This window comes from Aeromonas sp. 84A (genome assembly GCF_051919345.1).
Lineage (GTDB): Bacteria > Pseudomonadota > Gammaproteobacteria > Enterobacterales > Aeromonadaceae > Aeromonas > Aeromonas veronii.
The window spans coordinates 579,258-630,000 of record NZ_JBQBEW010000001.1; the positions used below are offsets into that span (position 1 = coordinate 579,258).

Consider the following 50,743-nt stretch of genomic DNA (forward strand, 5'->3'; position numbering starts at 1 on the left):
GCACCCAGATGCTGGCCAAGGGCCACCACTTCCCGGATGTGACGCTAGTGGGCCTGCTGGATGTGGATGGTGCCCTGTTCAGCGCCGATTTTCGCGCTGCTGAGAAACTGGCCCAGCTCTACACCCAGGTGGCGGGCCGTGCCGGTCGCGCCAGCAAACCCGGGTTGGTGGTGCTGCAGAGCCACCATCCGGAGCACGCCTTGCTGCAGGATCTGACCCAGAACGGTTACGGCCACTTCGCCGATACGGCGCTGAAAGAGCGCCGCCTGCTGGGGCTGCCGCCCTTCAGCTATCAGGGGCTGTTTCGGGCCGAGGCCAACGGTCGTGACGAGGTGCAGCTGTTCCTCGCCCGTCTCGCCGATACCTTGCGTAGTGCCCGCTATCCCCATGTTCAGGTGCTGGGGCCCATCAGCGGTTTTATGGAGCGCAAGGCGGGCAAGTTTCGCATGCAGTTGCTGGTGCAGGGGCCGAACCGGGCACCGCTGGCACAACTGCTGGACTGGGCGGTAAAGGAGCTGGAAGGCTGGCCTGAGACCAAAAGGGTGCGCTGGAGTCTGGATATCGACCCCACCGAGCTGAGTTGATGGTGCCGGAGCCGGTCGCTGGCAGAGCTCGTCAGCGACCGGGCTGCTGATTCCGTTTAAAGGCTCAGACCCGCAGATCGATCTGCTGCACCCAGCCTCCTTTACCCTGTTCGGTGAGATAGAGGCCGGATTGGCGCAGCACCCCCTGATTGCCGTTCTCCCCCAGATGGTTAAAGGGGGTGTCGAGGGGGCGCAGCAGGATGGCGCCGATCCCCAGTTCGACCAGCGCGATAGGTGCGTGCTCCGGATGCCAGAACTGCAGGGCTGAAAACTGGCTATCGCCCTCATCCAGCACCCCGTTGCCATCCTCATCCAGGGTTGCCAACTCGCCGAAGCCATTGCCGGAGCGAGCACCAAACAGCTCGCCCCCATCGTCTATGGTGCCGTTGCCATTGCGATCCAGCGCCACAAAGCCGCTCCCTTCACTCAAGCCCGGCAGGCTATCCTCTTTGCCATCCTGATCAATATCGAAAGTGACCCGTGCCTCGGTCAGATCGGCAATCTTGCCATCCAGACTGAGCACCAGCGGATCCTTGAGGGCATTGAGGGTGGTGCGCCGCTGGCTCACCTCCAGCTGACGCCAGTCGAGCACAAAGCCGAGATCGAGCTGCATAGTCTGACCATCTTGAGTCGCTACGCTGGCCGATGCCACCACGTTGAGCTGCTCCTGTTGCAGCAGGGTGTCAGTCACCTCCACCAGTTGATCCGGCTCGGCGGCTTGAGCCGTGGCGTCTCCTTGGGTCACCCCATCGCCTCCCTCTTCGGAGGGTTTGATCGGCTTGGGCAGCTCGATTTCGTGGCCCAGCATCGCCTCGATCATCAGCTTGATCAGCCGCTGGCGGTTATCCAGCCCATCGTCGGGAATGCCATCCTGCTCTTTGCCGACGTCCGCTGCGGGCGGTGTTGCCGCTTGCTGGCTGGCGACGGATTGCCTTGCGGTTTGCAACGTCAGGGTGCTGCTGCGTTCGCCGGCCACTGCCGCGTTGTTGCCTTCCGGTGGATTGACGATGGGTGGCACGGGCCCGAGGTTGCGCACCTTGCGGCTCTGGGCCTGTTGTTGCCGGTATTGCACCTCCCCCTGGAGGTCGTAGTGATCGATGCGCATACATTCGCCCTCGGCGCTATACATCTGGTCAGTTATCGACCGGTTAGTGAGCATGGCTTAACACCAAATCGGACTAATCAGGGAGGTGGTTAGTACTAGGTTGCAAGGTGGTGGCGTGGCAGGATGATGGGCATGCGGGTGCTGGTCCGTTTGCCCAAGCGCAGGTCGCAACATGTGAAGAGGAAGAGAGGATGAGAAATTGTATGGTGATGGGAGCGGCGGGCTATATCGGTTCCTATCTGGTGCCCCACCTGCAAACCCTGGGCTACAGGGTAATTGCCGGGGCGCGCCGTCCCTGCCGCTTGCCTGAGGGGGTGGAGTTTCGCCTCGCCGATAGCCTCAAGCCCATCACCTTGCTGCCTGCGCTGGCGGGCATAGATACCGTCTTCTATCTGGTGCATGCCATGGGGGCGGGGGCCGATTTTCATCGGCTGGAGCAGCAGGGGGTAAAGAACTTTGCTGCCGCCGCTCGTGCCGCCGGGGTGCGTCGCATCATCTATCTCGGGGCAATCCAGCCTGAGCAGTGCAACAGCCGCCATCTCAACTCTCGCCGCCACTGTGGCGAGCTGTTTCGCGACTCCGGTGTGCCGACGGTGGAGCTGCGCGCCGGCATCATCATCGGGCCCGGTTCGGCGGCGTTCGAGGTGATGCGGGATCTGGTGTTCAACCTGCCGATGATGGTGACGCCCAAATGGGTGCGCTCGCGCACGCCGCCGATTGCGCTGTCCAACCTGCTGCACTATCTGGGTGGGCTGGTGGAAGCCGACGAGGTGGATGGCCGCATTTTCAATGCGGTCGGCCCCGAGCTGCTCAGCTATCAGCAGCAGTTGCAGAAGTTTGCCGCCCATATCGGCAAGCGCTGCCCCATCATTCCCATCCCGTTTCTGAGCCCGCGCCTCTCTGCCTGGTGGCTGCAGTTTGTCACCTCGGTGCCGCAGCCGGTGGCCAAGGCGCTGGTGGGGGGCTCAAGCACGATATTCCGGCCGATGATGGCCCGCTGCAGGCCCTGCTGCCACAGACTCTGCTCAGCTTCGACGAGGCGTTGGCGGAGAGTCTGGCGCTGGAGCAGAAGCTGGGTGCCGAGCAGCAGGGGCAGGAGACGCCGCTTGGCCTGCGCTGGCGCCATCCCGAATATGGCTTCTACGACCGCACCGCCAGCGGCGAGGCCATCTGTCTCGCCTCTCCCGAGGTGGTGTGGCAGGTGTTGCAGCAGCTGGGGGGTGAGCAGCGCTACTTCTACATGAACCAGCTGTGGGTGGTGCGCGAATGGATGGATCACCTGATCGGCGGCCCGGCCCGCACCCGTGGCCGCACCAATCCCGATCGTTTCGTGAAGGGGGACATGCTCGACTCCTGGCAGATCCTCGGGGTGGATGAGGGGCGCAGGCTCGATCTCTTGTTCAACATGAAGGCCCCGGGCGTCGGGCGGTTGGAGTTCAACATCCTGCCGGAGGAGTCGGGTCTGACCCACATCCGGGTATCCGCTCACTGGCACCCGCAGGGCGCCTGGGGGTTGGCCTACTGGCTCGCCATGCTGCCGTTCCACCTCTTCATTTTTCAGGGGATGACCGAGGCCATCGCCCGTCAGGCCGAAGCGAGGGCAGGTATCCCGGTGATGGATTAACCCTTCTTCACACCATTCCCGCTGATAGAGTGCCCCGTTCGGGGCATTTTTTATGCGGCGGCTATGCCCGGTTATGGCAGATAGTGGTAGGCGTCTCATGGCAAAGGCTGGCATCATGCCGCGGTCTTGTTTACCGCGGATAGATAATCAGTCAGAAAAAGAAGGGATTATGAAGAAAAAACCGTCAATTTTGGGGGGCGCCTGCATCATTGCCAGCGTCTGCGTGGGAGCCGGCATGCTCGGTCTGCCGAGTTCGGGGGCGGGGGCCTGGACCCTCTGGTCGGTGCTGGCGCTGACCGTCACCATGGTGATGATGACCCTCTCCGGCTGGATGCTGCTGGAATCTTTCCAGCACCACGACATGCGGGTCTCCTTCAATACTGTGACTCGCGAGCTGCTGGGGGAGAAGCTCAATCTCCTCAACAACCTCTCGGTCTACTTTGTTGGCGGCATTCTGCTCTACGCCTATATCACCTCCTCTGGTGCCATCCTGCAGGGGATACTGGGGATCGACAGCAAGCTTGCATCCGTGCTGTTTGTGGCGCTCTTCTCTGCGGTGGTGTGGCACTCGACTCGCGCCGTTGACCGTATTTCGGTGGTGCTGATCGCCTTCATGATCCTCAGCTTCGCTCTCGGTGTGGCCGGTCTGCTCGGCAGTATCAAGCTGCCGACCCTGCTCGATCTGGCGGGTAGCGAGAGTCGCTACGCCCCCTATGCCATGGCGATGCTGCCGGTGGCGCTCACCTCGTTCGGCTATCACCACTCGGTTGCCTCCCTGCGTGCCTACTACCAGAACGAGCAGCAGGCCAGATGGGCCATTCTGGGGGGAACCCTGATCGCGCTGGCGCTCTACGTGCTCTGGCTGCTGGGGATCTTCGGCAACCTGCCTCGTCAGGATTTTGCTCCCGTGATTGCCAAGGGAGGAGACGTGAGTGTGCTGCTCTCCGCGCTTTCAGGGGTGATCGAATCGGAGAAGGTGGCCAGCGCCATTAACGGTTTCTCCATGGCGGCCATTCTCTCCTCCTTTATCGGGGTGGGGCTCGGGGTGTTCGACTATCTGGCTGATCTGTTCAAGTTCGACAACAGCCGCGCCGGTCGCTGCAAGACCTGGGCGGTCACCTTCCTGCCGCCGCTGGTGCTCTCCCTGCTCTTCCCGTTCGGCTTCCTGCTGGCTATTGGTTATGCCGGTGCCGCCGCCACCATCTGGACCTGCATCATCCCGGCACTGCTGGTGTTGCGCACCCGGGCGCGGGCCGAGCGGGGCGAAGTGACACCCCACTTCGTTACCCCAGGCGGCAAGCTGATGGCCTGGTTGCTGATCCTGTTCGGTTTGGCGACGGCGCTGTTCCACTTCCTGTCGATGGCGAATTTGCTGCCGGTCTATCTGGGCAACTGAGTCAGGTCTACAGAACTGACAGAAAGGGCGGCAAGGCCAACTTGCCGCCCTTTTTGCTCTATTTTTACCCCACATAGCAGGATCTATAACTAAAGTGGTAGGTGTTGGTGGGGTAAGTTGCTGAAATAACTGGTCTGATCTGGCTAATGGCAGCATGATCTGCTGGGCATGCCCACCGCTTTCTTTTATCATCCCCGCCCTTCTGCGTGCCCCCTGTCGGCACCTCATTTGCACCAACCACATCGGGGTCCCCCATGTCCGATCTGCGTCAAGAAGCACTCGATTACCACGCCCAGCCCGTACCGGGCAAAATTGCCATCGCCCTGACCAAGCCCGCCGAAACCGCCCGCGATCTGGCGCTGGCCTACAGCCCGGGTGTTGCCGAGCCGGTGCGCGAGATCGCCGCCAACCCGGCCGATGCCTATCGCTATACCGGCAAGGGCAATCTGGTGGCCGTCATCTCCAACGGCACCGCCATTCTGGGGCTGGGCAATCTGGGGCCGCTCGCTTCCAAGCCGGTGATGGAAGGCAAGGCCCTGCTGTTCAAGCGCTTCGCCGGCATCGACGCCATCGACATCGAGGTGAAGCACGAGACCAGCCAACAGTTCATCGATACGGTGGCGGCTATCGCCGATACCTTCGGCGGCATCAATCTGGAAGATATCAAGGCACCTGAGTGCTTCGAGATCGAGCAGGCGCTGATCGAGCGCTGCGATATTCCGGTGTTCCATGATGACCAGCACGGCACTGCCATCGTCACCGCCGCCGGTCTGCTCAATGCGCTGGAGATCCAGGGCAAGCTCATCAGCGACAGCCGCATTGTGTGCATGGGGGCGGGGGCTGCCGCCACCGCCTGCATGGACCTGCTGATCAAGTGTGGCGCCAGAGCGCACAACATCTTCATGCTGGATCGTCAGGGCGTTATCCACACCGGCCGCAGCGATCTCAACAAGTACAAGCAGCGCTTCGCCAACGAGACCCCGCTGCGCACCCTGATGGATGTCATCGAAGGGGCGGATGTGTTTGTCGGTGTCTCCGGCCCCGATGTGCTGCCCGCCGAGGCGGTCGCCCTGATGGCGCCCAATCCGGTGATCTTCGCCTGCTCCAACCCGGACCCGGAGATCAAACCGGCGCTGGCCCACGGGGTGCGCAGCGACCTCATCATGGGCACCGGTCGCTCCGACTACCCGAACCAGATCAACAACGTGCTCTGCTTCCCCTTCATATTCCGCGGCGCCCTCGATGCCCGTGCCAGCCGTATCAACGATGCCATGAAGATTGCCGCGGTCGAGGCGATCCGTGCACTGGCCAAGGAGCCGGTGCCGGCCGAGGTGCTGACCGCTGCCGGGGTCAGCGAGCTCGCCTTCGGCAAGGATTACGTCATTCCCAAGCCGATGGATGCCCGTCTGCTGCCGCGGGTTGCCCGCGCCGTGGCGCTGGCGGCGGTGGCCTCTGGCGTTGCCCGCATCGAGCTGCCTGCGGACTACATGCTGTAATCCGGCATTGCAAACGGCCCCATAGCGGGGCCGTTTTTATCTCTGCTTCTGGCGACAGTCGGAGGCGTAACCCGGGCGACAGGTTGGGGGAGATGGGGGCAAATCGGGTTCAAAGGTGGTCAAACAGCACTCGCCTCTGACACAATATTGCCACTATGACGCTAACGAGAATCAAGATGCAGCAGCCTGTCAGCGGCCGTTTGGCCCACGCCCTCTCCTTCTTGCGCCATGATGGTCGCCACTTTGCCCAGTTTGTCTGGGGCCGTTTCCAGCAGGACAGATTGACGGTCACTGCCGGCTATCTGGCCTATGTCACCCTGCTTTCGCTGGTGCCGATGATCGCCGTGGTCTTTGGCATGATGTCCGCCTTCCCGGTGTTCCAGAGCCTCAAACAGGCGATGGAGCAGTTCGTCTACCACAACTTCGTACCGACGGCGGGAGAGGTGCTCAAGGAGTACATCGACGGCTTCGTCGCCAATGCCACCAACACCACTGCGGTGGGGATCGGGGCGCTGGTGGTGGTGGCGCTGATGCTGATCTCCGCCATCGACAAGAACCTCAACTACATCTGGCGTTCGACCCAGGGCCGCCCGCTGGCGCAGGCGTTTGCCATGTACTGGATGATCCTCACCCTGGGGCCCGTGCTTATCGGGGCCAGTATCGCCATCTCCTCCTACATCTTCTCGCTGCGGCTGTTTGGCGCCGAGAGCCTGTTCGGCATCGGCTATCTGCTGCTGCGCGGCTTGCCGTTCCTCTTCTCGGTGCTCACCTTCCTGCTGGTCTATACCGTGGTACCGAACTGCAAGGTGCGGCTGGCCCACGCTTTTATCGGCGCGCTGGTGGCGGCGACCCTGTTTGAGCTGGCCAAGCGCGGCTTTGCCATCTACATCACCAGCTTCCCCTCCTATCAGGCCATCTACGGCGCGCTGGCGACCATCCCGATCCTGTTTGTCTGGGTCTATTTGAGTTGGCTGGTGGTGCTGCTTGGTGCGGAAACCACGGCCTGCCTCGGTGAATACGAGAAGCCAGCCAGTGAAGAGCTGGGCTAAGCCATCGCCTTGGCCACCGGTTTATTGGTAGCATCGACGACCGCCCCTGCAATCGAGCCGGGGCGGTCGTTCTGTTTTGAGAGGAGAGGGATGTGATTGCACTGATTCAGCGGGTCTCCGAGGCCAGCGTGACCGTTGAGGGGGAGGTGACCGGCGCCATCGGTCAGGGGCTGCTGGTGCTGCTCGGGGTGGAGCAGGGGGATGATGAGGCCAAGGCCGACAAGCTGCTGCACAAGGTGAGCGGCTATCGGGTCTTCAGTGACGAGAATGGCAAGATGAACCTCAATGTCAGCCAGATCGGCGGCAGTCTGCTGGTGGTCTCACAGTTTACCCTGGCGGCCGACACCAAGAGCGGGATGCGCCCGAGCTTCTCCTGCGGTGCCCACCCGAGCGAGGCAGAGCGCCTCTATGACTACTTCGTGGCGAAGGCTGCTGCCAGCGGCATCCCGACCGCAACCGGGCGTTTTGCCGCCGACATGAAGGTGGCGCTGGTCAACGACGGCCCGGTTACCTTCTGGCTACAGGTCTGAGGATGCCTGATCCCGCGGTATGACGTGGACAATCACGTTGATGAGCCCTGCGACCGGATAGGGGGTAGCCGGGCCAATCCACTGTTCTATCAGCGTCAGGGCGTGGGTTAGCTCCCGTTCGGTGCGCGGCAGCAGGTTGATGACCAGAGTGCCGTTCAGCCGGGGAGCCAGCGCCCGGTAGAGCCGCTCCTGAAACAGCAGCAGCGGGTTGCCATCCTGACTGAAGAGATCGAGCAGGATGAGATCGTACTGCTGTTCGCTCTGCTCCAGAAAGGCGAGGGCATCGGCCTGATGGAGGGCCGGAGCGGCGCGTTCATCGCTCTCCAGATGCTGGAAAAACTGCTGATAAACGGTCAGCACCTCTTCGTCGAGGTCAACGCACTCGTGGCGGGCATCGGGCCAGCGCTGACTCAGATGGCGGGTGAGATCGCCGCCACCCAGCCCGAGTTCGAGGATCTGCCCGGCCTGTTCCGGCAGCAGGCAGGCGATGACTCGCTGATGGGGCAGACAGAGGGCGGCGGGGTCGGCGAGCGACATGGCGGATTGCACCACGCCGTCTATCTCCAGCCAGCGGTGCTGCTCATTTTCCTGCACGGTGAGGCGGCGCTGGGGTTTGACGCTGAGGTGCAACAAGTGATCGGCTTGGTACGCTTGCAGATTGAAGTCCATGAATTTGCACGGCAAGATGGTTTCCGACCAGTGTAACTCAAGGATGAAACTATGTACCGGGTAGTCACCCCTCAGACAGTCGCCGAGCTGGATGCCTACTACCAGTTGCGCTGGGAGCTTCTGCGTAAGCCCTTCAATCTGCCCGTCGGTTCCGAGCGGGACGAATACGATACGGTCGCCATTCACCGGCTGATGCTGGCACCCGATGGTACCCCCATCGCGGTGGGCCGCCTCTTTATCGGCGGTGACGAGGCGCAGATCCGCTTTATGGCGCTGCGTCCCGAATATCGCGGTCAAGGGCTGGGCGCCAAAATGGTGGAGGATCTCGAGGAGCTGGCCCGCAGCGAGAAGGTGAAACGGCTGGTGATGAACGCCCGTCAGGAGGCGGTGGAGTTCTATCGCAAGTGCGGCTTTCTCGAAGTGGGGGGCGGCCCCGTCTCCTTTGGCCGGATTCCCCATCGCCAGATGATCAAATCCCTGAGCCCGTTGCAGACTATCCAGTACCGGCCGGAGTGGTGTCAGGATCTCACCACCCGCTGGTCGCGCGGGGTACCCATCAGCGAGAAGATGGGGATGCACATCAGCCACTACGATGGCCAGACTTTCCACCTCAAGGCCAATCTGGCGGCCAACTGCAACGTGCATGGCAGCATGTTCGCCGGCAGTGTCTACAGCCAGTGCGTGCTGGCGGGCTGGGGGCTGATCTGGCTGCAGCTTAAAGAGGAGGGGCTGGTGGGCGAGCCGGTGCTGGCCGAGAGCACCATCAAATATCATGGCCCGGTCGATGAGGAACCCGAGGCGCGAGTGGCTCGCGAGGGGATGCCCGCCGTGCTGCAGCCGCTCAAACGGGGCGAGCCTGCCACCTTCAGCCTCAAGATCCAGCTGTTCAGCGGCAGCAAACTGGCTGCGGAGTTCCTCGGCCACTACGTGGTGCAGCCGCCCCGCCGTCCGGGCCAGTAACCGCGTCGTTTCCCCATCAAACAACAAGGCCTCATCATGAGGCCTTGTCTGTTTTTACCCTTGCTGGCTTTCGCTTGTCTGCCCGGCTTGGGTCTGCACTTGGGCCTGGTTTTGGGCTTTCGGTGCGGGAGCCGGTCGCCAGAGCGGGGCGCTGTTGCCTTGCGGCGGATAGCGTACTCCCACTTCCCAGCCGCAGGCGTCCTGCTTCTGAGGGAAGCTCCAAGCCAGCGTGGGTTCCGTCAACGGCCCGCGCCACTGGCCGAGCAGCTCGGCGCAGCGGTTGCCGTTGAGGATACCCAGATCCAGCTGCCACTGCTCGTTGACCAGATCGATCCCCCCTTGCAGCGCCAGCAGATGAGTGATGGTGGAGGCGCCAGCCTGCTCGATCTGCAGTTGCCCCTTGTCGATCTTGCCCTGCAGCTTGATGCGGTAGAAGGGGGTGTCACCCTCCTGCATCGCCTGCCACAGCTGATCCGGCGTCAGGGTGGGCGGGGTCGTCCCTTTGAACCATTCATCCAGCAGCGGATCTATCTTCACCTTATCCCAGAACGGCTCGTCGGCATCGAGGGCAAAGCTGCCTTGCAGGGTCTGGCGCCACTCGCCCGCCGTTTTGCCGTGTTCGGCTTGCAGGTCGGCGCTCACGTCCGCCTTGCCGGCGAAGGAGACAGGGGAGTGGAATATCTTGCCCCACTGTTGCAGATCCAGCTTGGTCGCCTGCAGCTGCAGGCGGCTGCTCTGGCCCGGTTCGCGGCCCCACTGGCCACTCAGGCTGAGGGTGCCCTCATCCGGCAGCGAGCTGGTGAGCTTGCTCAACTGCCAGGAGCTGGGGGTCAGCTCCCCATCCAGCTCGCCGTTACGGGCGCTGAGGCCATCCCACACCAGCTCGAACCACTTGCTCTCAATGAGGGCACGGCCAAGCAGCGGGCCGGGCTGATTGCCGCGCAGGGCGAGATCGCTCAGATAGAGCTGCCAGCCGGTCAGCGACAGGGGCAGGGTATCGTCGAAGGAGAGCACCTTGAGCTTGTCGAACGCCAGCTTGCGGATATCGACCTGCTGCGGACGCCAGCTCTGCCAATCCTGCCACCACCCTTGTGGCAGGCTGATATCCATGCCGCTCAGCGCCACGTCTTTCAGGGTCAGCTTCTGCTGCTGGGTATCGAGGGATAGCTCGACATTGAACTCCCCTTCATAGGCCTTGCCCTGCAGTTCGCCGTCGATCTGCTGGGGCGAGAAGGCGAGCTTGCCCTTGATCTCCTCCAGCTGGAACAGACCACGGCCCATGTCGCCCAGGGTGCCGCTCAGATAGCCGGTGGGCTGGTTGCCCGCCTGCCAGTGGAAGGCGGTGAGCTGGCCGCTGAAGTTGTTGAAGGAGAGCTCCTGATTGATGTCGTTGAGGCTGACGCCATCCAGCTGGCCGCGATCCAGCGACACGCTTTGCAACGGGAAGCGCTGCGGGAAGCCTTGTTGTGTCAGATCCCCCAGCTCCACCCGCATGCCGCGCGCCTTGAGGTCATGCAGTTGCAGGGTGCGGGCGGGCCAGTCCAGCACCATGCCGGTCTCCAGCAGACCGTCGAACAGGTTGGTCACCAGCTTGTCGGTGCGTAGCACTTCCCCCTCCAGCCGTCCTTGCAGGTTGAGACGGGCGAAGGTGAACTGCGGAGTCTCCAGCTGGCCGATATTGAGGCTCAGGTTGGCCTGTGGTTGCCGTTTCGGATCGATCAGCTCCCAGTCGCTCAGGGTGGCATTGAGGCCGCGCAGGGTCAGCTCGGGGCTTTCCAGACTGAGCCGGTCTATGGTGCTGTCACTGATGGTGAGGGAGTGCACCGGCAGGCTCGGTAGCTGGTTGGGCAGCGGCAGCTTGATGGCGGGACGAATGAGATCGAGATGGGCGATGCGCACGTCGCGGCTCAGCCAGTCGATGCTCTCGATCTCCAGATAGATCTTGTCGAGGGAGACCGCATCGCCGTAACGCACCTGCTCAGCCAGCAGGGTGTAGGGGTGCAGCGGGTTGAACACCAGTCGCCCTATGGTGACCGGCACGCCGGTCTGCTGGCTGATCCAGCTGGCGATGGGGCCTTTGGCGCGCTCGGCGTCGAACAGGCCGAGGGCAACCCAGACAAACAGCAGCAGGAAGGCGAAGGTGTAGAGCAGGCCGCGTAGCCAGGAATTCATGGTTGCTTTCCTCCTGTTTTGGGATTTGTTGTCAGGCGTTTGAGTAGTGGTCTCGCAGACCGAGCCAACGGCGAATCAAGGGTTCGACATGACTAGGATGCCTATCCATGAGGAAGCGCGCCATTTTTTGCACCTGTGGAATAAGCGGCTGATCCCGTACCAGATCAGCGATCTTGAGATCGGCCAGACCGGTCTGGCGAGTGCCGAGCAGTTCCCCCGGGCCGCGCAGTTCCAGATCGCGCTGGGCGATGAGGAAGCCGTCGTTGGTCTCCCGCAGCACCCCGAGCCGGCTCTGGGCCGTCTTGGACAAGGGGGCATGATAGAGCAGCACGCAGTGTGAGGCCACCGCCCCCCGGCCAACCCGACCGCGCAGCTGGTGCAGCTGCGCCAGCCCGAGCCGCTCCGGGTTCTCGATGATCATCAGGCTGGCGTTGGGCACATCCACCCCCACCTCGATGACGGTGGTGGCGACCAGCAGTTGCAGTATGCCTGCCTTGAACTCCTCCATCACCCGCTGTTTCTCGACCGGCCGCATTCGGCCGTGTACCAGCCCGATATGCAGGCCGGGCAGCAGGTTTTGCAGCTCGGCGGCGGTATCCTCGGCAGCCTGACACTCCAGCACCTCCGACTCCTCGATCAGGGTGCAGACCCAGTAGGCCTGCTTGCCCTCGGTGCAGGCGAGCTTGACCCGCTCGATCACATCGCCGCGGCGGCTGTCGGGCAGCGCGACTGTGGTGATGGGGGTGCGGCCCGGCGGCAGTTCGTCGATGACCGAGGTATCGAGGTCGGCATAGGCGGTCATCGCCAGGGTGCGGGGGATGGGGGTGGCGGTCATGATCAGCTGATGGGGATGTACCCCCTCCCGCTCCCCTTTCTCGCGCAGGGCGAGGCGCTGATGCACCCCGAATCTGTGCTGTTCATCGATGATGACCAAGGCGAGGCGCTGGAACACCACCTGCTCCTGAAAGATGGCGTGGGTGCCCACCACCATCTTGACGCTGCCATCTTTGATCGCGGCCAGCGACTCTTCCCGCGCCTTGCCTTTCTGTTTGCCCGCCAGCCAGCCGACTCCGATGCCGAGCGGCTCCAGCCACTTGGCGAAGTTGATGGCGTGTTGTTCCGCCAGCAGTTCGGTCGGCGCCATCAAGCCCACCTGACAACCGTTGCCGATAGCCTGCAGGGCCGCCAGCGCCGCGACCAGCGTCTTGCCGGAGCCCACATCCCCCTGCACCAGCCGCATCATGGGGTGGCTCTGTTGCAGATCCTTACTTATCTCGGCCACTACCCGGCTCTGGGCGTCGGTGGGCTTGAACGGCAGGGCGCCGAGCAGCTGTTCAATCAGCTCGGGTGCCGGTTTGAGGGCGCGGGCCAGCTGGGTTTGTGCCTGAGCACGCACCTTCAAGACCGAGAGGTTGTGCGCCAGCAGCTCTTCCAGCACCAATCGCTGCTGGGCCGGATGCTGGCCGCTTTCCAGCAGCGGCAGCGCTACCGAGGGGGGCGGGCGGTGCAGCAATTTCAGGGCGGCGGCCAGCTCAATCTGATGGGGATAGAGGCCAGCGGGCAGCAGCTCCTCGACGCCGTAGAGGTCGAGCTGGGCCAGCGCCTGATCGGTGAGGTTGCGCAGGGTGAGCTGGCGCAGCCCCTCGGTGGTCGGGTAGACGGGGGTGAGCGCCTCTTCGGTCTGACCGGCCTGCTCCTCGCCGAGCAGCTTGTACTCGGGGTGGGCCATCTCCAGCCCGTATTTGCCGGGGCGCACCTCGCCAAAGCAGCGGATCAGGCGGCCCGCCGCCAGACTGTTTTTCTGGGCTGCGGTGAAGTTGAAGAAGCGCAGGGTGAGGGTGCCGGTGCCGTCGCTGATGCGGCAGACCATCATACGGCGGCGCCCCATCACCAGTTGAGTGTCCTGGATCTCCCCCTCGACGGCGCCGTGCAGGCCGGGCGGCAGATCGCCGATGGGCCACACCTGAGTGCGGTCCTCGTAGCGCAGGGGGAGATGGAACAGCAGGTCCTGTACCGTGGCCAGTCCCAGCCGCTCGAGCTTCTCCTGCATCTTGCTGCCGACACCCTTGAGGCTATCGAGAGGAATTTTATCCAATTTCATCAATTAGATGCCCGAAAACACTGTAAATATGTCCAGATGATAGGGGTTGTTGCGGGGCCGATGCAAGCCGAGTTGCTGCTGGCTGGGCCGCCAAGGCGGGGGAAACGGCGGATATAACAAAGGCCTGCCGAAAACGGGAGGCCTTTGTGCGGCTGCCAACAGGCAAGGTGCGGGCGCATGGCGCCCAAGGTCAGATGATGCGTTTGAGCAACAAATGGGCCTTGACCCGATGGATCCGTCCCAGCAGCTTGCGCACCTGTTCCGGGTAGTCCTGGATCTGCTCAACCTGATCGAAGTGGCTGATCCGCTTGGTGTTGGTCAGGATGTTCTCCCGCTCCGCGTTGAACTGGGGACGCAGCAGGTGGCGACGATCGTGCACCAGCAGGCCGTTCTCCAGATCCAGCGCCCAGGCGCGCGGGTTGAGGTTGTTGCCGGTGAGCAGGGCCCACTCATCATCCACAAAGATCCCCTTGAGATGGTAGGAGTTGCGCTCGCAACACCAGAGCATCAGGTTGAGGCGGCCGTCGTCGATGTGGCGCTGGTTGCGCTCGGCAAACTTGCGCAGGTTGGTCTCGTAGAGATAGGGCAGGCCACCGATAGTGGAAAACTTCTCTTCCGGCGGAATGAAGAAGTCGTTGGCGGTCTTGTCGCCCACTACGATGGTGACTTTGCAACCGCGCTGCAGCAGATCCTCGATATCCTTGCTCAATTCCTTGGGGGGGTTGAAGTAAGGGGTGCAGATGAAGATCTCCCGCTCGGTGGCGCGCACCAGATTGCGGATCATCAGGTTGAGCTGATTGTTGCGCTTGCCCAGACCCACCATGGGGGTGACGGCCACCTCCTGGGTGTTGACCGGCATGGTGCTGAAGCGGTACTGGCTCTGGCGCAGGTTCTGCTTGAAGCGGCGGATCGGCCCCTTCAGCTGCTTGGCGCTGGGGATGTCGCTGTGATCCAGTCGCTGCACCGCATCGCTCTTCACGAACAGATCATCCACGTAGTTGACCATGCTGCGGGCCAGCTCCGGGCTGGTGATCTGGTGATAGCGATCGAAGCGGTAGCGATCCTGCTGATGCAGGTAGATGTCGTTGAGGCTGGCACCGGAGTAGAGCACCACATCATCAAAGATGAAGCCCTTGAGGTGGAGCACGCCGAGCAGCTCGCGCCCTTTGACCGGCACGCCGTAGATTTCGATCTGGTGCTCGTGTTCGGCAGCCATGGCCTGATACATCAGGTGGTTGCCGCCCTGCTTGCCTTTGCCGATCAGGCCGCGCTGGGCACGGTGGAAGTCGACGAACAGCTTGATGTCGAGGGCCGGATTGCGCTGCTTGGCGGCGTAGAGGGCGGAGAGGATCTCCCGGCCTGCTTCGTCATCCTGCAGATAGAGCGCGACCAGATAGATGCGCCGGGTGGCACTGGCGATAAGCGCAAGAATGCGGCGTTTGAAATCCTGGGCGCTGTAGAGCACTTCAAACTGATCCGCTGCGACGGCGATCTGGGGCAGGCGCGCCAGCAGTTGTCGATAATGGGCCGATGAATGCATAGATAAACCTGAAATCACGGGGTTAAGCGTTCCACTCGGAGCGATGAATAGGCGATTCTAGCAATCTCGCCCTCTCAGCCAAAGAAAGAATCATCAGAAAGATGAAAAAGGCCTCACGAGTGAGGCCTTTTTGTCAGCATTTCGCCCTTGTCAGAGGAAGCTGTAGATGATCATCGCCATCACGCCGCCAGTGGTGCCGATGATGGTTTCCATCACGGTCCAAGTCTGCAGGGTCTGCTTCTCGGTCAGGCCGAGGTAGCGGTTGGCCAGCCAGAAACCGGAGTCGTTGACGTGGGAGAGCACGATGGCACCGCCGCCGATGGCGATGGTGACGGCAGCCAGCTGGGCACCGTTCAGGCCGAGCGGCTCCAGCATCGGCAGCACCAGACCACAGGCGGTCAGCATGGCGACGGTGGCGGAGCCCTGAATCACCCGCACCGCGGCAGCCAGAATGAAAGCCAGTGCGACGATGGGCAGACCGGAGTCGGCCAGCATGTTGCCAAGGGCGGCACCCACGCCGGAATCAACCAGCACCTGCTTGAACACGCCACCGGCACCGGTAACCAGAATGATGACACCCGCCGGCTGGATGGCGCTGTTGCAGACGCTCATCACCTCGTCACGGGACATGCCACGGCGAATACCCAGCAGATAGAAGGCGGCCAGACAGGCAACCATGATGGCGGTGAAGGGGTGACCGATGAACTCCAGCCAGCTGTGCAGGGTAGAGCCCGCCTCGACGAAGCGGCCGACGATGGTCTTGAGGCCGATCATCAGCAGCGGCAGGCCGATGAGGCCCATGGCCAGCCCGAAGGAGGGCAGGGATTTGCTGTCATCGTGAACGCTGTTCTGGGCATCTGCAGGCAGCGGCACATCGACGATCTTGCTGATGAAGTCACCGAACAGCGGGCCAGCCAGGATCAGCGCCGGTACGGCGGCGATCAGGCCGAACAGGATCATGTAGCCGAAGTCGGCACCCAGCTGGGAAGCGACCAGGATCGGGCCCGGCGCCGGGATAAGGAAGGCCTGACAGGTGGCGATACCCGCCAGCAGGGCGATACCGATCTTCACCACGCTGCCGCCGCCACGACGGACGATGGCGAAGGCGACACCGATCAGCAGCACCACGGCCACGTCAAAGAAGAGCGGCAGGGCGCAGACAAAGCCGGTCAGGGCCATGGCCCAGTTGGCGCGCTTGACGCCGAACTTGCCGAGCAGGGTGTGAGCCACCCGGTCGAGGGCACCGGTCACTTCCATCACCTTGCCAAACATGGCACCCAGCGCCACCACCACAGCAACGAAGCCGAGGGTGCCGCCCATCCCTTTCTGGATGGTGGCGGCGATGTCGGCTGGGTTCATGCCGGCGGCAAGACCCGCCACCATGGAGACCAGGATCAGGGCTACCACGGCGTGGAGCCGGGCCTTCATCACCAGGAAGAGCAGCAGCACAATCGAGCCGGCGGCTGTCATGATCAGGGAGAGGTCAGACATTGTTATGCGTTCCTTTTTCCAAGTTCAGTCGTGACACCTTGCCGATCCGTCGGCAAACCATATCTTTATGATTTATTTAGATTTATGGCAAGGGCTCAACATCATATGCCCAGGTGACTATGGGTTTGCTCAGTCTGTGGCAGACTTCACATTTTCAATCGTTACCGGTAACATGTTACCGGTAACGTGTTAGATTAGAACCCATCAACAGCTGGTTTTTTGAAAAGTGGGACAGAGGTCAAATTATGGCGGGTAAGTGCATTATCGTGATGGGTGTGTGTGGTAGCGGCAAATCCAGCGTGGGTCTGAAAGTGGCCGAAGCGCTGGGCGCCAAGTTCATCGATGGTGATGACCTGCACCCCAAGGCCAACATCCAGAAGATGGCTGGCGGCAACCCCCTCAACGATGAGGATCGTGCCCCCTGGCTGGAGCGGATCCGCGACGCCGCCTACAGTCTCGAGCAGAAGAACGAGACCGGCATCATTGTCTGTTCCGCCCTCAAAAAGAAGTACCGCGACCAGATCCGCGAAGGCAACGAGTCGGTCAGCTTCATCTTCCTCGATGGCAGCCAGCCGCTGATCCTCGAGCGGATGCGTGCCCGCAAAGGCCATTTCATGCGTGAAAGCATGGTACAAAGTCAGTTCGATACTCTGGAGCGCCCGGATGGCGAAGCCGGTGTATTCCACATTGATATAGACGGCACCTTCGAACAGGTGGTTGACCGCGCCGTCACAGCATTGGAGCAAGCCCAATGATTCATCAGGTAATTTCCGACGTCACCGCCCGCATCCGCGAGCGCAGTGTCGCCCGTCGTCAGGCATTTCTGGCCCGCATCCAGCGTCAGGCAGAGCAGGGCAAGACCCGCGCCGCGCTGGCCTGCGGCAACCTGGCCCACGCCGTGGCCGCCTGCAGCAGTGACGAGAAGGGTCGCATTCTCGATATGACCCGCGCCAACGTCGGCATCGTCACCGCCTACAACGATATGTTGAGCGCCCATCAGCCCTATCAGGGCTATCCGGATCAGATCAAGGCGGTACTGGCCGAGCTGGGCCACAGCGCCCAAGTTGCTGGCGGCGTGCCCGCCATGTGCGACGGCGTGACCCAGGGTCAGCCGGGGATGGACATGTCCCTCTTCTCCCGTGACCTGATCGCCCAGGCGACCGCGCTCTCTCTTTCTCACAACACCTTCGATGCGACCCTGCTGCTCGGCATTTGCGACAAGATCGCTCCGGGCCAGATCATGGGGGCCCTCTCCCACGCTCACCTGCCGACAGCATTTGTTCCTGCCGGCCCCATGGCGAGCGGTATCAGCAACGACGAGAAGGTGAAAGTTCGTCAGAAGTACGCCGCCGGTGAAGTGGGCCGTGATGCCTTGCTGGAGATGGAGTGCGGCGCCTACCACGCGGCGGGCACCTGCACCTTCTACGGCACCGCCAACACCAACCAGCTGGTATTCGAGGCCATGGGCCTGATGCTGCCGGGCTCCGCCTTTGTGCACCCGCATAGCGAGCTGCGCCGCGCCCTGACCGCCGAAGCGGCCCGCCGTATCAGCGCCATGATCCCGGGTTCCCCGGCCTATCGCCCGTTGAGCGAGGTGCTGGATGAGCGCTCGCTGGTCAACGGTCTGGTGGCCCTGCTCGCCTCCGGCGGCAGCACCAACCACAGCATCCACATGGTGGCGCTGGCCCGCGCGGCCGGTCTGGTACTGACCTGGGATGACATCAGCGATCTCTCCGACGTGGTGCCGCTGCTGGTTCGCATGTACCCGAACGGCCCGGCCGACGTGAACGCCTTCGAACAGGCAGGCGGCGTGCCCGGCCTGATGCGCCGTCTGGCGCAAGAGGGGCTGATCCACATGGACGCCACTCCGGTCTTTGGCGAGATGCAGGATTACCTCAGCCGTCCGGCACTGGTCGATGGCCAGCTGGTATGGCAGCCGGTCGGCGAGAGCGGCGATGCGAGCGTGTTGTCGCCTTCCGGCAGCGTATTCCAGGCCACTGGCGGCACCAAGCTGCTGGCGGGCAATCTGGGCCGCGCCGTGGTCAAGGTCTCCGCCGTGGCTCCCGAGTATCGGGTGATTGAAGCCCCGGCGCGGGTCTTCTCCTCCCAGCATGCGGTGGAAGCGGCCTACAAGGCGGGCGATCTCAATCAGGACGCCGTGATCGTGGTGCGCCACAATGGCCCGGCCGCCAACGGTATGCCGGAGCTGCACAAGCTGATGCCGGTGCTCGGCAACCTGCAGAAGGCGGGTTACAAGGTGGCGCTGGTCACCGATGGCCGCCTCTCCGGCGCCTCCGGCAAGATCCCGGCTGCCATCCACGTCACCCCGGAAGCGCTGCACGGCGGGGCCATCGGCCTGCTGGCCGATGGCGACCTGCTGCGGGTTGACGCGGTAAACGGTAGCCTCGACTGCCTGACCGATTTGAGTGGCCGTACCCAGGCCGAGATTGACCTCACTCTGGAACAAGAGGGGTGGGGTCGTGAACTGTTCAGCGTGATGCGTCGCGCGGTATCGAGCGCCGAGTGTGGCGCCACCATCTTTGACTAAGGAAGAGCTATGCAGAACTGGAAAGTGACCCCGGCCGAGGTGTTTGCCGCCTCCCCGCTGGTACCCGTGATGGTTATCAACGAGCTGGATCAGGCCCTGCCGATGGCCAAGGCGCTGCTCGACGGCGGCATATCTGTCTTCGAAATCACCCTGCGCACCCCGGTGGCGCTCGATGCCATCGCCCTCATCGCCAAGGCGATGCCGGATGCCATGGTCGGTGCCGGTACCGTGCTCAACTGCGAGCAGTTTGACGCCGCCGTCGCTGCCGGTGCCCGCTTCGTCATCTCCCCGGGGATGACGCCGGCCCTGCTGGCTCACGCGGCCAAAAGCACTGCACCGCTGATCCCGGGTGTGGCTACTCCGTCTGAAGTGATGCAGGCGCTGGAAGCGGGCTACGACCACCTGAAGTTCTTCCCGGCCGAAGCGAACGGCGGTATCAAGGCGCTCTCCGCCATTGCCGCGCCGCTGCCCCAGGTGAAGTTCTGCCCCACCGGCGGCATCGGCCCGAAAAACGTGGCCGACTATCTGGCACTCAAGTGCGTGGCCACCGTCGGCGGCTCCTGGATGCTGCCGGCCGATGCGGTCAAGAGCGGCAACTGGGAAGAGGTAACCCGCCTCTCCCGCGAAGCGGTTGAGCAGGTTAAACGCTAAGCATCAGTTGTGCAGAAAACCAAACAGGCCACCCTCGGGTGGCCTGTTTGTTATCGGCGTGACTTAAGTGGGTGAGGGAAGGGATTACCCAAGACTCTCCCCGACATAGAGGGAGAAGCCGATATCCTTGCGGGTGTCGGGTTGGGATTGGCCGCTGAGACGCGCCAGCAGCATGGTGGCCGCCTCCCGACCGATCGCTTCCCGCGGGGTGGCGATACTGGCCAGTTTGGGGGTCATGGCGTGGCCGATGTCGAGAGCGTTGCAACCGGCGATGGCGATCTGCTGGGGCACCGGGATCCACTTGGCCTGACACTGCAGCAGGGCGCCCACCGCCAGGTCATCGTTGGTGCAGAACAGGCCGTCGAGGTCGGGATAGCGCACCAGCGCCTGATCCAGCAGCTCGCCCCCTAGGGTGAAGCTGGAGGATTGTTCGGTCAGCAGATGCTGGCCGGTGAGGCCGAAGTCGATCATTGCCTGATAGTAACCCTCCATCCGCAGCTGGGTACGTACGTCGAGCCGCGCCCCCAGATAGACCACCTTGCGACGGCCCCGGCGCAGCATCTCTGTTACCATGGCCCGGGCGGCGGCTCTATGGTCCATGCCGACCACCATGTCGATGGGGGTTTGCGGCAGATCCATGGTCTCCACCACCGGAATGCCGGCGGTGGCGATCATCTTGCGAGTGCGCTCGGTGTGCTGGCTGTCGGAGAGGATCAGCCCATCCACATGGTAGGAGAGCAGGGACGCGACCTGCTCCTCCTCCCGCTCCGGGCTGTAGCCGTAGTGGGCCAGCAGGGTCTGGTAGCCAGCCGGTCGGGTTACCGACTCGATGCCGTGGATCACCGCCGAGAAGACCTGGTTGGAGAGGGAGGGGATCAGGATGCCGATCGCCTTGCTGGTCGCGTTGGAGAGAATATCCGGCGCTCGGTTGGGGATATAACCCAGCTCTTCCACTACAGCTGCGATCCGCTCGCGGGTCCCCTCCGCTACGGTCTGCGGGTCGCGCAGATAGCGGCTGACAGTCATCTTGGTCACGCCGGTTTGGTCGGCGATATCTTGCAGGGTGGGGCGGCGCTTGCGGGTGGGGCTCATAGGGGTGTCCAGCGTGGATGTTACATGTAACATTACCGTTTTTGGCGGATAAAGTCAGCATATGAAGCCGTTTTTGCAGGAGTTTTCCGATGATCAGAGGCAAACAGTTCGTGGATGTCCGGTTCGAGCAACAGGATGTGGAGGGGGAGCAGTTCTCGGAGTGCCGCTTTATCGGCTGCAACTTCTCTTGGCTGGATTTGAGCGATAGCCGCTTCATCGACTGCAGCTTCTACGATCGGGAGAGTGAACGGGGCTGCCTGTTGCAGGGTTGCGATCTGCGCGAGGCCAGCTTCCTGCGCTGCGATCTCACCATGGCCGATTGCAGCCGCAGCCAGTGTCTGGGGTTGGAGATGCGCGACTGTCAGGCGGTCGGTATCAACTTCAGCCATGCCAGCTTCGCCAACCAGATCACCGCCAAAAGCTACTTCTGCGAGGCCCATCTGACCGGCAACAACTTCAGCTACGCCAGCTTCGAGGGCTGCCTGCTGGAGAAGTGCGAGCTTACCGGCAACCGTTGGCAGGGGGCCAACCTGTTTGGTGCCTCGCTGGCGGGTTCCGATCTCAGCGGCTCCGAGTTTGGCCAGATTGACTGGACCAGCATCAAGCTGCAGGGCTGCGATCTGCGCCAGTGCGATCTGCCAGGGCTGGATCTGCGCCGGGTCGATCTGCAGGGAGTACAGATCAACGAGGATCAGCAGCAGACCTTGCTGGAGCAGATCGGTCTGGTTGTCTTCCCCTGAGCCGAGCGAAAAAATAGGTAATTTTTCATCAAATGGGAGTGACAGCGGGTTGCTGTACTCCTGAAATGACAAAAGCCTGCGTGAGGCAGGCTTTTGCTAGTGAGCGTGTGACGCGTTTGTCGGCCGGGTTAACTCAACCCTTGGCCAGCCATTTGGTTGGGTTGATCGCCTCGCCCTGATAGCGAATTTCGAAGTAGAGGCCCGGTCTGTCCTGACCGCCACTGTCACCGACCAGCGCCACCGGCTCACCCTGTTCCACATTCTGGCCAACTTGGCGCAGCAGCGACTGATTGTGACCGTAGAGGCTCATGTAGCCCTTGCCGTGGTCGATCACCAGCAGCATACCGAAGCCGTCGAGCCAGTCGGCGTAGACCACTTGTCCCGGTGCAACCGCCTTGACCTGGGTCCCTTCGCTGGCGCCGATCAGGGTACCTTTCCACTTGAGCTGGGCGGTGCGCGGCGAACCGTAGGAGATGAGGATCGGCCCCTGTACCGGCCAGCGCAGGCTGCCATTGGTCTTGAGACCGCTGTAGTGACCGGCACTGCTGATGCCCGAGCCGCGCTCCGGTTTGCTGCTGGCTACCTCTTCGGCCGGTTCTGCCGGTTTGACGGTTTTGTTCTGCTGGGCGGCGAGTCGTTGTTGCTCGGCGCGGCGCTGTTCGGCCAGCTTGCGCTGACGCTCCTGCTCCGCTTTCAGCTTGGCCAACCGTTCCCGCTCGGCCCGTTCACGGCGCTCCTGCTCTTCCCGCTTGCGACGTAACTCTTCGAGCCGCGCTTTCAGCGCTTTCTCGGCCTTGACCAGCTTGGTGAGCTTCTGCTCGTCATCCTGTACCGACTGCTGCAACTGGTTGCGCACCTTGGCCCGGCTCTGCTGGCTGGCCAGCAGGGTCTGGTGATGCTCTTGCTGTTCGGCAAGCAGGGTCTGCAGTCTGGTCTCGGTCTCTTTGGTTGCCTGCTGGTTTTTCGCCAGCTTGTCGCGGGTGGCGCGCAGGGCGTCGATGGCCTCGATGCGGGCCTTGTTGAGGTAGTCGTAGTAGTCGAGGGAGCGGCTCAGTTTGGCCGGATCCTGCTGATTGAGCAGCAGTTTGAGGTAGTCGTGGTTGCCCGCCTGAAAGGCGCTCTCCGCCTGTTTGGCCAGCAACTGCTTCTGATGTTTGGCTTGAACTTCCAGCGCTAGCTTGTCTTTTTGCAGGGTCGCCAGCGTCTGCTGGTTCTGCTTCAACTGCTGCCTGGTCTGGTTGAGTTTGGCGGCGGCGGCCGAGATGGCCTGCTCGTCAGCCTTGAGCTGGGTATTGAGCTTGGCAAGCTCCTGCTTGCTGAGCTTGATGGTCTTCTGTTGCTCTTTGATCTGGGACTGCATGGTGCCCAGCTGCTGATTGGCGGCCAAAGCCGGTGTGCTGGCGCCAAACGACAGGCAAAAAAACAGCGCGCCGGCCAACAGGCCGACGCGACTGGTTTTCTGTGAAATAACTTCGCATCCCCGCATGGGGAAGGATTATTTCAGAATCATCAGGGGCTTGCCAGTCATTTCCGGCGGTACCGGCAGACCCATCAGGGTCAGCATGGTGGGGGCCAGATCGGACAGTTTGCCACCTTCAACCACCTCGGCTTTGCGACCGAAATAGATGAGCGGAACCGGCAGATTGGTGTGGGCGGTGTGGGCCTGACCAGTCTCTTCGTCCAGCATCTTCTCGGCGTTACCGTGGTCGGCAGTGATCAGGCACTCGCCACCCACTTCGGCCAGGGCGTCGGTCACGCGACCGATGCAGTGGTCAACGGCCTCACACGCTTTGACGGCGGCATCGAACACACCGGTGTGACCAACCATGTCGCCATTCGGGTAGTTACAGATGATGACGTCGTACTTGCCGCTCTTGATGGCCGCAACCAGCTTGTCGGTCAGCTCTTCGGAGCTCATTTCCGGCTGCAGGTCATAGGTCGCCACTTTCGGGCTGGCCACGATCTCGCGATCTTCGCCGGTGAAGCAGGACTCTTCGCCACCGTTGAAGAAGAAGGTGACGTGAGCATACTTCTCTGTTTCGGAGATGCGCAGCTGGGTCTTGCCCTGCTTGGCCAGCCACTCACCCAGGGTGTTGACCAGAGCGGTCGGCGGGTAGGCACAGGCAGTTTTGATGTCGGCCGCGTATTCGGTCAGCATCACGAAGTTCAGCTTCGGCTCGACTGCACGGGCGAAGCCGGTGAAGTCGGTGTCAACGAAGGCGCGGGTGATTTCACGGGCACGGTCGGCACGGAAGTTCATGAAAATCAGCGCATCGCCGTCGATCATCGGTGCAGCTTCGCCGATGCGGGTGGCTTTGACGAACTCGTCGTTCTCGTCGCGAGCATATGCGGCAGCCAGCGCTTCGGTGGCGCTATTGGCGGTGAACTCGCCCTTGCCCTGGGTCATCAGGTCATAGGCTTGCTGCACGCGATCCCAGCGGTTGTCACGGTCCATGGCGAAGTAACGACCGATCATGGAAGCGAAACGACCCTTGCCGAGCTTGGCGAACAGGGCGTCGAACAGCTCGATAGAGGACTGGGCGGAGCGCGGCGGAACGTCACGGCCATCCAGGAAGGCGTGCAGGTAGATCTTCTCGGCGCCACGCTTGGCAGCCATTTCGATCATGCCCATGATGTGCTCTTCGTGGCTGTGTACGCCACCCGGGGACATCAGGCCCATGATGTGAACGGCTTTGCCGTTGGTCACGGCAGCGTCAACAGCCTTGGCCAGCTCGACGTTCTGGAAGAATTCGCCATCCTGGATGTCTTTGGAGATGCGGGTCAGCTCCTGATAGACGATGCGACCGGCACCGATGTTGACGTGGCCCACTTCGGAGTTACCCATCTGGCCATCCGGCAGACCGACATCCAGACCGGAGCCGGAGATCAGGGTGCTGGTGTAGTCACGGGTCAGACGATCGAGGTTGGGAGTCTTGGCGGCAGCGACGGCGTTGTGCTCTTGCTTGGTGCTGTAGCCCCAACCGTCCATGATGACCAGAACCAAAGGTTTCTTAGCTGTTGACATAAGACTATGTCCTCTCGGATTGGAAAAAATGCGGGAAATGAAACTAGCGTAATATTACTACATCTGCCGAAATAGTCACCTGATAGCCAAGGGGCGCTCCCGCGGCCCCGCAAGCCACGCCCTTCCTGCCATGCTCGCTGCCCAATGATGATGGGAGCCTGCTCGCGCTTTGCCGCCAAGATGGCTGATCTTATCAATACCCCCATGTATACTCGGGCCCTTGTCTTGGTCCCTGGATAGTAGAAGATGCAAGAGTATTTGGATTTTGCGGCCCGTAACCCGCTGCTGACCGCAGCCTGGTTGGGTCTGGCTGGCACCCTGGTTTACACCACTGTGCGTGCCCGTTTGTCCCCGGTAAAAACCGTCAACAATCACACCGCGACCCTGCTGATCAACCGCGAGAATGCCACCGTGGTGGATATTCGCAGTCAGGAAGAGTATGCCAAGGGCCATCTGGCCGGTGCCCAGCACCTGCCGCTGACCCAGATCCAGAGCAATAATCTGGGCCCGGTTGAAAAGCATAAAGATGCCCCCATCATAGTGGTGTGCGAGTCGGGAATGACTGCGGGCGGCGCGGGCCGTCAGCTGAGCAAAGCTGGCTTCAAGCAGGTTTATGTGCTCGGCGGTGGCATGGCCCAATGGCGTGCAGAAAATCTGCCGGTAACCAAGAAACGCTGATTTAAGCAGGGCCTGAGCCCACTTATCCATATAACAAGGAATCAAACGAAATGGCTGACGAGATCAACAACCAGGAAGTACAACCGGAATTCCACATCCAGCGTGTTTACACCAAGGATGTCTCTTTCGAAGCGCCGAACACCCCGCACATCTTCCAGAAAGAGTGGCAGCCGGACGTCAAGCTGGATATGGATACCAAGACCAACATCCTGGCTGAGAACGTCTACGAGGTTGTTCTGACCCTGACCGTAACTTGCAAACTGGAAACCGAAACTGCCTTCCTGTGCGAAGTACAGCAAGCCGGTATCTTCACCATCGGTAACCTGCCGGAGCCGCAACTGGCCCACTGCCTGGCTGCCTTCTGCCCGAACATCCTGTTCCCGTATGCCCGCGAAGCCGTGGCCAACATGGTGAGCAAGGGTTCCTTCCCGCAGCTGAACCTGGCACCGGTCAACTTCGATGCCCTGTTTGCCCAGCACATGGCGCAAGCACAGGCCCAGCAGGCGACTGCGGAAGCCTGATAATGGCTGACCAGATCGCTATCTCGGTCTTGGGAGCGGGGTCTTATGGCTCCGCCCTTGCCATTTCTCTGGCGCGCAATGGTCATCCGACCCTGCTGTGGGGTCACGACCCTGCTCATGTCGCCGAGCTGGAACAAGACCGCTGCAACAAGGCATTTTTGCCTGATGTCCCTTTTCCTGCTGATTTGCAGCTAACTGCGGATCTGCAACGTGCGGTACAGGCTGCTCCCGTGCTGCTGCTGGTCGTGCCAAGCCATGTATTTGGCGATGTGCTGACCCGGATCAAACCCTTCCTGCGTCCCGATACCCGTATCGCCTGGGCCACCAAGGGTCTGGAGCCGGACAGTGGCCGTCTGCTGCAGGATGTGGCCCGCGAAGTGCTGGGTGACGAGATACCGCTGGCGGTCATCTCCGGTCCCACCTTCGCCAAGGAGCTGGCTGCCGGTCTGCCGACCGCCATCTCGGTCGCCTCGACTCACGACGAGTTCGCCGACGATCTCTCCCATCTGCTGCACTGTGGCCGCTCCTTCCGGGTCTATACCAATCCGGATTTCGTCGGTCTGCAGCTGGGTGGGGCGGTGAAGAACGTCATCGCTATTGGTGCCGGTCTCTCCGACGGGCTAGGATTTGGCGCCAATGCCAGAACCGCGCTCATCACCCGGGGTCTGGTGGAGATGCAGCGTCTGGGTGCGGCGCTGGGTGCCGATGCCAAAACCTTTATGGGGATGGCGGGGCTCGGGGATCTGGTGCTCACCTGTACCGACAACCAGTCGCGCAACCGTCGCTTCGGGCTGGCCCTCGGGGCTGGCAAGGATGTGAACACCGCCATGACCGAGATCGGTCAGGTGGTGGAGGGGTATCGCAACACCAAAGAGGTGCATCTGCTGGCGGCCCGCTGCAGCGTCGAGATGCCCATCTGCGAGCAGATCTTCAAGGTGCTCTACGAGGGTAAGAACCCGAAAGAGGCGGCCATCGCCCTGCTGTCGCGAGACAAGAAGGACGAGTAATCTGCCGATTGCCCATGCAAAAGGCCCCGCCAGATGGCGGGGCCTTTTCTTTGCTGCAAGGGCTGTAAATCAGTAGTAGGAGTGGTCGCCGCGCTGGTGCTCGGTGGCGTCTTTCACGCCGTTGAGCTCACCCGGGAACTTCTCCAGCAGCTGCTTCTCGATCCCCTCTTTAAGGGTGTAATCGACCATGGAGCAACCGTTGCAACCACCGCCAAACTGCAGGATGGCCAGTTTGTCTTCAGTCAGCTCGACCAGGGTGACCTTGCCACCGTGACCGGCCAGCATGGGGTTCACTTCGGACATCAACACGTACTCGATGCGCTCGATTAGCGGCGCGTCGTCGGCCACTTTACGCATCTTGGCGTTCGGTGCTTTCAGGGTGAGCTGGGAGCCCATCTGATCGGTCACGAAGTCGATGGTGGCATCCACCAGGAAGGGGGCGCTCAGGGGATCGACCATGCAGTCGAAGCCGCTGAAGGGCAGGTGTTGATCTTCAGGGTCCACGGCATCGGGCGGGCAATACGATACGCCACACTCGGCATTCTGGGTTCCCGGATTGACCACAAACACCCGGATATTGGTGCCATCAGGCTGTTTTTCCAGCAGTTTACGGAAATGGGCCTGGGCGGCGTCGGAAATGCTGATCATCACTATCCTCATAAACCTGAGTGTACGACTAGGGTATTCATGATAACGCGGTTATTAATGCTTGGGTAGCATGCCTATGTCTACTTGCTGTGCCGCAGGGTACGACAGATCGCCCACACTTCTACGTTTGTGATGCCGCTCTCATGGAGCAGACGGCTGAGCTGACCGGCGGTGGCGCCTGTGGTCACAACGTCATCGAGCAGGGCGACATGATGGTATTGGTGGGAGCGGATCCGGAATGCCCCGCGCAGATTGCGCCGCCGCTGCCCGGCGCTCAGGGTTGTTTGTTGCGGGGTCGCCTTGATGCGCTGCAACAGAGTGTTGTCGCAGGGAATGCCGGTGAACTCGCCAAGGGCTTGCGCGATCTCCTCCGCCTGATTGAACCCGCGCCGCCACTGCCGCCACCAGTGCAGGGGAACCGGAATGATCGCCTCCGGCGGCTCGCAGCCATCCAGATGATCGGCCAAGAGGCGTGCCAGTAGCGGCGCCAGCAGGATCTGGCCGGAATATTTGAGCCGGGGGATCAGCATGGGGTAGGGGGTTTGGTAGTCGCCAATCACCTGCAACCGCTCCCAGGGGGGAGGTCTGCGCTGGCAGCGACCACAGACCGGTATGCTCTCTTCTATATAGTCAGCCAGTGGTGCTGCGCAGAGGTGGCATCTCGGCTGTGACTGGTGCAGCGCCTGCCGACACCAGCTGCAGAGCAGGGGCTCGTTGTCACAAGGCTGATGACAGAGGAGGCAACTCCCTTGCCAGTCGCCGTGGTTGCCGAGCAGCGGGCTTGCTTTAGCGAGCAGTCGTTTTAACATGCTGACCCCAAGAGCATGAACAGGGATCTTGAGTCTAGATGAGCATATCGGTAGAGCAGTTTGGCCAGGGGCCCGATCTGGTGCTGTTGCACGGTTGGGGGATGAATGGTGCGGTCTGGCATGGTATTGCCCGGCAGTTGGCGTCCCACTATCGGATTCATCTGGTGGATTTGCCCGGTTTTGGCAACAGCCCGCTGGCAGACGAGGTGGATTACAGCCTGACCTGGCTTGCCGAGCAGGTGGCCGCCATCTTGCCGCAGAAGTGCCATCTGCTTGGCTGGTCGCTCGGCGGTCTGGTGGCAAGCCAGTTGGCGCTGACGCATCCCGATCGGCTGCACTCCCTGATCACCGTGGCCAGCTCCCCCTGTTTCATGGCCCGTGATGAGTGGCCGGGGATCGCTCCCAAGGTACTGACCGGCTTCAACCAGATGCTGGCGGGGGATTTTCGCCAGACCATAGAGCGCTTTCTGGCGATCCAGGCCATGGGCAGTGAACATGCCCGGGACGATATCCGTCAGTTGCGCCACTGGCTGGCCGAGCGCCCGGCGCCCCAGTTTGCCGCACTCGAGGCCGGGCTGACGCTGTTGGCCGACATTGACCTGCGCGAACCGCTGCTGGAGCTGGATCAGCCCTGGTTGCGGATCTATGGCCGACTGGATTCATTGGTGCCCAAGGCGGCCATTCCCCTGCTGGACGATCTCTACCCTGCCAGCCGCAGCGTGACTCTCAATAAGGCCTCACACGCACCTTTTATCTCCCACCCTGACGAATTCATTGAAATCGTTCGAGATTTTGTTGGCTAAAAAACAGCCTGCAAGCTTCATTAATCCTCTGGTCTGGCGGATAATTAAGCTGTGACCAGAGGAGTAACACCATGCGAATTGATTCTGCTTTCAACAGCGGGGTACAGGGATTTCAGCGAGCCGAGCAGATTGCCGACAAGGCATCCAATCAGATCGCCCGCCTCAGCACCCCCAGCGGGGATCAGGTGCAAGTGACCGATGAGCTTGTCAATCTCAAGGTGGCCGAGCAGCAGGCTGGCGCTTCAGCCAAGGTAGTGCAGACCGCCAGCGATATGATGGGAACCCTGATCGACATCCGGGTGTGAGATGAACATCAATGTCAGTCTGCCCCCCCTTATCCCGACACAGCTGCAACCCCAGGTGGAAGCGGCGAGGACGGATAATCGCCGGGCAGAACTGATCCCGCAGGCCCGTGCGGGCCAAGCCTCCGTTGCCGAATCTGAAGTCGGCTCCCAGAAAGAGAAATCCAAAGCCGCTCAGGCCTCCAGCAATCAGAGCTCCCAGAACAGCCGTGAAACCGGGCAATTAGCCCCGACGACACTGCCAGATAATCGCTTTGTCGAGGCCACCGGTGAGGATGGGCAGCGCAAGCAGCAAGATCCCAAACAGCAGGAGCAGCAACAGCGGCAACAGCGGCAAGAGCAGCAGGTTCAGGATCTTGTCGAGCGTGACAAGGAGGTGCGTACCCACGAGCAGGCGCATCAGTCTGCGGGTGGAGAGTACGCCAGCTCACCCACCTATCAGTTTACGCAAGGGCCGGATGGCAAGCGTTATGCGACGGGTGGCGAAGTCCAGATCGATACCAGTGTCGTACCCGGTGACCCTGCCGCTACCATCGCCAAGATGCAGCAGATCCGCGCTGCAGCGCTGGCGCCTGCCGAGCCTTCTGCGCAGGATTTGGCCGTTGCACGCAGCGCCGCCGCGAGTGAAGCCAAGGCGCGCAAAGAGCTGATGGCCGAGCAGAGCGCGAAATCGGGCGGCGTGCTGAGTGCCTATATGGACAAGCGCAACAGCGTCATCGCGGGCCACTATCGACAGGCTGTCAGCCCGGCTTCTACCCAGTCCCTCAGTCTGCATATCTGAATCACCCTCGCCAAACTTTCAGCTCCTTTGCCTGTTTTGCAACTAACCTGAAGATCAGGCCCATTCCAATTTCACAGGAGCTGTCATGCATTTCGATGAAGTCAAAGCGGAAGATTTCACCACCTTCTCCCGTGTACCGCCTCCCCACCTGCAGATGGAGCAGTTTCTGATGCAGCTCGGGGGAGGGGGAACTGAAGGAACCAGTTTCAAGAAGAAAGTGATGCTGGCGGCTGGCTGGAGCCACACCGGCGTCGTCTCTTACGGCAAGTATCCGCAAGAGGCCTGCAAGGCATTCAACCGACTGCGGGAGGTGCTGGCCCAGCATGGAGAGCCCGAGAGCATTCTTGCTGCCCTGACGCAGTAATCCTGAGCTTCGCGTGTAAAAAAGCCCCTTGTGGGGCTTTTTGCATTTAGAAGACGTCTGAAGGTATCGTTACTTTTTCGCTTTGGAGAGCGCTGCCGCGAAGGCGTTGCCCATGGCACCACCCATAGGGGGGCTTTGGCGCGGCTCATTTCTTGGCTTGGTGTTGCCGGCACTGCTGTTGCGCGCTTCAGCCGGCTTGCGGGCGGGTTGCCCTGCCTTTTCGTCGAGGCGCATGGTCAGGCTAATCCGCTTGCGCGGGGCGTCCACTTCCAGCACTTTGACCCGTACAATGTCGCCCGCCTTGACCACCTCACGGGGATCCTTGACGAAACGGTCGGTCAGGGAGGAGATATGCACCAGCCCGTCCTGATGAACACCGATATCGACGAAGGCACCGAAGTTGGTGACGTTGGTGACCACCCCTTCCAGCACCATCTCGGGCACCAGGTCGCTGATCTGCTCCACCCCTTCCTTGAAGGTCGCGGTTTTGAACTCGGGGCGCGGGTCGCGGCCCGGCTTGTCCAGCTCGCCGATGATGTCGGTGACGGTAGGTACGCCGAATTGCTCATCGGTATAGTCGGCCGGTTTCAGGCTGCGCAGCAGGCTGCTGTTGCCGAGCAGGCTCTCCACAGTCTGCTCCAGCTTGGCGAGGATCCGCTCCACCACCGGATAGGACTCCGGGTGTACCGCCGAGCTGTCGAGGGGATTGCTGCCGCCGCGAATGCGCAGGAAGCCAGCACACTGTTCGAAGGCTTTGGGGCCGAGTCGGCTCACTTTCAGCAATTGCTGACGGCTCTTGAAGGCGCCGTGCTCATCCCGGTAGGCGACGATGTTCTGGGCCAGCGTCTGGGAGAGGCCGGAAACCCGGTTGAGCAGGGCGACCGAGGCGGTATTCACATCCACCCCGACCGCGTTTACGCAATCCTCGACCACGGCATCCAGTCGGCGGGCCAGCTGGCTTTGGCCGACGTCATGCTGATACTGGCCCACCCCGATGCTCTTGGGGTCGATTTTGACCAGCTCGGCCAGCGGGTCTTGCAGGCGGCGGGCGATGGAGACGGCGCCACGGATCGAGACGTCGAGATCCGGGAACTCCTGGGAGGCGAGCTCGGAGGCGGAGTAGACCGAGGCCCCCGCTTCGCTCACCACTATCTTCTGCGCCTTGGCGGCGGGGTAGTGTTCGAACAGATCGCTGACCAGCCGGTCGGTCTCCCGCGAGGCGGTGCCGTTGCCGATGCTGATGAGCTCGACCTTGTGCTTCTGGCACAACTCGCTCAGGGTCTTGAGACTCTGATCAATCTGGCGTTTTGGTTCGAACGGATAGATGGTGGCGTGATCGACCAGCTTGCCGGTGGCATCCACCACGGCAACCTTGACCCCGGTGCGGATGCCCGGATCCAGCCCCATGGTGCAGCGCATGCCGGCCGGGGCCGCCATCAGCAGATCCTTGAGGTTCATGGCGAACACCTTGATCGCCTCCTCCTCTGCCGACTCGCGGATACGGCCGATTAGCTCGGTCTCCATCTGAAGCGACAACTTGATCTTCCAGGTCCAGCTCACCACCCCTTGCAGCCATTTGTCGGCCGGGCGGTTCTGCAGATTGAGCTTGAGGTGGTGGGCAATGATCCCTTCGCAGGGGCTGGCACTCTCATCGTCACCGGTTACCAGAGCTAGATTGAGGATACCTTCATTGCGGCCGCGCAGCATGGCCAGCACCCGGTGGGAGGGGGCCTTGTGCAGTGGTTCGTCGTGTTCGAAATAGTCCTTGAACTTGGCCCCTTCCTGCTCCTTGCCTGCCACCACGCGGGCGCGCAGGGTGGCGTTCTGCCACAGGTAGTCGCGCAGCTTTTCCAGCAGGTCGGCCTGCTCGGCGAAGCGCTCCATCAGGATATAGCGGGCGCCATCGAGAGCCGCTTTGCTGTCGACAATGCCCTGTTCGGGATTGAGGAAGGCGGCCGCCGCTTGCTCGGGATCCTGCATCGGGTCGCTGAGCAGCAGGTTGGCCAGCGGCTCCAACCCGGCTTCGATCGCCATCTGCCCCTTGGTACGGCGTTTGGGCTTGTAGGGGAGATAGAGATCTTCCAGCCGGGTCTTGCTGTCGGCGCCATTCAATTCGCGCATCAGCTCGGGGGTCAGTTTGCCCTGCTCTTCGATGGAGCGAATGATCACCTGACGGCGATCTTCCAGTTCACGCAGATAGCCGAGGCGGCTCTCCAGAGTACGTAGTTGGCTGTCGTCCAGACCGCCGGTCACCTCTTTACGGTAACGGGCGATAAAGGGCACGGTCGAGCCTTCATCCAGCAGGCGCACTGCGGCCTGCACCTGCTCGGGGCGAGCATTGAGCTCACCGGCAATCTGTCTCTCTATGGTTTGCATCATGATGTTGTTGAGGGCCTCTGTGGTCGAGTCCGCGCCATCAGGCGCCAAGTGTGAGCACTATATGGGGTCGTGTTGCGGGATGCCACCCTGCGACAGGGTCTGCACCCGTCAGACTGATAAAGTCGCAGGGGAGGGCGTTTATCTTGCCATTGCACCTGTGACTCAGGATGTGCCTGTGGCAAGCAGTCCGGCTATTTGGGGTAGCTGATCTCGTTGATATACCAGCAGACGTCACCAACTGGCGTACGGACGATGGCTTCATCGCCGACCTCTTTCTTGAGCAGGGCGCGGGCCATGGGGGAGTCGATGGAGATGTAATCCTTGCGCTCGAAGATCTCGTCATAGCCGACGATGCGAAAGCGCTTGGTCTCGCCCTCTTCGTTTTCCACCTCGACCCAGGCGCCGAAGAAGACCTTGCCCTCCTGCGCGGGGGCATAGTCGACGATCCCCAGCTCTTCGAGACATTTGCGCAGGTAACGCACCCGCCGGTCGATCTCCCGCAGCCGCTTCTTGTTGTACTGGTAGTCGGCATTTTCGCTGCGATCCCCCAGGCTGGCGGCCCATGCCACCTTCCTGGTGACCTCGGGGCGCTCCTCGCGCCAGAGGAAATCGAGCTCTTCTTTCAGCTTGTTGTAGCCTTCGCGGGTGATCAGCTTTGTCTTCATGGTGATGCGGACCTGGTCAAAGAGGGGTATTCATCGCTAACTGCTCGGGAATATTAGCTTTTGTCCTCTTGCTGTCGAGGGAAATCGTGATGGCTCGGCTGGCGCCATTCAGCGAGTAGCTGGCCAGCGCGGTGACTTGATGGCCGTCACGCTCTCGGGACGGGTAATAACCGGTAACATATTTGTGCTTTGCTCCCGCTATATCCCCCCCTAGTATTGGGGGCAGCTAAAGAATGAAGAGGCAAAGTAATGAGTCAGCAGCAATACAAGGTCCTGGTCGTGGATGATGACCTGAAATTACGTTCCCTGTTGGAACGCTATCTCACCGAGCAGGGATTCGTAGTGCGCGGCGTGGCCAATGGCGAGCAGGCCGATCGCTTGCTGACTCGTGAAAACTTCAGCCTGATGGTGCTCGACCTGATGTTGCCGGGGGAAGATGGACTCTCCATCTGCCGCCGTCTGCGGGAAGCGGGCAACCAGATCCCGGTGCTGATGCTCACCGCCAAGGGGGATGAAGTGGATCGCATCGTCGGGCTCGAGATGGGGGCTGATGACTATCTGCCCAAGCCGTTCAACCCCCGCGAACTGCTGGCGCGGATCCGTGCCGTGCTGCGCCGCCATACCGTCGAGCTGCCGGGGGCTCCCTCTGCTGCAGAGAAGGTGGTCAACTTCGGCGCCTTCCAGCTCAATCTGGCGACCCGCGAGCTGAGTCGGGATGGCGAGCCGATGGCGCTCACCAGCGGTGAATTTGCGGTGCTCAAGGTGCTGGTCAGCCATCCGCGTGAACCGCTCTCCCGCGACAAGCTGATGAATCTGGCCCGTGGCCGCGAATACACCGCCACCGAGCGCAGCATCGACGTGCAGGTCTCTCGCCTGCGCCGCCTGCTGGAGCAGGATCCGGCCCAGCCCCGCTACCTGCAGACCGTCTGGGGTCTTGGGTATGTGTTCGTGCCAGATGGTGACGGTGCATGAAAAAGGTCGGCAGCATGTTCTCGCGCATGCTCTGGTTTCTGGCTGCCGTTCTGGTGGTCTATCAAGCAGTCTCCTACGTCACCTTCTACAACTATCTGCTGGCGCCAACCGTCAAGCAGATTAGTCACTTGCTGGCCAACCAAGTCAAGCTGATCTTTCCGGTCAACACTGAACAACTGGCGCTGAGCGAAGATGCCGAGGCGCTGGTCTATGTGACGACCGGTACCGACATCTATACCCAGAGCGAGGCGGTGCAGCATGGCTTCAACGAGGCCAAGCCGTACCCCTATCTGGAGGAGAACATCAGCCGCGAGCTGGGTGGCCCGGCCAAGGTGCGGGTCGAGATCCAGGATCACTACATCATCTGGATCCAGCCGCCGCAGGCCAGCAAAATCTGGGTGCGGATCCCGCTGACCGAGATCGAAGATGACGATATCGAACCCCTCATCATCTATCTGAGCGTGCTGCTGGTGATCACTCTGTTTGCGGCCTGGCGCTTTGCCCGGCAGCTGGTGCGCCCGCTCGAGGATCTCGAGGCTGGTGCCGTTGCTGTGGCCAGAGGCCATTTCCCGGAGGCGCTGGGGGAGCTTGGCTCACGGGAAGTGCGGCGACTGACCCGCACCTTCAACCATATGTCCCACTCCATCAAGAGCCTGATCGAGGAGCGTAACCTGATGATGGCGGGGGTCTCCCATGATCTGCGCACTCCGCTGACCCGCATCCGGCTGGCCACCGAGATGATGTCCTCCGGTGACGAGTACCTCAAGGAGAGCATCAACGCCGACATTGATGAGTCCAATGCCATCATCGATCAGTTCATCGACTACATCCGCCCGGATGAGGGCCAGGATCTGGAGCCGATCGATCTGACCCAGCTGGTGCACGATACCTTGCTGCTCTACTCGGAGCAGGGACTGGAAGTTGATCTGGCGCTGCCGCAAGAGGCGGTGCGGGTGGCCTGCAATCCGGTCAGTATCCGGCGGGTGTTAAACAACCTATCAAGCAACTCGCAGCGTTATGGGGCGAGCCGCTTGCATGCCGAGTTGAAGGACGATGGGCACTGGGTGCGCCTGCGCCTTTCCGATGATGGCCCCGGCATTCCGGAGCAGGACTATTCCCGGGTGCTCAAACCGTTTACTCAGGGGAATGTGGCGCGGACCGTTGGCGGCAGTGGCTTGGGGTTGGCCATCGTGGCCAAGATAGTCGCCCAGCACCACGGCACTATCCGGTTGGGAAGTTCGGAGCTCGGCGGCCTGCTGGTCGAGATGCGGCTGCCGAAACATCAGCCACAGGAGTGGATGGATTGAGAGAAGGGCGTATCCGTGGATACGCCCTTCTGCATGGTCAGCTCTTTGTTTCGACTGATGCACGATAGCGTTTGCCGTACTTGAGCTGCTGGATCAGCAGGGCGGCAACGATGAGCGCCAACCCGATGGGGGTGGCCGGATGGATGGCTTCGCCGATCAACAGGTTGAGCAGTACCAGTGAGGCAAACGGCGAGATGAAGATGAGGTTGCTGATGGGGGCCGTGTTGGTGGCATGGCGCAGCGCCATCAGCCAGAGCACAAAACCGAAGCCCATTTCGAACAGTCCCACATAGATGGCACCAGCCCATCCCTGCCAGGCGGTCATGGCAAAATCGGAGAGCAACCAGGTCGCCACGACGATAAAAGGCAGGCTGATCATAAAGCCGAGCAACAGGCTGACAATGGGATCGCCCTGATTGCGGGTGTTGAGGATCCAGTAGCTGGCCCAGATGAGGGTCGAGACCAGCGCCAGCGTCACGCCGAGGGGGCTGTCGAACTGCAGGGCGAATACATCCCCTCTGGTGGCGATCACCAGCGCGCCAAAATACCCCAGCACGATAGCGACGCCATCACGCCGACGCAGCTTCTGGCCGAGGAAGGGGACGGCCAGCAGACTGAGGGTAATGGCCCATGTGTAGTTGAGGGTCTGTGCCTGCTGGGCAGGAAGCAGGTCATAGGCCTTGAACAGCAACAGATAATAGAGAAAGGGGTTCAGCACGCCCAGAGTCAGGTAGTAGAAAGGGCGGGCCTTGATGTAGCTTCCCAGCAGCGGCAGTTTGCCCTGTTTGGCGACGACGGCTGTCAGCGTGAGAGTCGAGGTGAAGGCGGCCACAAGCAACAGTTGCACAGGTTCGAAATAGGCGAGGGAGATCTTGAAGGCTGTGGCGACCGTCGACCAGAGGGCAACGGCGCAAAGGCCATACTGATAGGCTTTCTTTTGATCTTTGAGCATGGGATGTCGTTCCACTGACAGAGGCAAGCACACAGTCTACCAGTCTGCTTGTAACATTGTCGTTACCTGGGTGTTGGCAGCAGAGTGCGTTGCCGCAGGCGAGATCCATCTGTCACATAAAACTGCGCATAATCTGTTCGCTCTCCCTTGCGCAAATTTGAAAAATCCGTATAATCCCCTCCGCTTACCCATGAGGTAAGCCAGACGATATGTCTGCTGCTGAGTTTCCTGTTTACAGGAGCCAGCCATACAGTCCTCCCGATATGGGGGGAAACGTGAAAAATCACACCTCTGGCGGGAGCAATCTCGGTCGGATGGTGTTGATTTATGTTCTTTTATCTATTGGAGCTCTGTCAATGCAGAACCAAAGAATCCGTATCCGCCTGAAGGCTTTTGATCATCGCCTGATTGATCAATCCACTGCGGAAATCGTTGAAACTGCTAAGCGCACTGGCGCGCAGGTTCGCGGTCCTATTCCGCTGCCGACTCGCAAAGAGCGCTTCACCGTCCTGATCTCCCCGCACGTCAACAAAGATGCGCGTGATCAGTACGAGATCCGCACTCACAAGCGTCTGGTAGACATCGTTGAGCCGACTGACAAGACCGTAGACGCCCTGATGCGTCTGGATCTGGCAGCTGGTGTAGACGTCCAGATCAGCCTGGGTTAATTACGGAAAGAGGTTGATAACAATGACAATCGGTCTTGTAGGTCGCAAAGTGGGTATGACTCGCATCTTCACTGAAGATGGCGTTTCTATCCCGGTGACTGTTATCGAAGTTGAAGCTAACCGTGTAACTCAGGTCAAATCTGTAGAAACCGACGGCTACAACGCTATTCAGGTTACCACTGGCGCCAAGAAAGCCAGCCGTGTGACCAAGCCGGAAGCTGGCCACTTCGCCAAAGCTGGTGTAGAAGCCGGTCGCGGTCTGTGGGAATTCCGCCTGAACAACGGTGAAACTTTCACTGTTGGTAGCGAGCTGAAAGTAGATCTTCTCGCTGACGTTAAGCTGGTAGACGTTACCGGCACATCCAAAGGTAAGGGCTTTGCTGGTACTGTTAAGCGCCACAACTTCCGCACCCAGGATATGACCCACGGTAACTCCTTGTCTCACCGCGTTCCGGGTTCTATCGGTCAGAACCAGACTCCGGGTCGTGTATTCAAGGGCAAAAAGATGGCTGGTCACATGGGTGCTGAGCGTGTAACGACTCAGAACCTGGAACTGGTTCGTGTTGACGCTGAACGCAACCTGCTGCTCATCAAAGGTGCAGTACCGGGTGCAACCAACGGCAACGTGATCGTCAAACCTGCCGTCAAAGCGTAACGTCTGAGGAGATAGTAATGGAATTGGTAATGAAAGACGCCAAGAGCGCTCTTGAAGTTTCCGAGACTACCTTCGGGCGCGAATTCAACGAAGCTCTGGTTCACCAGGTCGTCGTTGCATATGCCGCTGGTGCCCGTCAGGGTACTCGTGCGCAGCTGACTCGCTCTGAAGTGTCTGGTGGCGGCAAAAAGCCGTGGCGTCAGAAGGGTACTGGTCGTGCCCGTGCTGGCTCCATCCGTTCGCCCATCTGGCGTTCCGGTGGTGTGACTTTTGCTGCTAAGCCGCAAGATCACAGCCAGAAAGTAAACAAGAAGATGTACCGCGGCGCTATCCGTAGCATTCTGTCCGAGCTGGTACGTCAAGAGCGCCTGATCGTTGTTGAGAAGTTCGGCATCGAAGCTCCGAAGACCAAAGAACTGATCGCCAAGCTGAAAGAAATGGAACTGACTGACGTTCTGATCGTGACTGCTGAAGTCGATGAGAACCTGTTCCTGGCTGCTCGCAACCTGTACAAAGTTGACGTGCGTGACGTTGCCGGTATCGACCCGGTCAGCCTGATCGCTTTCGACAAGGTTCTGATGACTGCTGACGCAGTTAAGCAAATCGAGGAGATGCTGGCATGATCCGTGAAGAGCGTCTGCTGAAAGTTCTGAAGGCTCCGCACATCTCTGAAAAGAGCACCATGGTTGCAGAAAAGCAGAACACTATCGTGTTCAAAGTTGCTGTTGATGCTACCAAGGCGGAAGTCAAAGCTGCAGTTGCGAAACTGTTCGAGGTCGAAGTTGAGACCGTCCGTACCCTGAACATGAAGGGTAAGACCAAGCGCGCAGGTGCACGCGTAGGCCGTCGTTCCGATTGGAAAAAGGCTTATGTGACCCTGAAAGCTGGTCAGGACATCGACTTCATGGGCGCAGCCGAGTAAGAGGAGTTCTCAAAAATGGCAATCGTTAAGTGCAAGCCTACTTCTCCGGGCCGCCGCCACGTCGTCAAGATCGTCAATCAAGAGCTGTACAAGGGCAAGCCCTTCGCCGCTCTGCTGGACAGCAAAAGCAAGTCCGGTGGTCGTAACAACAACGGCCGTATCACTACCCGTCATATCGGTGGTGGTCACAAGCAGCACTACCGTATCGTCGACTTCAAGCGCGACAAAGACGGTATCCCGGCTAAAGTAGAGCGCCTGGAATACGATCCGAACCGTACCGCTAACATCGCTCTGGTGTTGTATGCAGACGGTGAGCGTCGTTACATCCTGGCTCCGAAAGGCCTGAAAGCTGGTGACGCGATCGCTTCTGGTGCTGATGCAGCCATCAAGGTAGGTAACGCCCTGCCGATGCGCAACATCCCGGTTGGTTCTACCGTTCACGCTGTAGAGATGAAGCCTGGTAAAGGTGCCCAGCTGGCTCGTTCCGCTGGTACTTTCATCCAGATCCTGGCTCGTGAAGGTAACTATGTAACTCTGCGTCTGCGTTCCGGCGAAGTACGTAAAGTTCTGGCCGAGTGCCGCGCTACCATCGGTGAAGTCGGTAACTCCGAGCACATGTTGCGTCAACTGGGTAAAGCCGGTGCAAACCGCTGGCGTGGTATTCGTCCGACCGTTCGCGGTATGGCGATGAACCCGGTTGACCACCCGCACGGTGGTGGTGAGGGTCGTAACAAGGGCATGCAGCCTGTGTCCCCATGGGGCCAGAAGGCTAAAGGCTTCAAGACCCGTAAGAACAAGCGTACCGACAAGTACATCGTACGTCGTCGTAACAAGTAATTGTTAACATAGAGGAATCACCATGCCACGTTCTCTCAAGAAGGGTCCATTTATTGACCTGCACTTGCTGAAGAAGGTAGAGAAAGCGGTGGAAAGCGGGGATAAAAAGCCGGTTAAAACCTGGTCCCGTCGTTCAATGATCATCCCGAACATGATCGGTTTGACCATCGCTGTCCATAATGGTCGTCAGCACGTTCCGGTTTTCGTTACCGAAGAAATGATCGGTCACAAACTGGGTGAATTCGCACCGACTCGTACTTATCGCGGCCATGCTGCTGATAAGAAGGCTAAGAAGCGCTAAGGGATAAATGATGGAAGCTATCGCTAAACACCGTTATGCCCGTACTTCTGCCCAGAAAGCTCGTCTGGTAGCCGATCAAGTACGTGGTCTGTCCGTAGACAAGGCTCTGAATATCCTGACCTTCAGCCCGAAAAAGGCTGCTGTGCTGGTTAAGAAAGTGCTGGAATCTGCCATTGCAAACGCTGAGCACAACGAAGGCGCCGACATCGACGCGCTGCGTGTTGCTACTATCATGGTCGACGAAGGTCCCTCCATGAAGCGCATCCGTCCGCGTGCCAAAGGTCGTGCGGATCGTATCCTCAAGCGTACCGCTCACATCACTGTAGTGGTATCCGACGCTAAGGCTGGGAGATAAGCAATGGGTCAGAAAGTACATCCTAATGGCATTCGCCTGGGTATTACCAAGCCTTGGAATTCTACCTGGTTCGCGAACACCAAAGACTTCGCTGACAACCTGTACAGCGATTTTCAAGTACGCCAGTTCCTGACCAAGGAACTGAAAAACGCGTCCTTGTCCAAGATCACCATTGAGCGTCCGGCCAAGAGCATCCGTGTGACCATTCACACCGCTCGTCCGGGTGTTGTAATCGGTAAGAAAGGCGAAGACGTTGAGAAGCTGCGCAAAGCTGTAGCCACTATTGCTGGCGTGCCTGCTCAGATCAACATTTCCGAAGTCCGCAAGCCGGAGCTGGATGGCAAACTCGTTGCCGACAGCATCACTTCCCAGCTGGAGCGTCGTGTAATGTTCCGTCGTGCTATGAAGCGCGCCGTACAGAACGCAATGCGACTGGGTGCCAAGGGCATCAAAGTGGAAGTTTCCGGTCGTCTGGGCGGCGCTGAAATCGCGCGTACCGAATGGTACCGTGAAGGTCGTGTGCCGTTGCACACCCTGCGTGCCGACATCGACTACGCAACTTCTGAAGCCCACACCACTTACGGTGTGATCGGCGTTAAAGTTTGGATCTTCAAGGGCGAAGTTCTGGGCGGTCTGGCTGCTGTTAACGCTGCCGCTGCTCAAGAGCAAGCTCCTGCAAAGCCCAAGCGTGACAACAAGCGCCGCGCTGCTAAGTAAGGAGATTCGGTAAATGTTGCAACCTAAGCGTACTAAATTCCGCAAGACCCATAAGGGTCGTAACCGCGGTCTGGCCACCTCTGGTAACGAAGTATCCTTCGGTACCTTTGGCCTGAAGGCGACATCCCGTGGTCAACTGACTGCTCGTCAAATCGAAGCAGCCCGTCGTGCCATGACCCGTCACGTTAAGCGTCAAGGTAAGATCTGGATCCGTGTGTTCCCGGACAAGCCCATCACCGAAAAGCCCCTCGAAGTTCGTATGGGTAAAGGTAAGGGTAACGTGGAATACTGGGTTTGCCCGATCCAGCCTGGCAAGGTTCTGTACGAGATGGACGGTGTACCTGAGGCTCTGGCGCGTGAAGCGTTTGCCCTGGCCGCAGCTAAGCTGTCTGTTCAGACCACTTTCGTAATTAAGACGGTGATGTGATGAAAGCCCAAGATCTGCGTCAAAAGAGCGTCGAAGAACTGAACCAGGAGCTGCTGGGCCTGCTGCGTGAGCAATTCAACATGCGCATGCAAGCGTCCACCGGCCAGCTGGCTCAGACTCACACTCTGAAACAAGTGCGTCGTGACGTCGCACGTATCAAGACTGTACTGACTGAGAAGGCAGGTGCGTAATGACTGACAAGATCCGTACTCTGCAAGGTCGTGTAATCAGCGACAAGATGGACAAGTCCATCACTGTTGCTATCGAGCGCAAGGTAAAGCACCCGATCTACGGTAAGATCATCAAGCGCACTACCAAGCTGCACGTGCATGACGAAAACAACGAGTGCAAAGCTGGCGACCTCGTGGAAATCCGCGAATGCCGCCCGCTGTCCAAGACCAAGTCCTGGACCCTGGTTGCCGTTGTAGAAAAGGCCTAATCGGTACTTTGTAGTCCAAGCGGCCCCTTTCAGGGGCCGTTTGTTTTTTAGGCTACCTTTTCTGAAAATCCTGTGTTATAGTTTCGCGCCTTTTGAAGGCAGCCAGATCCCATTAGGGATAAGAAGTAAACAAAGCGGAGCACTAAGATGATCCAGATGCAAAGTATGCTGGGTGTTGCCGACAACTCCGGCGCTCGCAGTGTAATGTGTATTAAGGTTCTGGGTGGCTCGCACCGCCGTTACGCCGGCATCGGCGACATCATCAAGGTTTCCATCAAGGAAGCCATTCCTCGCGGTAAAGTGAAGAAAGGTGATGTGTATAACGCGGTGGTCGTACGCACCCGTAAAGGCGTTCGTCGTCCGGACGGCTCTGTCATCCGTTTCGACAACAATGCGGCTGTGTTGCTTAACAACAACCAACAGCCAATCGGTACTCGTATTTTTGGCCCGGTGACCCGTGAACTGCGTAATGAGAAGTTCATGAAGATTGTGTCCCTGGCACCCGAAGTACTGTAAGGAGTCGAACGATGGCAGCTAAAATCCGTCGCGAAGACGAAGTGATTGTTCTTACCGGCAAAGACAAGGGCAAGCGTGGCAAAGTCACTCAAGTCCTGATTGCAAAAGGTAAGGTAATCGTGGAAGGCATCAACCAGGTGAAGAAACACCAGAAGCCGGTACCCGCACTGGGTCAGGCTGGCGGTATCGTCACCAAAGAAGCCCCCATCGATGTATCAAACGTAGCGCTGTTCAACTCTGCCACTGGCAAAGCTGACCGCGTTGGTTTCCGGATTGAAGACGGCAAAAAAGTCCGTTTCTTCAAATCCACCGGCGAACTTGTGAAGTAATTGGAGTTTAACGATGGCGAAACTGCATGATTACTACAAATCCGATGTAGTAAATGAACTGTCCAAGCAGTTCGGTTACAAGACTATCATGCAAGTCCCTCGGATCGAGAAAATCACCCTGAACATGGGTGTTGGTGAAGCGATCTCTGACAAGAAATTGCTGGAAAATGCTGCTGCCGATATGGCTGCCATTTCCGGTCAGAAGCCGCTGATCACCAAAGCTCGCAAATCTGTTGCGGGCTTCAAGATTCGTGAAGGCTACCCGATAGGTTGTAAAGTAACCCTGCGTGGCGAGCGTATGTGGGAGTTCCTGGAACGGCTGATCTGCATCTCCGTACCGCGTATCCGTGACTTCCGTGGCCTGAACGCTAAAGCGTTCGACGGTCGTGGTAACTACTCCATGGGCGTGCGTGAGCAGATCATCTTCCCGGAAATCGACTATGACAAAGTCGATCGCGTCCGTGGTCTGGATATCACCATCACCACTTCCGCGAATACCGATGAAGAAGGCCGTGCTCTGCTGGCTGCCTTTAACTTCCCATTCCGCAAGTAAGGTTAGGGTTATGGCTAAAACATCCATGAAAGCGCGCGAAGCAAAGCGTGCCAAGCTGGTAGCCAAGTACGCGACCAAGCGTGCCGAGCTGAAAGCTATCATCGTTGACATGAACGCTTCTGAAGAAGCGCGTTGGGATGCTGTACTGCAACTGCAACAGCTGCCCCGTGATTCCAGTCCGTCCCGCCAGCGTAACCGTTGCAATATTACTGGTCGTCCGCACGGTTTCCTGCGCAAGTTTGGCCTGTCTCGCATCAAGGTGCGTGAGCATGCCATGAAGGGCGAAATTCCGGGCCTGAAGAAGGCTTCTTGGTAACGAATCTCGGGAGTTAGACTTATGAGCATGCAAGATCCGATCGCGGATATGCTGACCCGCATCCGTAACGGTCAGGCGGCGAGCAAAGTTGCGGTTTCCATGCCTTCTTCCAAGCTGAAAGTGGCTATCGCCAAAGTGCTGAAAGAAGAAGGTTACATCGCTGGCTACTCCGTAGCTGGTGACGTGAAGCCGGAACTGGAAATTGAACTGAAATATTTCCAGGGCAAGCCAGTTGTAGAACTGATCCAACGCGTAAGCCGTCCAGGCCTGCGTATTTACAAGCGCACTACTGATCTGCCGAAAGTTATGGGCGGTCTCGGTGTTGCTATCGTGTCCACGTCTAAAGGTGTGATGACTGACCGTGCTGCTCGCAAAGCAAGCATGGGCGGTGAGATCATCTGCTACGTCGCTTAATAGGAGGTAGGAAATGTCTCGTGTTGCTAAGGCACCCGTCACTATTCCTGCTGGCGTAGAGGTGACTCTGAACGGCCAGGAACTGACCATCAAAGGTGGTAAAGGTTCTCTGGTTCGCTCTATTCACGCCGGTGTAGAAGTGACCAAAGAAGACAATGTACTGAAGTTCGCCCCGCGCAGCAGCATCGCTGGTGCTGACGCTCAGGCCGGTACTGCCCGTGCATTGGTCAACAACATGGTAATCGGTGTTACCCAAGGCTTCGAGCGCAAGCTGCAGCTGGTTGGTGTAGGTTATAAAGCCTCCATCAAGGGCAATGCTGTTGCGCTGGCTCTGGGCTTCTCTCACCCGGTAGAGCATGCGCTGCCGGCTGGTGTGACCGCTGAGTGCCCGACTGCTACAGAAATCGTTCTGCGTGGCGTCGACAAGCAGCTGGTTGGCCAAGTCGCCGCCGATATCCGTGCTTACCGCGCTCCGGAGCCCTACAAGGGCAAGGGTGTACGCTATGCCAACGAGCAAGTGCGTACTAAAGAAGCTAAGAAGAAGTAAGGTAACACTATGGACAAGAAAGCAGCTCGTCTCCGTCGTGCTACTCGTGCTCGGAAAAAGATGCAGGAACTGGGAGCTACCCGTCTGGTTGTTCACCGTACCCCGCGTCATATCTATGCGCAGGTTATTGCAGCCAACGGTTCCGAAGTTCTGGCCTCTGCTTCCACAGTAGAGAAAGCCATCAGTGAAGCTCTGAAATACACCGGTAACGCAGATGCTGCTACCGCTGTAGGTAAGGCTATCGCTGAGCGTGCTATTGCCAAAGGCGTTCAGAACGTATCTTTCGATCGTTCCGGTTTCAAGTATCACGGTCGCATCGCTGCCCTGGCAGCTGCCGCACGTGACGCTGGTCTTCAGTTCTAAGCTAGGAGTCGAAGATGGCTAAAGTCGAATCTCAAGCCGGCGAACTGCAAGAAAAGCTCATTGCAGTAAACCGTGTTTCGAAAACTGTTAAAGGTGGTCGTATCATGTCCTTCACCGCGTTGACCGTGGTGGGTGATGGTAACGGCCGTGTAGGTTACGGTTACGGTAAAGCCCGTGAAGTTCCGGCTGCTATTCAAAAAGCAATGGAACAGGCTAAGCGTAACCTGAACAAGGTTGAGTTGAACAACGGCACTCTGCACCACCCGGTGCGTGGTGTTCACTCTGGCTCCACCGTGTTCATGAAGCCGGCCTCCCAAGGTACTGGTATCATTGCAGGCGGCGCTATGCGTGCTGTTCTGGAAGTTGCCGGTATCCACAACGTGCTGGCCAAGACCTACGGTTCCACCAACCCAATCAACGTTGTTCGCGCTACTGTAGACGCTCTGGTTCACGGTCAATCACCGGAACAGATCGCTGCCAAGCGTGGTCTGCGCGTTGAAGAAATTCTGGGGTAATGCGACATGGCTAACACTGTAAAAGTAACTCAAACTCGCAGCTCTATCGGCCGTCTGCCAAAGCACAAGGCGACTCTGCGTGGTCTGGGTCTGCGTCGCATTGGTCACACCGTTGAGCTGGAAGATACTCCTTGCGTACGCGGCATGATCAACCAGGTTTATTACATGGTTAAGGTGGAGGGCTAAGCATGCGTCTGAACACTCTGTCTCCGGCCGCTGGTTCCAAGCCTGAAAAACAACGTCGTGGTCGTGGTATCGGCTCCGGCCTGGGCAAGACTGGTGGTCGTGGTGTTAAAGGCCAGACCTCTCGTTCCGGTGGCGGTAAAGTCCGCAACGGTTTCGAAGGCGGCCAGATGCCTTTGAAAATCCGTCTGCCGAAGTTCGGTTTCTTCTCTCGCAAATCTTTGGTTTCTGCCGAAGTGCGTCTGAACGAAATCGCCCTGGTAGAAGGTGATGTGGTCGACCTGAGCACTCTGAAGCAAGCCGGTGTTGTTACTAAGAACATCGTGTTCGCTAAAGTTGTTCTGTCAGGCAACATTGACCGTGCTGTGACCGTTCGTGGTCTGTCCGTCACCAAAGGTGCACGCGCAGCCATCGAGGCCGCTGGCGGTAAAATCGAGGAATAATCAGTACAATGGCTAAGAAACCAGGATTGGATGTTAAAGCACAGGGTGGTCTGAGTGAACTGAAGAGCCGTCTGCTCTTCGTTCTCGGGGCGATTATCGTTTTCCGTGCAGGCTCTTATGTGCCGATTCCTGGTATTGACGCCGCCGTACTGGCCGAGTTGTTCCAGCAACAGAAGGGCACCATCATTGAGATGTTCAACATGTTCAGTGGTGGTGCACTCTCGCGTGCTTCTATTCTTGCGTTGGGGATCATGCCGTACATTTCGGCGTCGATCATTATCCAGCTGCTGACAGTGGTTCACCCCGCTCTTGCTGAACTCAAGAAAGAAGGTGAATCCGGCCGTCGCAAGATTAGCCAATATACCCGTTGGGGCACGCTGGTTTTGGGAACTTTCCAGGCCATTGGTATTGCAACCGGTCTGCCGAATATGATGCATGGACTCGTGACTAATCCGGGTCTAGGATTCTATTTCACAGCGGTTGTGAGTCTGGTCACCGGTACCATGTTTTTGATGTGGTTGGGTGAACAGATTACCGAGCGTGGGATTGGTAATGGTATCTCGTTGATTATTTTCACAGGTATCGTTGCTGGTCTGCCGCATGCCATTGGCGCTACGGCCGAACAGGCACGTCAAGGGGAATTGCACATCCTGCTGTTGTTGTTGCTGGGCTTGATTGTTTTCGCAGTGACTTACTTTGTGGTGTTCGTGGAGCGTGGTCAGCGTCGTATCGTCGTTAACTATGCCAAGCGTCAACAAGGCCGCCAGGTATTTGCCGCGCAAAGCACACACCTGCCGTTGAAAGTGAATATGGCTGGTGTGATTCCTGCGATTTTCGCATCCAGTATCATCCTCTTCCCGGGGACCATTACCTCCTGGTTTGGTCAGGGTGAGGGTAAAGTAGCTGATATCCTGCAACAGGTCTCTATGGTCCTGCAGCCGGGTCAACCGCTTTACGAGATGCTGTATGCAGCAGCCATTATCTTCTTCTGCTTCTTCTATACCGCGCTGGTGTTCAACCCCCGCGAGACAGCAGATAATCTGAAGAAGAGTGGAGCCTTTATCCCGGGGATTCGCCCGGGCGAGCAGACAGCACGTTACATCGATAAGGTTATGACTCGCCTGACATTGGCAGGTGCGCTCTATATAACCTTTATCTGTCTGGTACCCCAGTTCTTGATGACTGCCTGGAACGTACAGTTCTACTTCGGTGGCACTTCGCTGCTGATTATCGTGGTAGTTATCATGGACTTCATGGCTCAGGTACAAACCCATATGATGTCTCATCAATATGGCGACGTCCTGAGGAAGGCCAACCTGAAGGGCTACGGCCGCTAAAGGTCGGCGTAGTTACGGAGTTAAGCAATGAAAGTTCGTGCTTCCGTTAAGGCAATCTGCCGTAACTGCAAAATCATCAAGCGTCACGGTGTGGTGCGTGTGATTTGCAGCGAGCCAAAGCATAAACAGCGCCAAGGCTAATTTTTTACGGTTAGTACTTGCAACAAATAGTTGTGCTGGCTAATATAGCCAGCCAACTTTTGTTGTGTATTGGTTGACCGCCACGTATCCGCTCACGGGCTTTGTGGTGGTCGTAATCTACTATATGTAGGAGTGAATAGTGGCCCGTATCGCTGGCATTAACATTCCTGACCATAAGCATGCAGTCATCGCTTTGACTGCGATTTATGGCGTCGGTCGTACCCGCTCCAAGGCCATCTGTGCCGCAGCCGGTATCGCTGAGAATGTGAAAATTAAAGACCTGGACGAAGCTCAGATCGAGAGTCTGCGTGAACAAGTAGGTAAATTCACCGTTGAAGGTGACCTGCGTCGTCAGATTTCCATGAACATCAAGCGATTGATGGATCTGGGTTGCTACCGTGGTTTGCGTCACCGTCGTAGCCTGCCTGTTCGTGGTCAACGTACCAAGACCAACGCTCGTACCCGTAAGGGTCCGCGCAAGGCTATCAAGAAGTAACGGGAAGGTAGAAAATGGCTAAAACTCCGACTCGTGCTCGCAAGCGCGTTAAAAAGCAAGTGAGCGACGGTATTGCGCACGTTCATGCATCTTTCAACAACACAATCGTGACCATTACTGACCGTCAGGGCAATGCTCTGTCTTGGGCTACTTCTGGTGGTTCCGGTTTCCGTGGTTCTCGTAAGTCCACCCCGTTCGCTGCTCAGGTAGCTGCCGAGCGCGCTGGTGAGATGGCCAAAGAATATGGCGTCAAGAACCTGGAAGTCATGGTCAAAGGTCCGGGTCCCGGTCGTGAGTCTTCCATCCGCGCCCTGAACGCGGCTGGTTTCCGCATCACTAACATTACTGATGTGACTCCGATCCCGCACAACGGTTGTCGTCCTCCCAAGAAGCGTCGCGTATAACGCTGTAGCTACTTGGTCTAGGATTGTTGGAGAAAGAAGATGGCAAGATATATCGGTCCTAAGCTTAAGCTTAGCCGTCGTGAGGGCACCGACCTCTTCCTGAAGTCAGGTGTTCGTGCGATTGATTCTAAGTGCAAGATTGACACCGCCCCTGGTCAGCACGGTGCGCGTAAAGCGCGTCTGTCGGACTACGGTGTTCAGCTGCGCGAGAAACAAAAAGTTCGTCGTATCTACGGCGTATTGGAAAAACAGTTCCGCAACTACTACCGCGACGCTGCCCGTCAAAAGGGTAACACCGGTGAAAACCTGTTGCAGCTGCTGGAAGGTCGTTTGGACAACGTTGTTTACCGTATGGGCTTCGGCGCTACCCGTGCTGAATCTCGTCAGCTGGTGAGCCACAAGGCCATCATGGTTAACGGTCGCGTTGTGAACATTCCTTCTTTCCAGGTTTCCCCTGAGGACGTGATCTGCGTTCGTGAGAAGGCTAAGAAGCAAGCGCGTATCAAAGCTTCCCTGGAAGTTGCTGGTCAGCGTGAGAAGCCGACTTGGGTAGAGGTTGACGCCGCTAAAATGGAAGGTGCTTTCAAGCGTCTGCCAGAGCGTTCCGACCTGTCTGCCGACATTAACGAACAGCTGATCGTCGAGCTTTACTCCAAGTAAAGCTAGCTTCTAAAGAGAGGACACAATGCTGGGTTCTGTAACAGATTTTCTTAAACCGCGGCTAGTTGACATCGAGCAAGTTAGCCCGACTCATGCGAAAGTGACTCTTGAGCCACTCGAGCGTGGCTTTGGTCACACGCTGGGCAACGCCCTGCGTCGTATTTTGCTGTCATCTATGCCCGGTTGTGCAGTTACTGAAGTCGAAATTGACGGGGTACTGCATGAGTACAGCAGCAAAGAAGGTGTACAGGAAGACATTCTTGAAATCCTGCTCAACCTGAAAGGTATCGCTGTGAAGCTGGAAGGCAAGGACGAGGTAACTCTGTCCCTGACCAAGTCTGGAACAGGCCCCGTTACCGCTGGTGATATCACTCACGGTGATGAAGTCGAGATCGTAAACCCGGAGCACGTAATCTGCCACCTGACAGGTGCCAATGCTGAAATCAGCATGCGCCTGAAAGTTCAGCGCGGTCGTGGTTATGTGCCTGCTTCTGCTCGTGTTCACAACGATGATGAAGAGCGTCCTATTGGTCGCCTGCTGTTGGACTCCGCGTTCAGCCCCATCGTTCGTATTGCCTACAATGTTGAGGCAGCACGTGTGGAACAGCGTACCGACTTGGACAAGCTGGTCATCGACATGGAGACCAATGGTACCCTGGATCCTGAAGAAGCCATCCGTCGTTCTGCCACTATTTTGGCCGAGCAACTGGAAGCCTTCGTGGATCTGCGCGATGTCAGCGTGCCCGAGAAGAAAGAAGAGAAACCCGAGTTTGATCCGATTCTGCTACGTCCTGTCGATGATTTGGAGCTGACAGTTCGTTCTGCGAACTGTCTGAAGGCAGAAGCTATCCACTATATTGGTGATCTGGTACAGCGTACCGAAGTTGAGTTGCTTAAGACTCCTAACCTCGGTAAGAAGTCCCTGACTGAGATCAAGGACGTGTTGGCCTCCCGTGGTCTGTCTCTTGGCATGCGCCTTGAGAACTGGCCGCCCGCCAGCATCGCTGACGAGTAATCCAGATTACGGGTTTCACAGATTTAGTTAGAAGGATAAGGTCATGCGCCATCGTTTGAGTGGTCGTCAACTGAACCGGAACAGCAGCCATCGTCAGGCAATGTTCCGCAACATGGCCAGCTCCCTGGTTCGTCATGAGATCATCAAGACGACTCTGCCCAAGGCAAAAGAGCTGCGTCGTGTAGTTGAACCGCTGATCACCCTTGCCAAGACTGATAGCGTTGCTAAT

The 50,743-nt window shown here is 59.2% G+C and carries 61 protein-coding genes and 1 pseudogene (2 of these 62 only partly in view); 48 read left to right on the forward strand and 14 right to left on the reverse strand.

The window, feature by feature from the left end; genetic code table 11:
* A protein-coding gene (gene priA, locus ACTG20_RS02720; RefSeq protein ID WP_181269756.1) for a primosomal protein N' crosses the window boundary here: on the forward strand, positions 1-584 show its final stretch. 1,624 nt of this gene lie to the left of the window's left edge; the window shows 584 of its 2,208 coding nt (coding positions 1,625-2,208); the start codon falls outside the window, past its left edge; its stop codon occupies positions 582-584.
* A gap of 64 nt (positions 585-648) precedes the next feature.
* Here the strand turns inward: priA and ACTG20_RS02725 are convergent, their stop codons facing one another.
* The gene (locus tag ACTG20_RS02725) at positions 649-1,713 is read right to left on the reverse strand and encodes a hypothetical protein (protein ID WP_194494836.1); all 1,065 of its coding nucleotides are present in this window, start codon (positions 1,711-1,713) and stop codon (positions 649-651) included.
* A 167-nt stretch (positions 1,714-1,880) separates the two neighbouring features.
* On the opposite strand from ACTG20_RS02725, the pseudogene ACTG20_RS02730 reads away from it, so the two are divergent.
* The 5 genes and pseudogenes from ACTG20_RS02730 to dtd all read left to right on the forward strand — a co-directional run bounded on the left by ACTG20_RS02730 (position 1,881) and on the right by dtd (position 7,784).
* A pseudogene (locus ACTG20_RS02730) lies at positions 1,881-3,313 on the forward strand (DUF2867 domain-containing protein).
* Between the two features lie 169 nt (positions 3,314-3,482).
* Entirely contained in the window at positions 3,483-4,709 is a 1,227-nt protein-coding gene (locus ACTG20_RS02735) for an aromatic amino acid transporter (RefSeq protein WP_005355439.1), read from the forward strand.
* A gap of 254 nt (positions 4,710-4,963) precedes the next feature.
* Positions 4,964-6,205 carry a malic enzyme-like NAD(P)-binding protein gene (locus ACTG20_RS02740; RefSeq protein ID WP_071913998.1) on the forward strand — a complete coding sequence of 414 codons (1,242 nt, stop codon included), beginning with the start codon at positions 4,964-4,966 and terminating at the stop codon, positions 6,203-6,205.
* 176 nt (positions 6,206-6,381) lie between these two features.
* Positions 6,382-7,254, forward strand: a complete 873-nt coding sequence (locus ACTG20_RS02745) for a virulence factor BrkB family protein (RefSeq protein ID WP_041209731.1) — start codon at positions 6,382-6,384, stop codon at positions 7,252-7,254.
* 92 nt (positions 7,255-7,346) lie between these two features.
* Entirely contained in the window at positions 7,347-7,784 is a 438-nt protein-coding gene (gene dtd, locus ACTG20_RS02750) for a D-aminoacyl-tRNA deacylase (RefSeq protein WP_033138812.1), read from the forward strand.
* On the opposite strand, the gene ACTG20_RS02755 is transcribed toward dtd, so the two are convergent.
* Positions 7,773-8,453: a spermidine synthase gene (locus ACTG20_RS02755; RefSeq protein ID WP_194494884.1), complete on the reverse strand. Its 681-nt coding sequence runs from the start codon at positions 8,451-8,453 to the stop codon at positions 7,773-7,775. The genes dtd and ACTG20_RS02755 overlap by 12 nt on opposite strands.
* 51 nt (positions 8,454-8,504) lie before the next feature.
* On the opposite strand from ACTG20_RS02755, the gene ACTG20_RS02760 reads away from it, so the two are divergent.
* The gene (locus ACTG20_RS02760) at positions 8,505-9,413 is read left to right on the forward strand and encodes a bifunctional GNAT family N-acetyltransferase/hotdog fold thioesterase (protein WP_194494834.1); all 909 of its coding nucleotides are present in this window, start codon (positions 8,505-8,507) and stop codon (positions 9,411-9,413) included.
* 54 nt (positions 9,414-9,467) lie between these two features.
* On the opposite strand, the gene ACTG20_RS02765 is transcribed toward ACTG20_RS02760, so the two are convergent.
* The 4 genes from ACTG20_RS02765 to gntU all read right to left on the reverse strand — a co-directional run bounded on the left by ACTG20_RS02765 (position 9,468) and on the right by gntU (position 16,717).
* On the reverse strand, positions 9,468-11,585 hold the full coding sequence (locus tag ACTG20_RS02765) for an AsmA family protein (RefSeq protein WP_194494833.1): 2,118 nt from the start codon (positions 11,583-11,585) through the stop codon (positions 9,468-9,470).
* A gap of 31 nt (positions 11,586-11,616) precedes the next feature.
* Complete coding sequence (gene recG, locus ACTG20_RS02770; protein WP_194494832.1) at positions 11,617-13,686, reverse strand: ATP-dependent DNA helicase RecG; 2,070 nt, start codon at positions 13,684-13,686, stop codon at positions 11,617-11,619.
* Between the two features lie 190 nt (positions 13,687-13,876).
* A complete protein-coding gene (gene pssA / locus ACTG20_RS02775; protein WP_005342654.1) occupies positions 13,877-15,226 on the reverse strand; it encodes a CDP-diacylglycerol--serine O-phosphatidyltransferase in 1,350 nt (449 codons plus the stop codon).
* A gap of 150 nt (positions 15,227-15,376) precedes the next feature.
* A complete protein-coding gene (gene gntU, locus ACTG20_RS02780) occupies positions 15,377-16,717 on the reverse strand; it encodes a gluconate transporter (RefSeq protein ID WP_194494831.1) in 1,341 nt (446 codons plus the stop codon).
* 245 nt (positions 16,718-16,962) lie between these two features.
* Here gntU and ACTG20_RS02785 point away from each other — a divergent pair, with 245 nt between their 5' ends.
* Genes ACTG20_RS02785 through ACTG20_RS02795 form a run of 3 tightly spaced genes read left to right on the forward strand, consistent with a single transcriptional unit; the run spans position 16,963 to position 19,916 of the window.
* Positions 16,963-17,472 carry a gluconokinase gene (locus ACTG20_RS02785; RefSeq protein ID WP_005340649.1) on the forward strand — a complete coding sequence of 170 codons (510 nt, stop codon included), beginning with the start codon at positions 16,963-16,965 and terminating at the stop codon, positions 17,470-17,472.
* A complete protein-coding gene (edd, locus tag ACTG20_RS02790; protein ID WP_021230776.1) occupies positions 17,469-19,265 on the forward strand; it encodes a phosphogluconate dehydratase in 1,797 nt (598 codons plus the stop codon). The genes ACTG20_RS02785 and edd overlap by 4 nt, the downstream gene beginning before the upstream one ends.
* Positions 19,266-19,274: 9 nt before the next feature.
* Positions 19,275-19,916, forward strand: coding sequence for a bifunctional 4-hydroxy-2-oxoglutarate aldolase/2-dehydro-3-deoxy-phosphogluconate aldolase (locus tag ACTG20_RS02795; RefSeq protein ID WP_194494830.1), 642 nt, complete (start codon positions 19,275-19,277; stop codon positions 19,914-19,916).
* Positions 19,917-20,000: 84 nt separating this feature from the next.
* Here the strand turns inward: ACTG20_RS02795 and ACTG20_RS02800 are convergent, their stop codons facing one another.
* Positions 20,001-21,008, reverse strand: coding sequence for a substrate-binding domain-containing protein (locus tag ACTG20_RS02800; protein ID WP_064339167.1), 1,008 nt, complete (start codon positions 21,006-21,008; stop codon positions 20,001-20,003).
* Between the two features lie 89 nt (positions 21,009-21,097).
* On the opposite strand from ACTG20_RS02800, the gene ACTG20_RS02805 reads away from it, so the two are divergent.
* Positions 21,098-21,748, forward strand: a complete 651-nt coding sequence (locus ACTG20_RS02805; RefSeq protein WP_139408823.1) for a Qnr family pentapeptide repeat protein — start codon at positions 21,098-21,100, stop codon at positions 21,746-21,748.
* Positions 21,749-21,881: 133 nt separating this feature from the next.
* Here the strand turns inward: ACTG20_RS02805 and envC are convergent, their stop codons facing one another.
* Together envC and gpmM are read right to left on the reverse strand one after the other, a co-directional pair.
* On the reverse strand, positions 21,882-23,234 hold the full coding sequence (gene envC, locus ACTG20_RS02810) for a murein hydrolase activator EnvC (RefSeq protein ID WP_139408821.1): 1,353 nt from the start codon (positions 23,232-23,234) through the stop codon (positions 21,882-21,884).
* Positions 23,235-23,243: 9 nt separating this feature from the next.
* Entirely contained in the window at positions 23,244-24,773 is a 1,530-nt protein-coding gene (gpmM, locus tag ACTG20_RS02815; protein WP_194494829.1) for a 2,3-bisphosphoglycerate-independent phosphoglycerate mutase, read from the reverse strand.
* A gap of 246 nt (positions 24,774-25,019) precedes the next feature.
* On the opposite strand from gpmM, the gene ACTG20_RS02820 reads away from it, so the two are divergent.
* From ACTG20_RS02820 to gpsA, 3 genes are read left to right on the forward strand one after another with little or no spacing between them, the layout of a single operon-like run.
* Positions 25,020-25,451, forward strand: a complete 432-nt coding sequence (locus tag ACTG20_RS02820; RefSeq protein ID WP_005340640.1) for a rhodanese-like domain-containing protein — start codon at positions 25,020-25,022, stop codon at positions 25,449-25,451.
* A 50-nt stretch (positions 25,452-25,501) separates the two neighbouring features.
* Positions 25,502-25,972: a protein-export chaperone SecB gene (gene secB / locus ACTG20_RS02825; protein ID WP_005340639.1), complete on the forward strand. Its 471-nt coding sequence runs from the start codon at positions 25,502-25,504 to the stop codon at positions 25,970-25,972.
* Positions 25,973-25,974: 2 nt separating this feature from the next.
* A complete protein-coding gene (gene gpsA, locus ACTG20_RS02830) occupies positions 25,975-26,979 on the forward strand; it encodes an NAD(P)H-dependent glycerol-3-phosphate dehydrogenase (protein WP_127007325.1) in 1,005 nt (334 codons plus the stop codon).
* A 69-nt stretch (positions 26,980-27,048) separates the two neighbouring features.
* On the opposite strand, the gene nfuA is transcribed toward gpsA, so the two are convergent.
* Both nfuA and ACTG20_RS02840 read right to left on the reverse strand, forming a co-directional pair.
* Entirely contained in the window at positions 27,049-27,627 is a 579-nt protein-coding gene (nfuA, locus tag ACTG20_RS02835; protein ID WP_005340636.1) for a Fe-S biogenesis protein NfuA, read from the reverse strand.
* Positions 27,628-27,707: 80 nt separating this feature from the next.
* On the reverse strand, positions 27,708-28,436 hold the full coding sequence (locus ACTG20_RS02840; protein WP_194494828.1) for a ComF family protein: 729 nt from the start codon (positions 28,434-28,436) through the stop codon (positions 27,708-27,710).
* A gap of 38 nt (positions 28,437-28,474) precedes the next feature.
* On the opposite strand from ACTG20_RS02840, the gene bioH reads away from it, so the two are divergent.
* From bioH to ACTG20_RS02860, 4 genes are all read left to right on the forward strand, one after another.
* Positions 28,475-29,239, forward strand: a complete 765-nt coding sequence (gene bioH / locus ACTG20_RS02845) for a pimeloyl-ACP methyl ester esterase BioH (RefSeq protein WP_194494827.1) — start codon at positions 28,475-28,477, stop codon at positions 29,237-29,239.
* A 71-nt stretch (positions 29,240-29,310) separates the two neighbouring features.
* Complete coding sequence (locus ACTG20_RS02850; protein WP_194494826.1) at positions 29,311-29,544, forward strand: flagellar basal body rod C-terminal domain-containing protein; 234 nt, start codon at positions 29,311-29,313, stop codon at positions 29,542-29,544.
* Between the two features lies 1 nt (position 29,545).
* Positions 29,546-30,322 carry a putative metalloprotease CJM1_0395 family protein gene (locus tag ACTG20_RS02855; protein ID WP_194494825.1) on the forward strand — a complete coding sequence of 259 codons (777 nt, stop codon included), beginning with the start codon at positions 29,546-29,548 and terminating at the stop codon, positions 30,320-30,322.
* Positions 30,323-30,407: 85 nt separating this feature from the next.
* Positions 30,408-30,686, forward strand: coding sequence for a hypothetical protein (locus ACTG20_RS02860; RefSeq protein WP_005355353.1), 279 nt, complete (start codon positions 30,408-30,410; stop codon positions 30,684-30,686).
* Positions 30,687-30,755: 69 nt separating this feature from the next.
* On the opposite strand, the gene ACTG20_RS02865 is transcribed toward ACTG20_RS02860, so the two are convergent.
* A complete protein-coding gene (locus tag ACTG20_RS02865; protein ID WP_194494824.1) occupies positions 30,756-33,065 on the reverse strand; it encodes a Tex family protein in 2,310 nt (769 codons plus the stop codon).
* Between the two features lie 191 nt (positions 33,066-33,256).
* Positions 33,257-33,730 (reverse strand): transcription elongation factor GreB, encoded by a 474-nt coding sequence (gene greB / locus ACTG20_RS02870; RefSeq protein WP_194494823.1) that lies wholly within the window; start codon positions 33,728-33,730, stop codon positions 33,257-33,259.
* 249 nt (positions 33,731-33,979) lie between these two features.
* On the opposite strand from greB, the gene ompR reads away from it, so the two are divergent.
* The gene (ompR, locus tag ACTG20_RS02875) at positions 33,980-34,702 is read left to right on the forward strand and encodes an osmolarity response regulator transcription factor OmpR (protein WP_005340625.1); all 723 of its coding nucleotides are present in this window, start codon (positions 33,980-33,982) and stop codon (positions 34,700-34,702) included.
* Positions 34,699-36,009, forward strand: a complete 1,311-nt coding sequence (gene envZ / locus ACTG20_RS02880; RefSeq protein WP_194494822.1) for a two-component system sensor histidine kinase EnvZ — start codon at positions 34,699-34,701, stop codon at positions 36,007-36,009. The genes ompR and envZ overlap by 4 nt, the downstream gene beginning before the upstream one ends.
* 37 nt (positions 36,010-36,046) lie before the next feature.
* On the opposite strand, the gene ACTG20_RS02885 is transcribed toward envZ, so the two are convergent.
* Complete coding sequence (locus ACTG20_RS02885) at positions 36,047-36,961, reverse strand: DMT family transporter (protein WP_194494821.1); 915 nt, start codon at positions 36,959-36,961, stop codon at positions 36,047-36,049.
* A gap of 356 nt (positions 36,962-37,317) precedes the next feature.
* Between ACTG20_RS02885 and rpsJ the strand changes: the two genes are divergently transcribed.
* The 28 genes from rpsJ to rplQ form a co-directional block, all read left to right on the forward strand.
* A complete protein-coding gene (gene rpsJ, locus ACTG20_RS02890; protein ID WP_005307944.1) occupies positions 37,318-37,629 on the forward strand; it encodes a 30S ribosomal protein S10 in 312 nt (103 codons plus the stop codon).
* A gap of 22 nt (positions 37,630-37,651) precedes the next feature.
* Positions 37,652-38,284, forward strand: coding sequence for a 50S ribosomal protein L3 (rplC, locus tag ACTG20_RS02895; protein ID WP_005340620.1), 633 nt, complete (start codon positions 37,652-37,654; stop codon positions 38,282-38,284).
* Positions 38,285-38,301: 17 nt separating this feature from the next.
* Positions 38,302-38,907, forward strand: a complete 606-nt coding sequence (gene rplD / locus ACTG20_RS02900; RefSeq protein ID WP_005340616.1) for a 50S ribosomal protein L4 — start codon at positions 38,302-38,304, stop codon at positions 38,905-38,907.
* Positions 38,904-39,206, forward strand: coding sequence for a 50S ribosomal protein L23 (gene rplW, locus ACTG20_RS02905; RefSeq protein ID WP_005307955.1), 303 nt, complete (start codon positions 38,904-38,906; stop codon positions 39,204-39,206). Before rplD ends, rplW begins: the two co-directional genes overlap by 4 nt.
* Positions 39,207-39,221: 15 nt before the next feature.
* The gene (gene rplB, locus ACTG20_RS02910; RefSeq protein ID WP_005340614.1) at positions 39,222-40,043 is read left to right on the forward strand and encodes a 50S ribosomal protein L2; all 822 of its coding nucleotides are present in this window, start codon (positions 39,222-39,224) and stop codon (positions 40,041-40,043) included.
* 22 nt (positions 40,044-40,065) lie between these two features.
* Entirely contained in the window at positions 40,066-40,344 is a 279-nt protein-coding gene (rpsS, locus tag ACTG20_RS02915; protein ID WP_005307960.1) for a 30S ribosomal protein S19, read from the forward strand.
* Between the two features lie 10 nt (positions 40,345-40,354).
* On the forward strand, positions 40,355-40,699 hold the full coding sequence (gene rplV / locus ACTG20_RS02920; RefSeq protein ID WP_005319741.1) for a 50S ribosomal protein L22: 345 nt from the start codon (positions 40,355-40,357) through the stop codon (positions 40,697-40,699).
* 3 nt (positions 40,700-40,702) lie between these two features.
* Positions 40,703-41,416: a 30S ribosomal protein S3 gene (gene rpsC / locus ACTG20_RS02925; protein WP_005307962.1), complete on the forward strand. Its 714-nt coding sequence runs from the start codon at positions 40,703-40,705 to the stop codon at positions 41,414-41,416.
* A 13-nt stretch (positions 41,417-41,429) separates the two neighbouring features.
* The gene (rplP, locus tag ACTG20_RS02930) at positions 41,430-41,843 is read left to right on the forward strand and encodes a 50S ribosomal protein L16 (RefSeq protein ID WP_005340612.1); all 414 of its coding nucleotides are present in this window, start codon (positions 41,430-41,432) and stop codon (positions 41,841-41,843) included.
* The gene (rpmC, locus tag ACTG20_RS02935; protein ID WP_005307965.1) at positions 41,843-42,034 is read left to right on the forward strand and encodes a 50S ribosomal protein L29; all 192 of its coding nucleotides are present in this window, start codon (positions 41,843-41,845) and stop codon (positions 42,032-42,034) included. The genes rplP and rpmC overlap by 1 nt, the downstream gene beginning before the upstream one ends.
* Complete coding sequence (gene rpsQ, locus ACTG20_RS02940) at positions 42,034-42,282, forward strand: 30S ribosomal protein S17 (RefSeq protein ID WP_005307966.1); 249 nt, start codon at positions 42,034-42,036, stop codon at positions 42,280-42,282. The genes rpmC and rpsQ overlap by 1 nt, the downstream gene beginning before the upstream one ends.
* A gap of 147 nt (positions 42,283-42,429) precedes the next feature.
* Entirely contained in the window at positions 42,430-42,798 is a 369-nt protein-coding gene (gene rplN, locus ACTG20_RS02945) for a 50S ribosomal protein L14 (protein ID WP_005307975.1), read from the forward strand.
* An 11-nt stretch (positions 42,799-42,809) separates the two neighbouring features.
* On the forward strand, positions 42,810-43,127 hold the full coding sequence (gene rplX, locus ACTG20_RS02950; protein WP_005307977.1) for a 50S ribosomal protein L24: 318 nt from the start codon (positions 42,810-42,812) through the stop codon (positions 43,125-43,127).
* Between the two features lie 13 nt (positions 43,128-43,140).
* Positions 43,141-43,680 (forward strand): 50S ribosomal protein L5, encoded by a 540-nt coding sequence (rplE, locus tag ACTG20_RS02955; RefSeq protein ID WP_005331162.1) that lies wholly within the window; start codon positions 43,141-43,143, stop codon positions 43,678-43,680.
* Between the two features lie 10 nt (positions 43,681-43,690).
* On the forward strand, positions 43,691-43,996 hold the full coding sequence (gene rpsN / locus ACTG20_RS02960; RefSeq protein WP_005340609.1) for a 30S ribosomal protein S14: 306 nt from the start codon (positions 43,691-43,693) through the stop codon (positions 43,994-43,996).
* A 21-nt stretch (positions 43,997-44,017) separates the two neighbouring features.
* Complete coding sequence (gene rpsH / locus ACTG20_RS02965) at positions 44,018-44,410, forward strand: 30S ribosomal protein S8 (protein WP_005307980.1); 393 nt, start codon at positions 44,018-44,020, stop codon at positions 44,408-44,410.
* A gap of 13 nt (positions 44,411-44,423) precedes the next feature.
* Complete coding sequence (rplF, locus tag ACTG20_RS02970; protein WP_139739779.1) at positions 44,424-44,957, forward strand: 50S ribosomal protein L6; 534 nt, start codon at positions 44,424-44,426, stop codon at positions 44,955-44,957.
* 9 nt (positions 44,958-44,966) lie between these two features.
* A complete protein-coding gene (rplR, locus tag ACTG20_RS02975) occupies positions 44,967-45,320 on the forward strand; it encodes a 50S ribosomal protein L18 (protein WP_005340606.1) in 354 nt (117 codons plus the stop codon).
* A gap of 14 nt (positions 45,321-45,334) precedes the next feature.
* Positions 45,335-45,835: a 30S ribosomal protein S5 gene (gene rpsE / locus ACTG20_RS02980; RefSeq protein ID WP_005340605.1), complete on the forward strand. Its 501-nt coding sequence runs from the start codon at positions 45,335-45,337 to the stop codon at positions 45,833-45,835.
* Between the two features lie 6 nt (positions 45,836-45,841).
* A complete protein-coding gene (gene rpmD, locus ACTG20_RS02985) occupies positions 45,842-46,021 on the forward strand; it encodes a 50S ribosomal protein L30 (RefSeq protein ID WP_005307985.1) in 180 nt (59 codons plus the stop codon).
* Between the two features lie 2 nt (positions 46,022-46,023).
* A complete protein-coding gene (gene rplO, locus ACTG20_RS02990; protein ID WP_005340604.1) occupies positions 46,024-46,461 on the forward strand; it encodes a 50S ribosomal protein L15 in 438 nt (145 codons plus the stop codon).
* An 8-nt stretch (positions 46,462-46,469) separates the two neighbouring features.
* Positions 46,470-47,798 carry a preprotein translocase subunit SecY gene (gene secY, locus ACTG20_RS02995; RefSeq protein WP_005340602.1) on the forward strand — a complete coding sequence of 443 codons (1,329 nt, stop codon included), beginning with the start codon at positions 46,470-46,472 and terminating at the stop codon, positions 47,796-47,798.
* Between the two features lie 27 nt (positions 47,799-47,825).
* Positions 47,826-47,939 (forward strand): 50S ribosomal protein L36, encoded by a 114-nt coding sequence (gene rpmJ / locus ACTG20_RS03000; RefSeq protein ID WP_005319705.1) that lies wholly within the window; start codon positions 47,826-47,828, stop codon positions 47,937-47,939.
* Between the two features lie 139 nt (positions 47,940-48,078).
* A complete protein-coding gene (rpsM, locus tag ACTG20_RS03005; RefSeq protein WP_005307991.1) occupies positions 48,079-48,435 on the forward strand; it encodes a 30S ribosomal protein S13 in 357 nt (118 codons plus the stop codon).
* Between the two features lie 14 nt (positions 48,436-48,449).
* Positions 48,450-48,839, forward strand: a complete 390-nt coding sequence (gene rpsK / locus ACTG20_RS03010) for a 30S ribosomal protein S11 (protein ID WP_005307993.1) — start codon at positions 48,450-48,452, stop codon at positions 48,837-48,839.
* Between the two features lie 39 nt (positions 48,840-48,878).
* Entirely contained in the window at positions 48,879-49,499 is a 621-nt protein-coding gene (gene rpsD / locus ACTG20_RS03015) for a 30S ribosomal protein S4 (protein ID WP_005340600.1), read from the forward strand.
* A 25-nt stretch (positions 49,500-49,524) separates the two neighbouring features.
* Complete coding sequence (locus tag ACTG20_RS03020) at positions 49,525-50,514, forward strand: DNA-directed RNA polymerase subunit alpha (protein ID WP_005307997.1); 990 nt, start codon at positions 49,525-49,527, stop codon at positions 50,512-50,514.
* Positions 50,515-50,557: 43 nt separating this feature from the next.
* On the forward strand, positions 50,558-50,743 hold the 5' end (the start) of the coding sequence (gene rplQ / locus ACTG20_RS03025) for a 50S ribosomal protein L17 (protein ID WP_005307999.1). Its footprint extends 198 nt past the window's final position; only the first 186 of its 384 coding nucleotides appear in the window; it begins with the start codon at positions 50,558-50,560; its stop codon lies off the right edge, out of view.

Coding starts and splice junctions, on each gene's coding strand:
- ACTG20_RS02725 (WP_194494836.1), bottom strand. CDS start 1,713: ATGTATAGCGCCGAGGGCGAATGTATGCGCATCGATCACTACGACCTC.
- ACTG20_RS02735 (WP_005355439.1), top strand. CDS start 3,483: ATGAAGAAAAAACCGTCAATTTTGGGGGGCGCCTGCATCATTGCCAGC.
- ACTG20_RS02740 (WP_071913998.1), top strand. CDS start 4,964: ATGTCCGATCTGCGTCAAGAAGCACTCGATTACCACGCCCAGCCCGTA.
- ACTG20_RS02745 (WP_041209731.1), top strand. CDS start 6,382: ATGCAGCAGCCTGTCAGCGGCCGTTTGGCCCACGCCCTCTCCTTCTTG.
- ACTG20_RS02755 (WP_194494884.1), bottom strand. CDS start 8,453: ATGGACTTCAATCTGCAAGCGTACCAAGCCGATCACTTGTTGCACCTC.
- ACTG20_RS02760 (WP_194494834.1), top strand. CDS start 8,505: ATGTACCGGGTAGTCACCCCTCAGACAGTCGCCGAGCTGGATGCCTAC.
- ACTG20_RS02765 (WP_194494833.1), bottom strand. CDS start 11,585: ATGAATTCCTGGCTACGCGGCCTGCTCTACACCTTCGCCTTCCTGCTG.
- recG (WP_194494832.1), bottom strand. CDS start 13,686: ATGAAATTGGATAAAATTCCTCTCGATAGCCTCAAGGGTGTCGGCAGC.
- pssA (WP_005342654.1), bottom strand. CDS start 15,226: ATGCATTCATCGGCCCATTATCGACAACTGCTGGCGCGCCTGCCCCAG.
- gntU (WP_194494831.1), bottom strand. CDS start 16,717: ATGTCTGACCTCTCCCTGATCATGACAGCCGCCGGCTCGATTGTGCTG.
- ACTG20_RS02785 (WP_005340649.1), top strand. CDS start 16,963: ATGGCGGGTAAGTGCATTATCGTGATGGGTGTGTGTGGTAGCGGCAAA.
- edd (WP_021230776.1), top strand. CDS start 17,469: ATGATTCATCAGGTAATTTCCGACGTCACCGCCCGCATCCGCGAGCGC.
- ACTG20_RS02795 (WP_194494830.1), top strand. CDS start 19,275: ATGCAGAACTGGAAAGTGACCCCGGCCGAGGTGTTTGCCGCCTCCCCG.
- ACTG20_RS02800 (WP_064339167.1), bottom strand. CDS start 21,008: ATGAGCCCCACCCGCAAGCGCCGCCCCACCCTGCAAGATATCGCCGAC.
- ACTG20_RS02805 (WP_139408823.1), top strand. CDS start 21,098: ATGATCAGAGGCAAACAGTTCGTGGATGTCCGGTTCGAGCAACAGGAT.
- envC (WP_139408821.1), bottom strand. CDS start 23,234: ATGCGGGGATGCGAAGTTATTTCACAGAAAACCAGTCGCGTCGGCCTG.
- gpmM (WP_194494829.1), bottom strand. CDS start 24,773: ATGTCAACAGCTAAGAAACCTTTGGTTCTGGTCATCATGGACGGTTGG.
- ACTG20_RS02820 (WP_005340640.1), top strand. CDS start 25,020: ATGCAAGAGTATTTGGATTTTGCGGCCCGTAACCCGCTGCTGACCGCA.
- secB (WP_005340639.1), top strand. CDS start 25,502: ATGGCTGACGAGATCAACAACCAGGAAGTACAACCGGAATTCCACATC.
- gpsA (WP_127007325.1), top strand. CDS start 25,975: ATGGCTGACCAGATCGCTATCTCGGTCTTGGGAGCGGGGTCTTATGGC.
- nfuA (WP_005340636.1), bottom strand. CDS start 27,627: ATGATCAGCATTTCCGACGCCGCCCAGGCCCATTTCCGTAAACTGCTG.
- ACTG20_RS02840 (WP_194494828.1), bottom strand. CDS start 28,436: ATGTTAAAACGACTGCTCGCTAAAGCAAGCCCGCTGCTCGGCAACCAC.
- bioH (WP_194494827.1), top strand. CDS start 28,475: ATGAGCATATCGGTAGAGCAGTTTGGCCAGGGGCCCGATCTGGTGCTG.
- ACTG20_RS02850 (WP_194494826.1), top strand. CDS start 29,311: ATGCGAATTGATTCTGCTTTCAACAGCGGGGTACAGGGATTTCAGCGA.
- ACTG20_RS02855 (WP_194494825.1), top strand. CDS start 29,546: ATGAACATCAATGTCAGTCTGCCCCCCCTTATCCCGACACAGCTGCAA.
- ACTG20_RS02860 (WP_005355353.1), top strand. CDS start 30,408: ATGCATTTCGATGAAGTCAAAGCGGAAGATTTCACCACCTTCTCCCGT.
- ACTG20_RS02865 (WP_194494824.1), bottom strand. CDS start 33,065: ATGATGCAAACCATAGAGAGACAGATTGCCGGTGAGCTCAATGCTCGC.
- greB (WP_194494823.1), bottom strand. CDS start 33,730: ATGAAGACAAAGCTGATCACCCGCGAAGGCTACAACAAGCTGAAAGAA.
- ompR (WP_005340625.1), top strand. CDS start 33,980: ATGAGTCAGCAGCAATACAAGGTCCTGGTCGTGGATGATGACCTGAAA.
- envZ (WP_194494822.1), top strand. CDS start 34,699: ATGAAAAAGGTCGGCAGCATGTTCTCGCGCATGCTCTGGTTTCTGGCT.
- ACTG20_RS02885 (WP_194494821.1), bottom strand. CDS start 36,961: ATGCTCAAAGATCAAAAGAAAGCCTATCAGTATGGCCTTTGCGCCGTT.
- rpsJ (WP_005307944.1), top strand. CDS start 37,318: ATGCAGAACCAAAGAATCCGTATCCGCCTGAAGGCTTTTGATCATCGC.
- rplC (WP_005340620.1), top strand. CDS start 37,652: ATGACAATCGGTCTTGTAGGTCGCAAAGTGGGTATGACTCGCATCTTC.
- rplD (WP_005340616.1), top strand. CDS start 38,302: ATGGAATTGGTAATGAAAGACGCCAAGAGCGCTCTTGAAGTTTCCGAG.
- rplW (WP_005307955.1), top strand. CDS start 38,904: ATGATCCGTGAAGAGCGTCTGCTGAAAGTTCTGAAGGCTCCGCACATC.
- rplB (WP_005340614.1), top strand. CDS start 39,222: ATGGCAATCGTTAAGTGCAAGCCTACTTCTCCGGGCCGCCGCCACGTC.
- rpsS (WP_005307960.1), top strand. CDS start 40,066: ATGCCACGTTCTCTCAAGAAGGGTCCATTTATTGACCTGCACTTGCTG.
- rplV (WP_005319741.1), top strand. CDS start 40,355: ATGGAAGCTATCGCTAAACACCGTTATGCCCGTACTTCTGCCCAGAAA.
- rpsC (WP_005307962.1), top strand. CDS start 40,703: ATGGGTCAGAAAGTACATCCTAATGGCATTCGCCTGGGTATTACCAAG.
- rplP (WP_005340612.1), top strand. CDS start 41,430: ATGTTGCAACCTAAGCGTACTAAATTCCGCAAGACCCATAAGGGTCGT.
- rpmC (WP_005307965.1), top strand. CDS start 41,843: ATGAAAGCCCAAGATCTGCGTCAAAAGAGCGTCGAAGAACTGAACCAG.
- rpsQ (WP_005307966.1), top strand. CDS start 42,034: ATGACTGACAAGATCCGTACTCTGCAAGGTCGTGTAATCAGCGACAAG.
- rplN (WP_005307975.1), top strand. CDS start 42,430: ATGATCCAGATGCAAAGTATGCTGGGTGTTGCCGACAACTCCGGCGCT.
- rplX (WP_005307977.1), top strand. CDS start 42,810: ATGGCAGCTAAAATCCGTCGCGAAGACGAAGTGATTGTTCTTACCGGC.
- rplE (WP_005331162.1), top strand. CDS start 43,141: ATGGCGAAACTGCATGATTACTACAAATCCGATGTAGTAAATGAACTG.
- rpsN (WP_005340609.1), top strand. CDS start 43,691: ATGGCTAAAACATCCATGAAAGCGCGCGAAGCAAAGCGTGCCAAGCTG.
- rpsH (WP_005307980.1), top strand. CDS start 44,018: ATGAGCATGCAAGATCCGATCGCGGATATGCTGACCCGCATCCGTAAC.
- rplF (WP_139739779.1), top strand. CDS start 44,424: ATGTCTCGTGTTGCTAAGGCACCCGTCACTATTCCTGCTGGCGTAGAG.
- rplR (WP_005340606.1), top strand. CDS start 44,967: ATGGACAAGAAAGCAGCTCGTCTCCGTCGTGCTACTCGTGCTCGGAAA.
- rpsE (WP_005340605.1), top strand. CDS start 45,335: ATGGCTAAAGTCGAATCTCAAGCCGGCGAACTGCAAGAAAAGCTCATT.
- rpmD (WP_005307985.1), top strand. CDS start 45,842: ATGGCTAACACTGTAAAAGTAACTCAAACTCGCAGCTCTATCGGCCGT.
- rplO (WP_005340604.1), top strand. CDS start 46,024: ATGCGTCTGAACACTCTGTCTCCGGCCGCTGGTTCCAAGCCTGAAAAA.
- secY (WP_005340602.1), top strand. CDS start 46,470: ATGGCTAAGAAACCAGGATTGGATGTTAAAGCACAGGGTGGTCTGAGT.
- rpmJ (WP_005319705.1), top strand. CDS start 47,826: ATGAAAGTTCGTGCTTCCGTTAAGGCAATCTGCCGTAACTGCAAAATC.
- rpsK (WP_005307993.1), top strand. CDS start 48,450: ATGGCTAAAACTCCGACTCGTGCTCGCAAGCGCGTTAAAAAGCAAGTG.
- rpsD (WP_005340600.1), top strand. CDS start 48,879: ATGGCAAGATATATCGGTCCTAAGCTTAAGCTTAGCCGTCGTGAGGGC.
- ACTG20_RS03020 (WP_005307997.1), top strand. CDS start 49,525: ATGCTGGGTTCTGTAACAGATTTTCTTAAACCGCGGCTAGTTGACATC.